This is a genomic window from Algoriphagus sp. A40 (assembly GCF_002002735.1).
GTDB lineage: Bacteria > Bacteroidota > Bacteroidia > Cytophagales > Cyclobacteriaceae > Algoriphagus.
On the sequence record NZ_MUNY01000046.1, the window covers coordinates 1 to 57,671 of the forward strand.

Below are 57,671 nucleotides of genomic sequence, written 5' to 3' on the forward strand. Positions count from 1 at the left end.
AGTTCTCCTTATCATATTTATATTTTTGCTTCCTTAATTTTAGTATTTTAAGGATAATAGGTCCTAATTCCTTAGAATGACAATAATGAAAATTAGATAATATTTTCTCTAATTCAATTCTCTCATTATCAAAAGCATTAATCTCATTTTGAAGACTATGTATTTCAAGTTTCAGTTCTGCTATTTCAGGGTCAGTCCAAATGGTTGTTTGTTGACAATTTGAAATGAAATCCGTAATAGTCTTAATGGCGGTTTCTAAATCTTCTTTTTCAATTAAATTTAGAATTTGGACAATGTCTGTGTTAAAATTGTATATCTGGAGTTTTAAAGCGTACTTCTTAAGTTCTTCAATTTCTTCCAATAAAATATAGTTTTTTAGAATTTCAATTTGTTTAATGATTTTGTCTAAAGGAAAGTATTTTATTTCCTCTTCATCTTTTGGGTAAAATTTCTTCTTAATTTTATAGAATTCTGAAATGAATTGAACCGCTAGTGTAGTATCGTCTTTGGTTATGATTATGTTTTCAAAATTAGTTTCTGCTTTATAACTCCAGTTATATGATCCTGTAATAATTGTACAGTGATCTATCACGCAAAACTTATTATGCATTAATATTTTGTCGCCATCTCCTATTCTGAAAGCCTTCGATGCTCTTATATTGAGTGAATTAAAATCGATTTTCGAGTTATCATTTATTTGATCCGCGGAATAGATTAGGTTTATTTGACATCCATTTTCAGCTTTTTTAATCAAAATATTAAAAATTCTTTGGTTTGTAAACCAAGCTACAGCTATGTAAATGGATTTTTTTGCCAAACTAATTTCAGATATAATCCGATTGGCTATATTTTCAAAAACTGCTTCTGTTTGCATTCAGCTTTACCGTTTAGTTTTTCCAATAACAATTACCAAATACGTCTATATATCCAAAAAATAATTCAAATATATGATATCCAACTACTCCATCATATCCAGCCACTCCATCATATCCTTCTTCTTTAAGAAGCTCAAATTCAACTTTTACGTTTAGTTCTGCATAACCTGAAATGAATATGATTTTTTCACTTAGTGTTATTGTATGATTTAAATTTTTATAATTTTTGTAATAACTTTGATCCATCCATTTGTTGCAACTTTCTAAGATAGCAATTAGATCATTTTTTTCAAATGGGTAGTCTTTATACATTATCTCTTTGTAAAATTTAAAATCTAACTTTTTTACTTCTTTGTAGTATAGTCCATCTATTTTCATTGTCCAAAATGTGTCTTTTAATTCTAAAATATTTTTGGGCTGTTCAGTAGAGATTTCCTCATCGTATTCTGAGTATCTATCGAAATCAATGTAGCGATTACCTTCAAAATCGAATGTATGACATTTTCTTGTATTTCCATTGTTTATGTAATATGAATCCAAAAATAAGATACGAAATTCATCTTTTAAAATATTTTTAACTTCCCAATCTGGTATTGAATATTCTGGGTCACTTGGATTAGGATATATTGAATCACTGTAAATTGAAGCCGCAACGTAATCAATCGTATTTTTCTTTATTTTAAATACTAATTTTTCGTTTTGAAATAGAAAATAAGTTTGATCAACGCTTATTCCTAAAATAAACTCACCTTTTTTTTCCAAATCCATGAAGCACCCAAGATAATGTTCTTTTCCTTCCACGTTTATTATAAAATAATTGTTAGGTGCAGGAGAGTTCGGATTGTCGATGTATAGATAGCTATTGTTGCAAACCCAGGGATTCAAATTAAATATTTCATCAATATTGAATGTTTTGTTTAAAAAACTATTTGAATTTATATTATAGAAGTCCACCAACTTACCGATGCGATAGGGTACAACATTTGTATTTGATAAACCTTTTATATGAAAATTGCCTTGGCTAATTATCTTTTTTACTATATTTATAGACTTATCAACCTTTGTGAGATCGTTTTTTTGGCTAGGGATTAATTCGTTGTTAATTTTCATTGACTTAAATAGTTTTAATTAATTTAAATTTATTAATTAATTTCTAAGAGTACGTATCGCTATGAAGGTATCTCCCCGCTCGGCGTAGTCAAATCGTGGTTTGGACTGGGTGTAGTTTGTAACTACACCCTAATATTCTGCCAATTTGTAATTGGCTAACTCTCTTAAAACACCAAAAATCCATCCTCTCAATTCTCAGCTCTCTACTTCCTCAACCCCTCCAAATAACTCACCAAATCCACCAGTTCTTCCTCGGTCAAAGGGAACTTGGGCATTAGGGATTCGTCGAGTTGGGTGATGGATTCGATATCGGCTAGTTTGTAGATGGTTTGTTCGCTGCTGCCGACCAGCTTCACGATCAGGTCGATTTCGGTCTTGGAGTTGACGATGCAGCGGATTTCCTTGCCGTCTTTGAATTTGACGAGTTGGGTTTCATAGCCGAAGCCCATGCCTTCTGATGGGTTGATGATGGAGTTGATCAGGGCTTCCTTGCTGAGTTTGTCGCCGATCTCTGTCAGGCCCGGACCGAAGTCGATGCCTTCCGTTCCGATCTTATGGCAGGCCACACAGTAGGTGGCGGCGAGGGTCTTTCCTTTTTCGATAGTTCCGCTTGCGGCCAGCATTTTTGGAATGTCATAGTTTGTATCCAGGCTGCTGCCATACTTCTCGGTGGCGGCTTGCCGGATCGTAGAATTCCAGGTAGACATCAGGAGCTTTTGGGCGATAGGCAGTACTTCTGCCGGGATTTTGTCCGCTTGGGCAAACTCCCACAGGGCGGCCTCGGACTGGTAACCTTTCATCTCTTCCATGGCTGCTGTGCGGACTTCGGCTGGGGCATTCGGATTATTCCAGAACTTGCTCAGAAGCATGGCCATCTCTTTGTTGTCCACCACACCAAACTTGCGGATTGCGGCGATGGCTTTGGCCTGATCGGGATCTTTCATGGCCTTTTCCACTTCTCCCAAGCCATAGAGGCTGGTGAAGATGTTTGCTGCGGCGCTGGCTTGGCGTCCATCACTTTCCTGATAGACGATGCTTAGCAGTCGATCCTTTTGGTCTTTGAGCTGGTATTTACGCACGATATCCAAGAAGTCGCGGTCATCGGCGATCTCTCCTGCCTTGGCTTTGGCCAGATTCAAGAGTTGTGCATCGGGCTTTTCGGTATCGTAACTGGCTTGGCGAAGGATAATCACTTGGTCTTCATTTTGGCCTTTTGCCAGGAGATTTTTGAGCGTTTGGTTTTTCAAGTCCGCATTCTGGAAGTCCAGTGCCCGGTAGTAGCGGTGATCGGTTGGGCTGTTTTCTGCCAGGATCAGTTGCTCCAGCAGTTCGGGGGTGTTTGCGGCTCTGGATCTCCAGACGATGTCCTTAGTTTCGGCCGATGCGGTCCAGTTGGCCCCGGCTTTCTCCAGATAGACTGGCAGGTAGCTGTCCCATCGGTATGCCGCCGCGATGCCCAGAGCCTCCAAGTACCAGCGGTCGCCGGATTTGTAGGACTCGGCCAGCTTTTGCCAGACGGCAGGCTGATCCTGATAACGAATAGCGACAGCTACTTCCCGTCTCACCTGTGCAGACGCATCGCCCGCCATCGTCAAGAGGAAGTTGGCGTCGTTCATTCCGTTGATTCGGGAAGCACGGACAGCAGCCACACGGATGTTTTCATCTGAGTCAGTTGCCGCTTTTTGGATGTATTCGTTGCCATTTGGCAGCTTGCTCAGCAGCCAGAAGGCACGGGCTTTCATGCGGGAATCTTCAGATTCATAGAGTTTTTCAAGACCGTCTTTTGCCTCGGCACCTTTTTCCTTCAGTGCCATAAAAGCCTTGAAGTGAATGGCCCGGTTTGGATTCTGAACCAGCTCGATCAGGGATTCTACTGAAGAATAATCAGGTGCGGAAACCTTGTAATCTGAGTTTTTCGGAGCCAGTCGGTAGACGCGCCCTTTGTCCAGATCGCCGACCGCATGTCCGCCCACTCCCGGATCGTACCAGTCGGAGACGAAGATCGAACCGTCTGGAGCGACTGTCACATCGGAGGGACGGAACCAGTTGTCACGGGTATTGCCGTCGAGGATCGCTTTTGCCTCGCCGGTAAAGCCCGCACCGGAGGTTTCCACCGGATACATGCGGATCACATTGGGTCCGGCATCGGCGTGGATGACCTGATTTTGGTATTCGGCAGGGAGGAGTTTACCCTCATAGACGAGGATTCCCGTCGGCGAACCTGCATAAGTCTGGACCAGATTGGGCACCACGCCGGGATCATTGAGGTGCCAGTGTTGCTGCCAAACGGAGTCTTCCATATTGATGCGGCGGGTTCTCCAGTCGGTTTTAGTGATTTCATCCTTGAAGCCATAGTTGCCATAGTCCATCACAAAGTTGATCCGCGTGGAGCGGTTGCCGTCGTCGTCGTTGTCGCTTTGCCACATACGTCCGTAGCTGTCCACAGCCACTTCGTAGTTGTTTCGGAAGTTCCAGCCCAGGATCTCGACATTGCTGCCGTCCGGATCGCAGCGGAAGACCATGCCTTCCTGATAGGGTGCGGTTTGATCATTAATTGGTTGTCCCAATGGATCGAGGATCGGACTTCCGTCTGCCAGATGAAGTCCCTCGCCTGAATTGCCGTAATTGAAGTAAAGCTTTCCGTCAGCTCCAAAAGTAAAGGCGTGCATCCCATGGTCATGCTGCTCGCCACCGATTCCGGTGAAGAGAACTTCCTTGCTGTCCGGCACGTCGTCGCCGTTTTCGTCCGTGAAGACAAAGACATTCGGGCTGACAGAGACAAAGATTTTGTTGCCAAAGACGGCGATGCCCAATGCGGCGTTGATATCGGTTCCCTGATAGAAGACCGTGGATTTATCGGCTTTGCCGTCTCCATCCGTGTCTTCCAGGATCAGGATCCGGTCCCCTTCGGCTTTTGTCGGATTTTCGGGATTAAGCTGAGTGCGGTAGTTGTAAGCTTCGGTGATCCAAACCCGTCCTCGGTCGTCGATGTCCATATTGGTCGGGTTGGTCATCATGGGTTCGGAGGCGAAAAGCGTCAATTCAAGGCGCTCATCCGTCACTTCGATGCCATCGAGGGCAAATTCTACCGAGCGTTTTTGCTCGTCGGTGAGAGCGGCGTATTCTTCAGCAGTGAGCTGGGGTTTGGGTTTTTCGCAGGAAAAAGTAAGGGCTGAGGCAAAGAGCAGCGCAATTAGGGGCTTCTTCATAGGTTGAGGTTTTTTGGGTTGGCAGGCTAAAAATCCGACTGCTTAGCAAAATAGGTGATAAGGGGCTGTTTAACAAGAGCTGGGTGTCTTCTGGGGCTAAGAAAATAGCTGCCAAGGGGTTTAACCAGGAAGGATTTTTTTACCACAGAGAACTCAGAGAAAGAATATACTAGGAATTTGATCCTGTCCCGAACTTCAGTCCTCTTACTTTTCTTGAACTTTTTTCAAGGCCACGGAGAAAAAGCTGACGCTTTTTGGTGTTTCGGATCTGTGAAAACCTGCCTGCAGCAGGCAGGTTTGTGACTTTTTCTGCGAAAATCTGCGGGATAAAATTAACCACGAAGGACGCCAAGGAACACGAAGGGGGTTTAACCACAGAGAACTCAGAGAAAGAATATCCTAGGAATTTGATCCTGTCCCGAACTTCAGTCCTCTATCTTTTTTCGGACCTTTTCCGAGGCCACAGAGGAAAAGCTAAAGCTTTTTTGCTTTTCAGATTGTGTGAAGAATCTGTGAAAATCTGTGACTTTTTCTGCGAAAATCTGCGGGATAAAATTAACCACGAAGGACGCCAAGGAACACGAAGGGGGTTTAACCACAGAGAACTCAGAGAAAGAATATCCTAGGAATTTGATCCTGTCCCGAACTTCAGTCCTCTATCTTTTTTCGGACCTTTTCCGAGGCCACAGAGGAAAAGCTAAAGCTTTTTTGCTTTTCAGATTGTGTGAAGAATCTGTGAAAATCTGTGACTTTTTCTGCGAAAATCTGCGGGATAAAATTAACCACGAAGGACGCGAAGGAACGCAAAGGGGGTTTAACCACAGAGGGCTCAGAGAAAGAATATCCTAGGGATTTGACACTGTCCCGAACTTCAGTCCCTATCCATTTTCCAGACGTTTTTCAAGAGCATAGAGACAAAGGCTAAAGCTTTTGGGGGTACGATCAGGGAAAAATCTTAGTGCCCTCTAAGAAAATTTCTGTGAACTCAGTGGTAAAAAAAGATTAGCCCCGAAGTACGTGAAGCAACAAGAGGGATTGATTTTTAGAAGCTTAAGTTCAAATCTCAAAATAGTTTATCACTTCATTTACTTCGCCTGTCCGTTCTTTTTGGAAGTGTTTGAGATCAAAAGGATTGTGGGGTTCTTCGTCCCGGTGCTGGGCTTTCCGCCTTGGTTTTCGCTTTTTCCTGATAACTGTCTGTCCGATGAAGAGTAGTTTATGCGTAGAAGCTTTTGTTCAAAATCTGGCGGAAGCGATTTTTCGCCGGGGTAAAAGGACTGTTTCCAAGACGCCTGAAATCCTGATTTTGACATTTCTGTTGCTCTTGATGAGTCCTTTGGTTCAGGCCCAATCCCGAAAATACGTCTCCCAGTTTTCTCATTTTCAAAGCTACTTCAATCCGGGGCTTACCGGGTATGAAGGATCCACGGTCAGGGGTTTTGTGAGAAACCAATGGTCGGGATTTGAGGGGGCTCCCCAGACGTTCTTTTTCAGTACCGAGCTTGATTTTGGGGAATTGGCGGGAGAAATTGATCCGGCTTTGATGGGCAAAAATGCCCTTTCTCTCAATCTGCTTCATGATACCTATGGTGCTTTCCGTGAAAACGAACTGATGCTGAGTTATGCCTCCCGGGTCAGGCTCACCGAAAGCCACAACCTCAGACTGGGTGTCGGGATCAACTACCAGAGTATTCGGCTGGATGGAAACGCACTGACCACCGAGGAGCAAAACGATCCGACTTTGGGGCAGTATTACGGTACATTCTCAGATATGCAGTTGATCGATGCCAATGTCGGAATTGCCCTGACGCACCGGCAGTATTACCTTTCCTATGGTGTCCACCGGGTCAACGGGGGAAAAATCAGCAGCGGGGACAAGTTTATGGAAGGCTATCCGGCAGAGCAGTTTGTTCAGGCTGGTTTCCGTGAAACCATCACTCCGAATCTGGCCCTCATCACCAATGCCCTATTCAGAAGCCGAAAGGACCTGCCTAATGTGGTAGAGTTGAATATCAAAGCCCTGCTGATGGACAAAGTCTGGATAGGGGCAGGCCACAGGTTTGACTATGCCACTAATCTCCAGTTTGGGTTTTTGACCAAAAGGATGAAACTGGGCTATATCTATGAATTTCCGATGGGAAAAAGTTACCTGCTGCCGGGCAGCACCCATGAGTTTATGGTTGTTGTCAACCTGTTCAAGGACAACGAGAAAAACAAATTTGTGCCGGATGAGGTGTTGATTTGGTGAAAGGAAGGCGGATGATGGATGACCGATGTGGGTCGGATGTCCGGAGACGTCACTGCGAGCGGAGGCACGGAGCGAAGCAGTCTTATCCTTGAGTCCACAGTAAACAGTCCATGGTCCACTGCTGTGTAGTGGAAGTTGGAAGCTGGAAGACGGAGGACAGAAGTGGTAAGATTGAGGGAGAAAGGCAAATTCAGTAGTCTCAATCCAGACTTTCGAGGATGGTTTTCGCCTGGGTCTGATAGGGATTAGGTTTGGCTGCGGTGACTTGAAGGGCTTTTTTGCCTTTGTCAAGCATATTGAGCTTAAAGTATCCCAAGGCTTCAAACCAAGAGGCGACCTCCTTGGAGGCAGTAGGAGAATTGGTTGGGATAAGACTCAAAACCGGGATGGCTTTCTCAGGGCGGCCCAGTTCGAGCTGGCAGATTCCCAGGTAAAGCAAGGCGAAATCCGAATTGGGCTGGGTCTGGATCCGCTCAAAGAAGGCTGCGGCTTTTTGGTAATCTTTTGCTTCATAGGCTTGAAAGGCCTGTGAAGCGTCCCCGGAGGCATTTGTACCGGTGTCGGCTATGGGGTAGGTTTCGTAGTATTTGGCAAAGAGCTTTTGCCCCGGACTCATGCTGAGGGTACTGAATAAAAAGTACCCCACCAAAACGATCAAAAGGGCAATTGCAATTGGGATGAGCCAGTTTTTGAGGTTTTTTGATTTGGAAGGAAGATCTGAGGATTCAGTTTCTTTACCGGTTTGGATTTTAAGTTGTCGGTAGGTGTTTAGTTGGGATTGATATTCGGGATTCTCTTCCAATAATTTTTCAAATAGAATCCTGTCTGATTCGCTCATTTTTCCCCCTAGAAAGGAATCAAACAGTTCTTCAAGTTTCATCAGAATTAGGTTTTCTCTGTGTTTTTTATGGATTTGGATTTGAAAATAGTATTGAAAAGATAGTTTTTTTTGGGGTTTTTTGGAAAAAGTAGGATTTATGGAGATGTATTCTAAAGTCTCAAAAGGCATTTGTTTTTAATATTGAGATCAATATTTGTTGGAAATATCGCCATTGCCATTTCAAGTTTAGCTTTTCAAAAAATGAATCAAGTCTGATATTTTTGGAAATTCCCTGTTTTTGTGATGGATGGAAAAGGGTTCCTTTTTAACCAAAACCGAATCTGCAAATGAGTCTATTCCCGCCTTGTTTAGCGCTTTTTTTACCCAGAAAACCAGCTCTTGGGGACCTGAAATCTCAAATCCCAAATCCCGAATTTCAAATTCCATCTTACCTCTTTCAAGGCTGAACCGGTACTTTTCGCCCGGAAGCAACTGGTTAATTTCCCCGGAAATAATTAAGTCTTCGGGTTTGCCGGAAATCAGCGGAGTTCCGCAATTCATCAACCAAAAGCGATCTGCAGTTTCGATTGCAATGTCCAGATCATGAGTCACGACAAGTACTGCTTTTTCTTTTTGGGAAGCGATCTCCCGGAGCAGTTGCATAATTTCAAACCTGTTGACAAGATCGAGGTGGGCAGTGGGCTCATCCAGGATCATGAGCTGTCCATCCTGTGCCAAAGCCCTGGCTATCATGGCTTTTTGGCGTTGTCCATCGCTGATTTCGCTCAGGCGCTCGTCGCGGAGGTAGGTGATTTTTGTTTGGGACAGTGCTTTTTCGACAATTTCACGGTCTAGCTCATCGAGTTTCCCAGACCAACCTGTATGCGGAGTTCTGCCCAGAGCAACCAACTGTCCCACGGTCATATTTCCGGGAAATACCGGATCGGTGAGCACGACTGAGATCCTCTTGGCGAGGTCTTCGACACCATAGGTTTCGATGGCTTGGTGTTCAAGTAAAATCTCGCCCTTCCAAGGTTTGACCTGACCCAAGATGGCTTTGATCAGCGTGGATTTTCCGACACCGTTTGGACCGAGCAGGCAGGTGAGTTCGCCTTTGAAAAGGTTGAAATCCAGGTCTTCCAGAATTAGTTTCCGGGTTTTTTGGTGAAAATAGCCCAGTGTCAATCCCTTGCCTTCGAGTGCGATATGCGGCCGAAATTCAGTCATTTATTGATGATAAATTCTCGTATCTGTTTGAATCATACATATGATGCTGGATTTGACGAACTCCCCCTTTCCAAAAGGGGGTAAGGGGGATTTTTTATTCATTTTAGAAATCCCGGCTAAAGTTTCGTTTCAAGATCAGACCAATCACGATCGGAGCACCAACCAGTGAAGTGACCGCATTGATCGGCAAGGTGCTTGCCATTCCGGGAAGTTGGCCTGCTGCATCACAGAGTAGGAGCAAGATTGCTCCGATCAAGGCTGAGGCTGGGAATAAAATCCGATGATCTGAGCTTTTCCAAAGGATACGGGCAAGGTGTGGAACAGCAATCCCCACAAATGCAATCGGGCCGCAAAATGCGGTGATCCCTCCCGCCAAAATCCCCGTGCTTCCGATCATCAGCCAGCGCATGGTTTCGGTTCGGATTCCCATACTTTTCGCATAGGCTTCACCAAGCAAAAGTGCATTGTAGGATTTGATGGATCCAAAAACCGGAATGCAACCCAAGACAATCAGAATCCCCAATATCCCAACCTGAGACCAACCCAAGGCTCCCAAACTACCCATGGACCAAACCGTGAAAAGCTTCAAAGCCTCAGCTCCCGAGAAGTAGGAAAGCACAGAAATCACGGCCGAAACCGCCGATCCAAACATCAATCCCACGATCAAAAGCGTCATGTTGTCCTTGACTTTCCAGGCGACCAAACTGACCCCCGAAAGAACAATTCCTGCTCCCAAAACTCCTGCAAATGCAATGGCCCAGGAATTGACTCCGCTCAACGCAAAGCCAAAAGCAGAACCAGCCAACATCAAGATCGCCACACCCAGTCCAGCACCCGAACTGATCCCCAGGACAAAAGGTCCTGCCAAAGGATTTCGAAAGAAAGTCTGCATCTGAAGTCCACTTAAGCTCAGCCCGATCCCGGCAAAAATGGCCACCAAAGCCTTAGGAAGGCGATAGTTGATAATGATCTGCTCCCAGGAAGTCTTCGTCCATTCACCGGAAAAGATCCCCGACACAATTTCCCCAAACGGAATCATCACCGATCCCAGGCTCAGATTGAGCAAAAAGCTCAATCCAAGAATGACGATAGCGATGGGGAAAAGGTATCTTTTTGGATTCATCGATTTGATTTGTAAGTGGTTTGTGGGGACACAAACCACGGCGGAGCTAAGGGGAAAAGGTAGGTACGGTGGGGCATTTATTTAATTTAGATGAGGTTCGTGGAGACACGAACCTCGGCGATGTTTGTCGATTAATTTAACTTTTTATAAAAATACAACTCATACTCAGGCAGCAATTCCGGATGAAGGATTTTGATCAAATCCTTTAGAATCAAGTCGGGGCGGACGTAGCCCAGTTCGAAATATTCCAAGCCTCCTGTTGCTCCTTTTTTTGCAGTGTAAGTATAGACCTTTCCGTTTTTCCAAGGGGTAAAAGCCTGATATCGGGGTTCTGCATTTCCCATGGTTTGCAGGTCCGGAAAGTCCGCCGAGCCGATCCAAAAATCGGTTTCCAGCCCATTATCCAAAACAAATTCATAATTGAGTTGGAGACTTCCTTCTCCGCTTTGGTCCCCAAAAATGTAGCTTCCTCCTGCATTTTCGAGGATTCTGGCTCCCCAGCTATCCGCTCCCGGGGCATACCAAATATCCTGATACATGACTCCGCTCAGGACTTTGGGTTTTTCGGATTGTGCGAGAGTGGCAGTAAGTTTTTCAGCATCCTGATAGGCTTTTTCGATCTCTTCGAAGACTGCTACCGACTCCTGGTATTTCCCCAGCAAAATCCCGGTAAACTTGATCCATTCCGCTCTTCCAAGTGGATTTTGCTCCACATATTCCCCGTTGATCAGAGCAGGAATTCCAGCCTGGGCAAAGAGATCCAAATACCTCAGATCCTCGCCCAAAGTCGAGATCATGATCCAGTCCGGTTGCAGGTCTATGACCATTTCGGGATTTGCGGATGGTCCGTTTCCCAAATCGGTGACCTTTCCTGAGTCGATCAGAGATCTGGTTTTTTCGGATGAAATAAGATTTGTTTGAGGAAAACCGACCAGTTTTTCTGTCGATTCCAACAAATCCAAATGCGGAATATGCGTAGTGGAAGTCATCACCACTTTGGAAATAGGCAACTGAACAACTGCATCAAAACCCGTTTTTTCGGCCTCGGAATTTTCTTCCAAAACCAGATATCGAAAGGTTTTTTCAGCTCCGGTGTATCCCTGAGTCACGTGGATTTCCCAAAAATCTTTTCCCTGAAAAATCTCAAACCCTTTGGCATACCCCAGAGCAACCGGAGTTTTTTCAAGGGTTAATTCAGTTTTTTTTCCGCAGGAAATCAACAGTCCAAAACTCCAGAAGTAAAGGAGGTAAGTGATTGGAAACGAGTAAAAAGTGGTTTTTTTGAGCTTCACGGTTTTTTGAAATCCTGGACGAAATATTCTGCCAAGGTAAAAGAGATAATCCCTGCTTTCCAAAATTTGTTGGGCTTCGGTGTTTTTTTACCAACTCAAAATCGCCTTACTTTACACCCGATTTAGGTTCCTCATCCGCCCGTTCGGCTCTGGGGATTAAAAGGGAATCCGGTGTAAAACCGGAGCTGTCCCCGCAACTGTCAGTCTGTCCCGTCCCGATTTTTTCGGAAGGGAAAAGTTTTTGCACCACTATGCCATTGTCCCGATAGTCATCGGGATGAGAAGGCCGGCAAAAATTAGATGAGCCAGGAGACCTGCCTTGATCTGTTGATTCTGTGCTTTCGGAGGAAAAGCGAAGAAGACGTGTCGATTTCCCTTCCGATAGCAGGCAAGGACAGTTTTCATTTCTTCCCATTTCTCTTCAAGCCCGATCCCGATAGCTATCGGGAGAAATAGACTTAAACTATTCGATCAGGCATGATTTTGTTGTTGTTGGTTTTTTCTGTTTTGGGTTTTGAGCCGATGCAGGACACTGTTTCGCTGGAGCAGGTGGAGGTCTACGCACCTGCCTTGGACCGATTTGCTCATGGGCAAAAAGTTACGAACCTTGATTCCAAGGTTTTGGAGGCCTATTCTGCCCGATCTTTGGGGGATATGTTGCAGGAGAAAAGTCCTGTCTTTGTCCGACAATACGGGGCCGGAATGCTGGCTTCCCCTTCATTTCGCGGTACTTCAGCCGGTCATACCGCTATTTTTTGGAACGGCCTTCCGATCAACAGTCCTTCGCTCGGTCAAAGCGACCTTTCGATTTTGCCTGTGGAGGCCATAGATCGAGTTCAGTTGCAGTTTGGAAGTGCTGGGGCACTTTTTGGGAATGAAGCAATCGGAGGAAGCATTCATCTGGGCTCGAAAACCGACTTTGGAAAAGGATTTGAGGGGAAACTGAGCCAGACAATTGGGAGTTTTGGGCTGTTTAATACCTCAGTTTCAGGAGCTTTTTCTTCGAAAAAATTCAGCAGCAAAACCCGGTTATTCAGGCGGATTGCCGAAAATGATTTTGGCTATCAGGATCTTTCCCAGCCTGGCACGCCGGAAGTCCGGGAAGATCATGCAGAAGTGGAGCAAGTAGGCTTGGTGCAGGATTTGGCTTGGAATCTGAGTTCAAAAAGTCAGGTCAAAGCTGCTTTTTGGTGGAATAAAGCCGAACGTGAGATCCAGCCGGTGATGGGTTCAAATACCACTGACTTGCAGTCCGATGAAAGCATCCGGGCGGTGGTGGATTATTTCAGGTTTGGGAAAAAATCCGTCTGGAACCTCAAAACCGGTCTTGTCCGGGACAAGATGATTTTCAATGAAAGTCTAAACCAAACCAGGCAGTTTTTTCTGGCTTCGGATTGGGATTTTGAAGCCGGGGAAAACTGGAAGTTCAAGGCTGGAGCAAGAGCCACTTTTGTCAAGGGAGATTTAAGTACCTATTCGGAGACGGATCAGCGCTTCGAGTTTTATCAATCCGCTGCCTGGAAAACCTCTGAGGATCTTTCGTTTTCTTTCAATCTAAGGCAATTCGCTTATCCCGGTGATGTTGTTCCGTTCCTTCCCGGGATCGGTGCAGATTGGAGGTTTTTGAATAAAGAAAAGCAGGAACTTTTGCTGAAAGCTTCCCTTGGAAAAGGCTTCAAAGTACCAACACTCAATGACCGGTTTTGGAGTCCGGGCGGAAATCCCGACCTCTTGCCTGAAGAAAGCATCAACGGTGAAATAGGGCTTCATTGGCTCAAAAAAGGCAATTTCTCGTGGGAGCAAAGCCTCACCTATTATCGAATGGAAGTGGACAACTGGATCATCTGGCTGCCGCAGGGGTCGGTCTGGAGTCCGGAAAATATCCGGAAGGTGCAGAATCAGGGGCTTGAATTTCAGGGAAATGCAGGTTGGAAATTGGGCAGCTGGGATTGGGAACTTGGCCTGAGCTATACTTTTTCGGAGGCTTTGGACCTCACTACGGAGCCCTCCAATCCCCAGCAACTTCCATACACGCCGGAGCACCAAGCCAATGGAAACCTAAGCGCAGAATTCAAGGGTTTTGGGCTAAATCTCAGTTCCTTTTTCGTCGGTCCCAGAGCCATCGGCACCGGTAATGCCCGAGTCATGGATGCCTTCCAAATTTGGAACGCAGGCCTGACTTTTTCCAAACTCACTTGGGGCAAGGTTCAGTTTCCGCTGAGTTTTCAAGTACTAAACCTCTTGGACAAAGACTACCAAGTCCTCTACCTCCGGGCCATGCCCGGTCGATCGTATCAACTTAATTTAACTATACACTTATGAAAAATCTTTTCAAAAATCAACTTTGGGCTATTGTCCTGCTAGTTTTTGCTTTTTCCTGTAACGACAATGGGGGAGATGAGCCTCTTGGAAAATACGACTCCGGAGTGCTTATTATGAATGAGGGGAATTTTGGCACCAATGACGGGGAAGTTTATCACTATGATCCGGCTACGGGGACACTTACGCATGACATTTTCGAACTGGAAAACAGCAGACCTTTTGCTGGTTTATTGGAGGATATGGTACTCGAGCAGGATCGTCTTTACTTAGTCGCCAACACCGGAAAAGTAGAAATCGTCAATCCCGGGGACTTTAAGTCAATTGGCGCAGTGATCAACGACCTTGATCAGCCAAGATCTTTGGCTACCGCTAGTAGCAAGCTCTTTATTTCGGACTACGGTCCCTACAATGCCAGCTATGCCACACCGGATTCGTATATCGCTGTGGTTTCCGGTTTGGATGGAGGCACGGTGAAAAAGAAGATCGAGGTGTCCAATAAGCCCGAGGATCTTTTTGCAAACGGCAAGTTTGTCTGGGTGGCTGGATCGGAAGAAGGCAAGCTCGAAATCATCGATGCCGACACCGAAACGGTCACCAAGACGATTGATGTGGAAGGGAAACCTGTTCAGTTTTTTCAACTAGGCAGCGAGGTTTGGGTTTATTCCGTCGATCCCGACAAGGTCTCTTTCTTGTCTCTAAACCTTGCCAGCCAGTCAGTGAAAGAGATAAAGTCCTTTGATGTAGCCAATGCGACGGGTAGAATCGCTATCGGCGAGGATAACAAGCTATATCTGGTAACCAGCTCAGGCTGGCCAGATTACCAGGATGCGGTAGCTGTAGTGTCGATAGCGGACAATACTGTGGATACAGACTGGACAACTGGTTCGGGCTTTTATGGCATCGGCTATGATCAGACCAAACAAGAAATCTACCTGACCAACTCTGCAGGATTTCAGGGTAATGGATTAGTTACCGTTTTCAAAAAAGACGGAACTGAAGTGAAGGAGATGGAGGTGGGAAGGGGTCCTTCAGGATTTGTTTTTAGATGATTTTGGGATTTGAAAATTGAAAAATTTCAAGATTGAAAAATTAGTAAGCCCGGTCGATGGATCGGGCTTTTTTTGTGCTTACAGTTTGTCGCCTTTAATCAGGACGGAAGACCGGATAGATTGCTCTTTCAGATGCAGAAAACGCTTTCTTTCTTCGTCTTTCATGAAGTTTTCAAAGTCGCTCTCCGCATCGAACTCCACCAAATGAACTTCGAATGGCTTTTCAATGGAGGATTCAATAAATGAGTTTTCATGAGGCCTAAGTCTTAACAGAAGCCTGCCGTTGTATTTTGAAATCGTGGGAATGGCGATTTCCTCAAATTGGAAAAAGACCTCTTCTTGACCCTCTTTAATATAAATGAGTTGGGTTATAAAAATCATAGTCTCATCAGTCTTCCAATTTTTTGGTCATTGTCCTTTCAAATCTTTCGAGAAGGCGGATATATCGTTTGCGGATATTTTCCAAAAAAATCGCCTGAGAATCGATCGTGTAAACCGGATTGTATTGGATTCGGTCGATGATCATGTCCAGCCAGGATTTGCCATCGTCGATCAGCTCAGCGTGAAATGCCTCAACAGTAGCATCCCGAGACCCGGAAAAAGGGCCTTTTCCATGTTTTTCAAAGTATTTGGCGATGACTTTGAGGGCAAGCTCATGGGCGACTTCAAAGTTGATGATCAACTCCCTGGACTGGGATTCGCTGAATCCGATCCGTTCCCCCCGGCTGGCATATATTTTTAAATCTTCAAGAGCAGTGGAAAACTGTTCCAGGCATTGCTCACAGGATTGCGGTAAGGTTTTCATTTTGGGAAAATTCTTTAAAATCAAATTAGAAAAAAATGGCAGTTAATGCGAGAAACAGCTGTTGGATTTTCTGATTCCAACCGCTTTTATTTTTACCTCACATTAAAGCTTTGCATAAATGGTTGTCCGTTTGGAGCTACTCCCTGCAATAGCAGCCTTCCACTGTACTTCTCCAGGTATTTGCCGGCTTCTTCAGGATCTTTGGCCGGAACTTCATTGATATGGGTGATGACATACCCATCTCTGAATCCCAAATCCCGCAAATACCCTCGGGTCAAGGAGGTGATTTTTACACCATATTGAATTTTTAATCTGTCTTTTTCTATGGTATTGACCGCCTCGAGTCGAGCTCCAAGCAATCCTGAACCATAATATTCCCGCTTGATTTCCCCGGTTCCCCCTTCCAGATTCTGCAAGGTCAGCTCGGCTGTTTTCGCACTTCCGTTTCGGACATATTCCACTGAGATTTTGTCCCCGGGATAATAATAGGAGATAGCTTCCTCAAAGCTTCCTTTACCTGTGATTTTCCAGTCAGCGATTTTGGTAATGACATCATTTTTGGATAGTCCGGCATTTTCGGCAGGGCCATTTCCCACTACATGGGTTATGATTACTCCGTCCATATTTTTAAGGTCCATGGATTCGGCAAGCTCAGGCGTGACTTCCACCACATCCACACCTGGAATTGCTTTTTGTACCTCGCCAAATTTGATCAGGTCGTTGGCGACTTTCACTGCGATGTCTACAGGTACAGCAAACCCATATCCGGTATAAGACCCGGTTCGGGAAAGGATTGCGGTGTTGATGCCTACGAGTTCCCCGCTAATATTCACCAATGCTCCACCGGAATTACCGGGGTTGATCGGGGCATCAGTTTGGATGAAACTTTCCAGAGGAAAATCCCCGCCCAGAATATTGATCTGTCGTTCTTTGGCCGAAACAATCCCGGCCGTGACCGTGGAGGTAAGGTTGAAAGGATTCCCGACTGCGAGTACCCATTCTCCGATTTGAAGGTTTCGGCTGCTACCACGTTTGATTTCAGGCAAGTCGCTGGCTTCGATTTTGAGGACGGCAATGTCCGTGTTCTTGTCTGTTCCGACGAGTTTTGCAGGGTAGGTTCGCTTTTGGTGGACGACTTCAATGGTTTCTGCTTGATCGATTACGTGGTTGTTGGTGATGATATAACCGTCTTTGGAAAAGATCACGCCGGATCCGGTGCTCACCTGTTGGGCAGGTCCAGTTCCAAAAAAGTAGTCAAACATACTGTTCCTTCTGGGATCTGTGCCGCTGAAGTTTTTGATGAAAACGACCGATTCTGTACTGTTTTCAGAGGCTTCCACAAAGGAAATCGGTGGGTCTGTTCGTAGGCTTGATGGCAGGCTTCCCGAGGTAAATTGAGTTGGAATAGATGGTTGTGAGATTGGGGTATTGAAATCAGAAAGTGGATTTTCCGCATCAATAGTTGTCCAAAGTGCGGCTCCGGCGAGTCCGGCAAGGAATGGAATTCCGAATGATTTGACCAAAGTTTTCATAGGCATAAGTTACTCAATTAAGAAGATTCAGGTTGTTTGTCCTGATTTCATTCACAATTTTTAAGTATGAAATTTGCAACAGAAATGGCAATAATTATCCCAATTCCTAAAAACTGACGGATTGTACAAGGAAAAGTCTTTTCAATTGGTAATTTTGTCAGCTTGAATCGGAAACCTTCCCTTATCCGGAAGGTTTTTATTTGGAAACAATCCCTTTTACATGACAGAAACAAAGCGCGTAGCCATCCTCGGAAGTACCGGTAGCATCGGTACTCAGACCTTGGATGTAATCCGTCAGCACTCCGACAAGTTTACTGTTGAGGTGCTTACCGCGCAGAATAATTGTGATTTGTTGATCAGCCAGGCCTTGGAATTCAAGCCCAACGCTGTGGTGATCGGGAATGAGTCCTTTTATCAAAAAGTCAAGGAAGCCCTGATTCCTCACGATATCAAAGTTTTTGCCGGGCAAAAAGCGATAGCTCAAGTAGTGGAAATGGAGACAATCGATGTGGTTTTGACTGCATTGGTGGGTTACTCTGGAATGATCCCAACCGTCAATGCCATCAAAGCCGGGAAGCAAATTGCCCTGGCAAACAAAGAGACCCTGGTCGTGGCAGGTGAGCTGATCACAGCTTTGGCCAAAAAGCATGCAGTCAATATCTATCCGGTGGATTCAGAGCACTCGGCAATTTTTCAGTGCTTGGTAGGTGAGTTTCATAATCCGATTGAAAAAATCATCCTTACTGCCTCAGGAGGGCCCTTCCGAGGAAAAGACCGGACTTTTCTCGAAACAGTCACCCGAGAGCAGGCTTTGAAGCACCCCAACTGGGATATGGGTGCCAAGATTACCATCGATTCGGCTTCACTGATGAACAAAGGTCTCGAAGTAATCGAGGCAAAATGGCTTTTTGGGCTGAAAACAGAACAGATTGAAGTCATTGTGCATCCTCAGAGTATTGTCCATTCTTTGGTGCAGTTTGAGGACGGATCGATCAAAGCACAACTTGGACTTCCGGATATGCGTATTCCAATCCAGTTTGCCCTAAGTTATCCCCATCGGTTCAAGAGTGATTTTGAGCGGTTTGATTTTACCAAATATCCCCAATTGACCTTTGAGCAACCGGATCTGAAAACATTCCGGAACCTTCAACTTGCATTTGACGCTTTAGCTAAGGGAGGAAATGCGCCGTGTATTCTAAATGCTGCAAACGAAATTGCCGTGGCTGCATTTTTGAGCAAAGAAGTGGGATTCCTGGAAATGTCAGATTTGATCGAAACCACAATGGAAAAGGCAACTTTCATCGCCAAACCAAATTTGGAGGATTATGTGGAGACAGACAGGGAAGCAAGAATTATAACTGAATCATTAATTAAGTCAAAAGTATAATGGAAACATTGATTATGGTGGGCCAATTGCTCCTGGGATTGTCAATCCTGGTGGGGCTTCATGAGTTGGGTCACTTGCTTACCGCCAAGATGTTTGGCATGAGAGTGGAAAAATTCTCCATCGGATTTCCTCCGAAAATAGCCGGATTCCAGTGGGGAGAAACTGAATATTCGATCGGTGCGATTCCTTTGGGAGGTTTTGTAAAAATCTCCGGAATGGTGGACGAGTCCATGGATACTGCCCAGCTGGCAGCTGAACCTCAACCTTGGGAATTCCGGGCAAAACCGGCCTGGCAGCGATTGATCGTGATGCTGGGAGGTATTATCGTCAACGTAGTCACAGGGATTATCATTTTTGTGGTGTTGGTTTACAATAACGGGGAAACCTACTTTTCAAGAGATCAGATCATCGAAAATGGCATCGTGGCCTATGAATATGGTGAGGCGATTGGATTCAAGACCGGAGACAAAGTGCTCGATATCAATGGAGAAACCTATCAGGGTCTCAATGATCTGAGCAGCGGATCAGCCTTACTCAGCGAAAACGGCTATTACACAGTAGACCGAAATGGGGAGCAGCTCAAGATTGAAATCCCAAGGGGTTTTATCAATACGTTCAACAGTGAGGAATCCTTTGATAAGTTTATTGAAATCCGGTTTCCTTTTGAAGTCGGAGTGGTAGATAAGGGAAGCGCTGCGGAAGCCGCCGGTATTCAGACTGGAGATAAGATTGTTGCGGTCAACGGCACGCCAATCAACTATTTTGACGAAATGCAGTCTGTACTTCAGGGTGTGAAGAGTCAAACCGCCCAGATTGTCCGTCAAGCTGAAACCGGAACTGATACGCTTTCCATTCCGGTATCTGATGAGGCTCGGATTGGAATTGCGGTTAAACCCCTGATCGAGCCGACTCGAAGAGAATATGCCATAGGAGAGGCTTTAGCTAAGGGTACCAACCGGGCATTTACCGTAGTCATCGTCAACGCTAAGGCTATGGGTAAAATGTTTACCGGTGAGGTCTCCGCCAAGAATGTAAGTGGGCCGATCGGAATGGCGAAAATTTACGGTGCTTCCTGGGATTGGGTGAAATTCTGGAGTATTACCGGACTGATTTCAATGATATTGGCCTTTATGAATTTGCTGCCAATTCCTGCTTTGGACGGCGGGCATGTGATGTTCCTGCTTTATGAGATGGTATCCGGCCGTGCACCTTCGGATAAATTCCTCGAAAACGCCCAGAAAGTTGGTATGGTCATTCTGTTGGCTTTGATGGTTTTTGCCATCGGGAATGATATTTTGAAGCTTTTCAATTAAGCTTATTATCGTTTTGAAGTTATTGAGACCGGGCTTTTAGCTCGGTTTTTTTTTGATTAAAATCGAAAATAGGGGAATTTAGAAATAAATAGTCCTGGTAAGCAGGTGCTTAGTTTATTCTTCCTTTTCTTCGTTTGAGGTAATTGATTTTTGATTTTTATTTGGGGGAATATTTAGTTTCAAGCCCATTTCCATGCGTTTCCCAAAAATTATTCTTTCCCTGTTCTATGTATTGTTGGCCATTCAGCCGGTTTTCTCACAGCAAGTCATAAGTGGCTATTACATTGACACTTTAGGACAGCGAAAGGAATCCACTTTTAAGTTCAAGTTTGATCAGGAAGATTATGAGCAGTTTGTGGTGATCAGTGAAGGTCAGGAAAGGGAATTGACACCGAAATCTGTTCAAGAGGTTGGATTCGAAAATGGGAGACTTTTCCGATCCGAAATCCTTCCAGAAAGTTCAAATAAGGTTTTCGTCCTGTTATTGCGAGAAGGGGAAGTTGACTTGTTGAAGTGGCAAAAGAAATATTTTATCCGAAATGGGGAGCAAATCGTTGCCTTGAGAGAGTTGAACTCCAGCAAAGTGGTGAACGGTCAGGAAATAAATGTAACGACCAAACAATACCAAGGTATATTGATGTCGGTCTTGAAACCATCTCCTGACCAAGAAAATCTAAGCCGGCTGATTCGCAATTCAAGTCTTAATGATCGGGATCTGACCGATATAGTGGACCTTTTTCATGAGGTAAATGGACTTGCTATTGTTACCAAAACGATCACCAACCAGGCAACTGCCTTTGGTATAGGATGGAAAGTACAGGCTGGAGTCGGATTCCATGGGTTGATGGAAAATTTCGAAAACCAGGGTTTTTCCTACAGCTTTAAAAGTGGGATTTCTCCTTATTTTGAAGTTGGTGCCAGGTTTAGGGATTTCAAAAATGCGCCTAGACTGATGGTGGATTTGGGAGTGGGTTATTATGCAGAATCTGACGAAATTCTGGTTTCCGGTAGTCAAGTGTCTTTTGATCTGGAGGGAAAGCAGAGTTATACCAGTTCCTCTGTTGTTTTGCCTTTTCAGATTCATTACATTTTTTCAAGAGAGAATTCTTCCGAATGGTATGGTGGGGCTGGATTGACTTTCTGGATATCAAATTTTGAAAACAACTCTGCAGAAGTGATTTTGGACAATGGCGAACCTAACCTGATCACACATACCGATAATTTTGTAGAGCGAAAGCCAGGGTCTGTAAGTCCAAACCTGAAGATCGGTTGGAGCAAAGGTCTTTCGGAGAAAAGTGATTTTTTTATTGAAGCTAAAGGGGACTATTTGATTAAAAACTATGAAATGTTTCCCTTGACCTATTATTCGGTTTTTAATTTGGGTGTGCTTACACTCACTGCAGGAATTTCATTTTAACTCCATGCAAGTGAAGCATAGATCCTCACTTAATTTTCTTTTGCCAAAAGTCAAAAAATCCAACTCCGAAGAAAATTAATTTACTGGCAACCAATGAGCTAAAAACAGCACTTTTTTTTCGGTAGTTAAATAATGAATTCCTCCTTAACTAGGATTGCAATTCTAGTTTTATGATTAAAAGTATTTTCAGCCATGCATTTTTTGGATGGCTTTTCTTTGCCTCGCTTCAGGTATTTTCCCAAACTGACAGACTATCCGAGTTCAACTGGACTAACGTTGATCCTACTTCTGGCCAGAAATCTGATTTTGTGATTTTGAATTCGGGTGAAAAGGTTTTCGGGAAAATAATCCGAAACTACAATCAGGCCTACTATGATCAGATTGTACTTGAGACTGGTGGGTCAGTCAATACCTATTTGCCAAAAGATATAAAAGGCTTTGGTTTGGATAACGGTCAGCTTTTTCATGCGAGATACCTTCCCGAATCTTCAGACCTCCTTTTTGTCCAGATTTTGGTTTCGGGTCCAATAGAACTGAGCGGATACCGAGGAAGTTTTTTTCTGGAAAACGGAGAAACGTATCAAAAGCTGGAGGCTTATTACAAAAACACCGAGACCAATGGATATAAACGGAGTAAGTTTTACAAGCCTTTTATTGTCGCTCTCAAAACTGCCCTGACCGGAGATTGTGGAGTGAAACTCTACGCTAAAATCGAAAGACTTCCCTACAGTGAGCAAGCTTTGATCGGGCTTTTGGAATCATACTATACTTGTCAGGGAACTGCCTACCAAGTGCACGTTGAACATGCGCCCTTTTTGAAAATTTCTCCTACAGCCGGCTTGGGACTGTCTTATTTCTCCATCCAAGCCACCCAAAAGACCAAGGAAAGGAACGACCAACTGGAAAATAACCTGGGTTATCAGGGCTTTGCGGGAATCAGACTGCATGATTTCAGAAATCTCCCCAGAGTCAGTACAGACCTGAGAATCGGGTTTTCGATGTTTACTACTACGGTACTCTCCAGCTATGAGGGCTCACAGTTAAATTGGACCGGGTCCGAGGAAATTGAGGAATTCGCCGTTTACCTACCGGTGAGTTTTAATTACAGCCTTCTCAAAAACCAACAGATGGAAGTGTACTTGGGTCTTTCGGCGGGCCTCTGGCTCATGCAAACCACGCATTCCGGTGGAATAATCGACCAAAAGATTTTTAGCTCGGGAGAGATCCACCTTCAGGAAAGTGAAATTGTGGAAGTCATGGATTCCAATTTCATTCCAGGGATAAAAATGGGATATAACCTCGGCTTGAGTGGTAAAACACGCTTGATGTTGGAATTGGAAGCCAATACCCAAAAAGACTATTACCGGTTTAGCCTTCATCAGAATCAATCGGAATATTCCAGAGGCAGAGTTTCCTTTCAATTGGGTTTAGAATTTTAAGAATATGTTAAAGCGATTTATAGTTGCGGTTTTTTCGGTTTGGGCAATGACTTCCTGCACTGAGGATGAAGTGATCCCCCGTACCAATCCCAGGTTTAGTGTGGCTTTTGTTCAGACCGTGGATGCGACTGGGGTGGAGTTTGCGGCGAATGTAGTGGACTATGGCTCTGAGGAGATTTTGGAATATGGGTTTGTGTATGGCAAGGAATCTAATCTTTCCATTTCCAACTCAGATTTGGTCAGCGAGATGGGAAGACCTTCCAATGAATTTAAGTTAAAGGCGACTCACTCGATGAAATCTGGTGATAGGATGTACGTGGCAGCATTTATAAAAACTACAGAAGGTCCAGTGTATTCCTTGCCATATCCTTTTACCAGTCAAGGATCGGATGGGTTTATTTTTGAAAGATTGGAGGCTGCAGATGAAGTTTATTTTGGAGATACCCTGAGGGTTTTTGCCAAGAATCTGTCAAAAATTTCGGCTAATTATTCCGCAACTATTCAGGGAAAACCTGCTCAAATTGGCAAAGTCACTGCATCTGCATTTGATATAATTATTCCCAAGAATTTAGAATTTCAGGAGGGGATCGGCTTAACCCAAATTTTTGAGATTGAGGTGCAAGTATCAGGAAAGTCCCTAAAAATTGAAAAGGCCTTGACTTTCAAAGCTCCCATCATCCAATCTGGTCCCTCTGAAGAATTAGCCTACTCTGAGGATCTGTTGGTAAGCGGAGAGTTTCTATATGACGAATATTTGAAAATCAGGTATAAAAACAAGGAGAACGAAACCGTGGCCTTGGAGTTGAAAGAAATAGGCAGCCAGAAAATCATAGTGGCGTTGAAAGCCTATTTTTCTGAGTTAAATCCAGAGCTTGAATTGGTCATTCGGGGAAATTCATACCGGGTGGGAAACCTCCTTAAGCTTAAGAAAACCGAGCTACTCCCCGGGCAAAAAACCACCTTTAGAGGGAATACTGGGTCCTTTGTGCTCAAAGGCGAAAATTTCAATCCGCATTCCTTTCAGTACAATAAATTTGAATTTTTGCCTGACTATTTAAAGTATCAGGTCAATTCCATCAGCCCAACTGAGATGGAGATTTCCTATGAATATTACGGGGATAAAACCGGATATAGAACCTCAGAGCTGTTTTTAAAAAATGGAGGCACTCGGTCCAAAAACTCATTTCAAATCGAATGGACAGCACCTGCCATCCCCTTTATTCTGCTTGATGAAGAGTATTATTATTTAGAGGGGAGAGCTGTGTCAATGGGGCAAAAAGGATATATAGTTAGCTCCAAAGGGATTATCGAGGTAGATGCCACTGCCAGGACTTTTACCAAAGTTTCCGAATTTGTTTCTCCAGGAAATCAACCCGCACGGCTGTTTGCCATCGCTGCTGAGGGCAAAATCTACTTTGGTACCACCAAGAGTCACGAAGATTCAGATGAAAAATGGTTCTATGTTTTTGATCCGATTTCCAAAAAAGTAACCCAATTGCCTAGTATTCCAAGTCAGGATAATTCCATCCAGTCCATCGTGTATCATCAGGGACAGCTGATCTATCAGGGAGACAAACTTGACCGAAACACCGGGACAGACGGGAATCTCCAACGCTACAAATATGATATTGCAAAAAATACCTGGGAAAAGCTGCCGGACTTGTACCAGCCAGATGGGTTTTACAATCATTACTCAACTTTTGAGTGGGGAAACGAAATTTATTCAATTTCTCCTATCGCTATGGATAATGTAACCCGTTATGGTTCAGGTGTTTTCAAATTCAACAAAGTAGATTTTACTTGGGAATTGGTTCATTTCATAGAAGGTCTCACGGTGACTTCAAATGCCAACCAGTCAATTGTGATTGGGGATAAGGGGTATATCAGGACGTTGTATGATTTTTATGAGCTGGACTTGAATACTTGGTCAATAAGTCATCCAGATTATCTGAATGCCCAATACGCTGGTGATTCGCAGGTTGGAGGATTTAAAATTGGGGAGAAATTTTATTTTTTGGATTTCAGTAGAGTTATGGAGTATGACCCAACTTATTTCTATTAATTCATAAGCAGGGAAATTATGGGACCTTTTTCTAAAAGGTAAGATTTACTGAGGTCTGGGGGATATCGGAATCATGCCATTTTGACCCGATCCCCTTTTGGCATTAGCCTTGACTTAATTGGAAGAACCTTCGTATATAGAGGTTTCTTCTATTATTTTAGCTATTTCATGACAGCACGGCTGTCAATATGTCCCTATGAACCAATATCAAAATTCTTTATTCCAAAACCTCATGACCGGAGACTATGCCGGAGAAGGAGATCTGATTCAGCTGATTACCGATGAGGAAGAGGAAGATCAGGGCAAGGAGTCCTTTGGAGAAGAAATTCCCATTCTTTCAGTTAGAAATACCGTCTTATTTCCAGGAGTTGTCATTCCTATTACCGTAGGCCGGCAGCGCTCAATTCGCCTGGTCAAGAAGGCCCACAAAGGAAACAAGCTCATTGGTGTCTGTGCACAGATCAACCCAAACAATGACGATCCGGCTTGGGATGACATTTACCACGTGGGTACTCTGGCAAAAATCATCAAAATGATCGTGCTTCCTGACGGGAACACCACGATCATCATTCAGGGGAAAAAGCGCTTTAAAGTCCGCGAACAGGTCACTGATGATCCATATTTCATGGCAAAGGTGGATTACCTGGATGAGAGCTTTCCGAAAAATTCCAAGAAAATCAAAGCTCTGGAGGAATCCCTCAAAGATGCCGCGACAAAAATCCTGCATCTGAATCCAGAGATTCCAAGAGAAGCGCAGGTAGCTTTGGACAATATTGACAATACTGCTTTTCTGACCCATTTTCTTTCATCCAATATCAATGCTCCTGTGGAGTCCAAGCAGCGTCTCCTGGAAATCAACGATGGCGTGGAGCGGGCTACGCTTTTGTTGGAATACATGATGAAGGACATCCAGATGCTGGAACTGAAGTCTGAAATTCATAAAAAAGTCCACACCGACATCGATCAGCAGCAGCGGGATTATTTCCTGAGACAGCAGATGAAAGTGCTCCAAACCGAGCTCGGTGAAGAAGGACCTGAAAAGGAAGTAGAGGATCTGAGAGAAAGAGGGGAACTGAAACTCTGGTCAAATGAGGTGAAAAAGCACTTTGAAAAAGAGCTGGACAAAATCCTCCGGATCAACCCTTCGGCAGCAGAGTATCCAATCGCGCTGAACTACGCCGAAACCATGGTAGAGTTGCCTTGGAATGAGTTTACCCAGGACAACTTCAATCTTAAAAATGCAAGGACAATATTGGATAACGACCACTTTGGACTGGAGAAAGTCAAAGAACGGATCATCGAATATTTGGCAGTATTAAAGTTGAAAAACGATCTGAAAGGACCTATCCTTTGCCTTTATGGACCTCCTGGTGTTGGAAAAACTTCCTTGGGTAAATCCATTGCCGCGGCTTTGGGGAGAAAATACATCCGAATGTCACTAGGTGGATTGCACGATGAAGCTGAGATCAGAGGTCACCGCAAAACCTACGTGGGAGCGATGCCCGGCAAGATCATTCAGAACATGAAAAAGGTGAAAATCTCCAATCCGGTCTATGTACTTGATGAGATTGACAAGCTTTCTTCCGATTTCAGAGGAGATCCTTCTTCCGCATTTTTGGAAGTTCTGGATCCCGAGCAAAACAGTACATTCTTGGATAACTACCTCGAAGTAGAATATGACTTGAGCAAAGTGCTGTTCATAGCTACCGCCAACTCATTGGATACCATTCAGCCGGCACTCCGTGACCGAATGGAAATCATCGAGGTGACTGGGTACACTCAAGAGGAAAAGCTAGAGATTGCCAAGCGACACCTGGTGCCAAAACAGCGCAAGGAGCACGGTTTGAAAGCTAAGGATTTGACTTTCGACAAAGCTGCCTTGGTGAAAATCATCGAAGATTATACCCGGGAATCCGGAGTCAGAAGCCTGGAACGTGCGATTGGAAAAGTGATCCGAAACATTGCCAAATCCATTGCCATGGAAGAGGAATACGATCACAAAATCACGACTGAAGCTGTCCGGAGAATTCTTGGTGCTGAGATATTTGACAAGGAAACTTACCAGGATAACAGTGTGGCTGGTTTGGTGACAGGTTTGGCTTGGACCAGTGTTGGTGGAGAGATTCTTTTCATCGAGTCCAGCCTGAGCAAAGGAAGAGGAAAGCTCACCCTTTCCGGTCAGTTGGGCGATGTGATGAAGGAATCAGCCATGACAGCCCTTTCTTACCTGAAATCAAAAGCCGAAACATTGGGAATCGATCACCGGGTGTTTGACCAATATGACTTGCACATACACGTGCCGGCCGGTGCTGTACCAAAGGATGGGCCTTCAGCCGGGATTACAATGCTGACTGCAATGGCCTCTGTTTATACCCAGAGAAAGGTGAAATCCAAAGTGGCAATGACCGGTGAGATCAGTCTGATCGGTAAAGTGATGCCGGTAGGAGGGATTAAAGAAAAAATCCTTGCGGCAAAAAGAGCCGGGATCAAAGAGATTATCCTTTGCAAAAAGAACCTTCGGGACATTGAGGAAATTGACCCACAATATGTAAAGGGGATTGAATTTCACTTCGTGGACAAAGTGAGTGAGGTTTTGGACATCGCTTTGACAAAGAATCTGGTGGATCAGCCGTTGAAATTCACCTTTTCCCCAGAATCGAAACCAATTCAGGAATAATTCTTCGAAAGGCTTCCTCCCACAAAAAAGAGGAAGCCTTTTAAATCTTTTGGAAACGTAAACCAGTTTCATTAACAACCCCACAACATTTCCCATGAACCAAATCGATTCACTGACTCCTAGGCAAATCGTCGCGGAGCTTGATAAATACATCATCGGACAAAAGGATGCCAAGCGAAATGTGGCAATTGCCCTTCGCAACCGCATCCGACGGATGATGGTGAAGACCGACATCCAAAAAGACATCGTACCCAACAACATTCTTTTGATCGGGAGCACCGGTGTCGGAAAAACTGAAATTGCCAGACGTCTGGCCAAGATTGCCCAGGCACCTTTCACCAAAGTAGAGGCTTCCAAATTCACCGAAGTTGGATATGTGGGCCGGGATGTGGAAAGCATGGTCCGGGACCTCGTGGAGCAATCAGTTCATCTCGTTCGAGAAATCAAAAATGAAGCTGTAAAAGCCAAAGCAGCCGAAGCAGTGGAGGAGGTCATTCTTGATATTCTGATTCCCCCGGTGAAAAGTGCAGGTTTTACCCGTCCGATTCCGGCAATTTCGGAGCTGGAAAGTGAACCCAATTCTGATGCGGAACTGAATGAAAGAACCCGGGAAAGATTCCGTGAAAAGCTCAGAAATGGAGAGCTGGATGACCGGAAAATTGAAATCAATGTAAAGGCCAATTCTTCGGTGGGGATCGGTATGATCGGAAACGGGATGATTGACGACGCCAGTATGGCCGGACTGCAGGACATGATTTCCGGAATGATGCCCAAAAAGACCAAAAAACGAAAACTGAGTATTGCTGAGGCCAGAAAAGTCTTGCTTGAGGAAGAGGTTTCAAAATTGGTTGACTTCGACGAAGTAAAAGAAGAAGCGATCAAACTTGCTGAAAACAACGGGATCATCTTCATCGATGAGATAGATAAAATCGCCTCCAAATCCGGAAAAGGCGGTGGTGGACCTGATGTAAGCCGGGAAGGTGTGCAGCGTGATTTGCTCCCGATTGTGGAGGGATCTGCCGTGAATACCAAATACGGTGTGGTCAATACGGATCACGTGCTTTTTATCGCAGCTGGAGCATTCCACGTGAGCAAGCCTTCGGATTTGATTCCTGAATTGCAGGGTCGATTTCCGATCAGGGTCGAGTTGCAAAGTCTGACTCAGGAAGATTTTTCGAGAATCCTCCGTGAGCCTAAAAATGCGCTGACAAAGCAATACCAAGCCTTGTTCGAAGCAGAGCAGGTTTCTTTGGAGTTTTCTGAGGATTCGATCGAAGAGATCGCCAGAATTGCTTTTCTGATCAATCAGGAAGTGGAAAATATCGGAGCAAGAAGACTTCACACAGTCATGAGTCATCTGCTCAATGACTTTCTTTTCGAAGTGCCGGACATCATCGAGCCAAACTCCAAAATCATGGTTACCAAAGAGATGGTCCTGGACCGCCTCAATTCTCTGGTCAAAAACCGGGATTTGTCCCAGTATATTCTATAAAGGCTTGTATTCTCTTTTTCTGCGCCCCCGATCTTTCTCGTTAGAAAGTCCGGGGGCGATTGTTTTTAGGGCGAATTACCTAGATTTGCGATGAAAGATTCCGGTAGAAAATCCAGTTGGGGATTATTAACCGATACTAGTCTTTGCAGGCAGTATGGACCCGGATTTTTTAGATTACCTCAAACCCAAAATCAATCAGAAGTGAATAACAGTACAGTCAAACTTTTACTCCTTTGCCTTTGGCTGTTTTCAGCAGCCTCTGCAGAAGCAACAGATTTTGAGACCTCTTCCTTTCGCTTGAGTATTGACTCCCGCGGAATGGTTACCGGGTTATTTGACAAAACCGGCCAAAAAGACTATTTCCAATCCGGGGCTAGCTCACCTTTGCTCAGTATCCGGATTGGTGGAAAATTCTATTCTCCTCAGGAGATGACCAAGTCAGGTGACAGTTGGGTTTTGGGCTATCCGGAGGCTCAGGCTGAGGTTAAAGTCAAAATTCAAAACAAAAAATCTTATCTCACCTTTGAGATTTTAAGCCTTAAGTCCGCCCAACCAATAGAGCTCGCGGTTTGGGGACCCTATGCCACAAGCATCCGGGAGATCATCGGTGAATCCGTCGGAGTGGTACGGAATTCCAGCTTCGCTCTTGGCATCCAGGCCCTGAATGTGAAAACACTTGGAGGGTTTCCAAGTGAGGAAAATGACATCGAGATCAATTTCAATGTGGTCGAACAAGGCGACCAGATTGATGATCAATACCGCTGGAGAAATACAAAAAATTACCGAGGTCAAACTGCTCGGATCATCGAAGGAGGAAGTATCCTCCAAGCTTATACCCGGGACAGATCTCAGGAAAGAATTATTTCAAACTGGAGCCATGACAAGTATGTCGCTCCTGCATTCAAGGATGGTGGAATTGTAGGTTCCAAAATCGCCCTTTTCGGGACAAACTCATCCAAAGTATTGGATCTTATCGGGGAAATCGAGGTCGCAGAAGGCTTGCCGCATCCCATGATCAATGGAGTTTGGGCTAAAAAATCCCGGGAAGCAACGGCCTCGTATCTGATCCTGAGTTTTGATTCTGCGAATCTGGACCAGGCAATGGCTTTGACCAAAAAAGCCGGTTTGAAGTACCTCTATCATGGGGATCCGTTTCAGACTTGGGGTAAATTCAAGCTTCATCCGGAGTCTTTTCCCAACAACTGGGCTTCGCTCAAATCCATGGTCGACCGGGCCAAAAAACAAGGAATAGGACTTGGGGTACACACCTTGTCCAATTTCATCACAACCAACGATGCCTATGTCACTCCGGTCCCGGATCCCAGATTGGCTAAAGTTGGAGAAAGTGTACTCGTGAATTCCATTTCTGCCACAGCAGATGAAATTGAGATTGCCTCCCCGGACTTTTTCAATCAAATGACCAACAATACACTTCATGCTGTGGTCGTGGGAAATGAGCTCATCCGGTATAGGGAGGTGTCCAAGTCGGCCCCATGGAAACTTTTGGGCTGTATCCGGGGTGCTTATGGAACCCAGGCGACAGCACATTCAAATGGAGCTAAAATCGGGAAATTGATGGACCATCCCTACCAAGTGTTTCTGAGTGACCCGGATCTTTCAGAGGAAATATTTCTCAATTTGGCAGCGCTTTTCAATCAAACCGGGCTGATGCAAACCTCCTTTGATGGCCTGGAAGGGGTCTGGTCCACAGGTATGGGACAGTATGCCCGCAGTCTGTATACAAAAACCTGGTATGATAACCTCAATCCCGAACTCAAGGGAAAAGTCATCAATGACGCCAGCAACCCAAGTCATTTCAACTGGCACATCAATACCCGCTACAATTGGGGAGAGCCCTGGTATTCGGGGTTCCGTGAAAGCCAGACAGATCTCCGCCTGATCAATCAGGATTTTTATAGGAGGAATCTCCTGCCTTCCATGCTGGGTTGGTTTAATATGACCGACCAGACTAGTGTGGAAGATACCGAATGGCTTTTGGCAAGAGCGGCAGGGTTTGATGCAGGTTTTGCATTCAATCTAAAGTTGGCCAATGTGGCGAAAAATGGCATCAGCGACCAGATTTTTGAGAAGATGCGAATTTGGGAGACAGCCCGTATGGCAGGAGCTTTTACCCCTGAGCAAAAACTCCGAATGGAAGATATCACGAAAGAGTTTTCTCTGACTGAAGTCGAAAACTGCAAATGGGAATTGGTGCCTTATGAGGTGAAAAGGTATGTCCACGTGCAAAAAGTCCGTCAACCGGGAGAGCCTTTGTACTCTCAGTTTGAGTTTGAAAACCCTAATAGGGAGCAATCAATGATCCTGACTATTTCCCTTTCTTCTGAGTCGGGTGACTCCAAGGCGGAAAGTATTTCGATTGAAATCAATGGGTTTCATCGGGTTGAATTGCCAGTGGGCTTAAGCAATGCCCAAGTTATCAAGCTGGATGAAAAGGGTGTCCTTAAGATTTTTGATAAAAATTGGAACCTACTGGAGGAAAAGTCACTAGGACAAAAGGTTCCGGTTTTGGTCCAAGGAAAAAACAAGCTTGTGGTTGATGCCCGATTTACCCAGGGAGAAGGCGGCAAGTTGAGCTTGGAGGTAAAAACAGAAGGTATTCCTGAACAGGTTTCTTGTCCCAACTAAAAAGAGAGTAAAACCGGAATCCGGAAATCGGGTTCCATTTATTTTATTGGGCAAAATAATTGCGGAAAAAAGTATGGTGTGAATCTGTTGAGCTTTTTTAGGCATTTACAGTATTTTTCCAGTCATACACATTTCAAAATTAGCCCCGATGAAAAAACTGCTCATTCTTACAGGTCACACCAAAGGATTAGGACATGCCATTTTGGACTGCTTTCTACACTTGGATGACATTCAAATCGTTGCCCTTTCTCGGACGAGTCTTGAAATTCACCATCCTTCCTTAACCGAAATTCCCCTTGATCTGAGTGACCTGAATGCACTTGAGGCTTGCCTGCCCAGGATTTTCCCAAAAGGATCTTTCGATCGGTACCTACTGATCAATAATGCGGGATGGATTGGGGAAGTGAAAACAATTGGGAAGTTGAATCCAAAGGGGATACAGCGTGCAATGAATTTGAACCTGCTTGCACCGATGATCATCACCGATGCTTTTGTCAAAGCCTATTCTGGGTTGGAAGGAGAAAAACTGATTTGCAATATCAGTTCCGGGGCTGCCCACAAACCACTTCCGGGATGGGGTGAATATTGCAGCAGCAAGGCAGGCTTGGCCATGTTTTCCAGAGTGGCAAATGAAGAATTGAAAGAATTGGGTTTCCGGGTATTTTCACTCGCTCCGGGAATCGTGGATACCGAAATGCAAGCTGAAATCAGGAAAGCAAATCCACTGGACTTTCCGGCTTTGGATAGATTCAATAAGTTCAAATCAGAAGGTCAGCTAAATACTGCTGAGGAGGTCGCAGACAAAGTGGCCTATCTCTTGAATAATCCGGACCTTTTTCTGGACGTGATTCAGGATGTACGAAACTTTGAATTGCCCTAGACTTTCATTTTTGGAAAGTCAATAAACCATGTCTCAGTATTTTCCGGTTTAAGATCCGCCCAATGTTCGGATTTCAGTTTGAATCCAAATTGGCCCGCAGTGGGTAAGTTTTCAATATCCCCGCCCAGATAAGTGATCAGGTCATTGAGCCCTGGATTGTGACCAAAAACAAGGATGGTATTATGGGAGTCTTTTTGCATTCGGATTGTTTTTAGGATTGAATGCGGGGAGGCATGGAAAAGTCCACTATCCAGGACAATTTTATCCTTGGGATAGTCCAATTCTTTAGCCGCAAATTTTGCGGTGTCCAGAGCACGAAGTGCGGTGGAACTGAGGATTAGATCCGGGGAAATTCCCCTTTTTTTGAGTCGTTTGGCCATTTTTGGAGCATCATTGAGACCGCGTTCGGCCAATGGCCGGTCATGATCGTTCAACCAGGGATTGTCCCAAGAAGATTTTGCATGCCTTATCAAAATTATTTTCTTCATTTTGCCGGAAAAAAAACGATTATTTTGTTTTTTTCGATCAAATATTTACTTTTAACGCACTTTCAAATACAATTTAGCACAATCCATTATGTTTACCGGAACAGTAAAATTTTACAATGAAGCCAAAGGTTTCGGATTTATCGTTGATGACGAAACCCAGGGAGATGTGTTCGTGCACGCTACCGGGTTGGTTGACAAAGTCGCTCAAAACGACAAAGTTACCTACGACATCAAAGATGGTAAAAAAGGACCCAACGCCATCAACGTCAAAAAGGCCTAAGAAATTCAAGAGAATGTTTTAGTGTGAATTATCCCCCGGAATCTGTTTCCGGGGGATTTTTTTTATCCTCAGCTTTTCCGATCTCCTCAGGAAGACTTTTGATGTAAAGATCTCTCTTGGGGAATGGGATTTCTATATTATTTTCTTTGAAAGTCTGGAAGATGGCACTCATGACTTCATTTCTCATGTCCAGCATCTGGTCCATGGATTCTATCCAGAAGAGAACCCTGAAATCCACCGAACTTTCGCCGAAATTTTGCATCAAAATCCTTGGAGCAGGGGTTTTTAGGATATGGTCACGTTTCATCACCTCTCCGATCAGTGAATTTACTTTTTGCATATCTGAATCGTAGGCAACCCCTATGATCAATTCTATTCTTCTTTTCTTATCAGAAAGTGTCCAGTTGATCAAACTTTGGGAAAGTAGATCACCGTTTGGAATGACTACCTCGGCACCGTCATAGGACAAAATCTTACTGGCCCTAATTCCGACTTCTTTTACTTCACCACTCATGGTTCCGACTTCTATGTCGTCCCCGATTTGGATGGGACGTTCGAAGGCCAGGATGATTCCCGATACCAGGTTGTTGATGATGGTCTGAAGACCAAAACCAATACCTACAGACAGGGCCCCCAGAACAAGAGTGACTTTATCCAATGGAATTTGAGCTGCGGTTGCTGCAATAAAAAAGCCAATAATAAATATGGCAAGCCGGATCAAAAGCACTGAGCTCCCCAAACGTTTTGTTCTGCTGCCCATATGTTGTTGATCTTTCAGAGAAGCGAAATAGGCAATGTTATTTGCCAAAATGTAAGATCCATAGAGGATCACTCCAAAAAGGAGAATGCTATTATAGGTGAAACTTGTGGCGCCAAGTATCCTTTCCTTGTTTAGGAAGAGGTCCAGTGATTCGTAGAAGTAATCACTTAAGACCAGATTGTGTAGTAAAATGACGCTCCAGAAAATGATTGCAAGGAGTGTGAAAAAACCCTTGATTCTTTCCTGAATACCCTTAAAATCGATGTATGAAGTAAATGCGTCCACATCCCGCTTATTTTCCACAAACACATAGATGATTTCCATTACCACTTTGATGAAGAAATACAGGGTGACTGCATAGACAAATCCAACGACACCGGATACACTCAGGATTTTACCAAGGCTAAATCTGCCCAATCCATTGGAAATGAATCCGAGGATAAGAAAAACCATGGTCACAAGTCTGAGGTTACCCAAAAATTTGACCTCACTCTCTTCGTCTGATTTGAATTTTCTGGGGATTTGCCAAAGGAAAAATAGGGTGACAAGGTTGCCTACTTGGAAATAAAGTCTCTCTTGATAGGCGATTTCCCAATAGAGATTGCTCAGGGAAAAGAATAAAAAGATCACCACCAGTATCATCCATTTGATAAAAACCCTAATAGGAAAAGCTGTGAAAATCAATATGGAAGAAAAAAAGACGAGCAGGTACATGAAAAATGTGAGCAATGCAATCGAGCCTGTATCAAACAGAAACAATATCAGTGGGAGTAAAGCCAGCATGACTGAGGCAAAAGGCCTTTTGTCCAAATACTTTACTCTTCCCAGGATAATCTTCCCAAACTCCTTGTCTTCCTTGATGCCTCTCAGGGTGTATTTTACCATGCCAAAACATATTATCAGGATTACTGGCGCCAAAAAAGTGATTAAAGGATCTGCTCTCAATTGTCTCAGCAGAAACAAATAATTGAGCTTAATTGAATCGAGCGTAATCTCAAAAATTGATTTAGGTGAAGGAATTGAGTAGGACTCCCAGATGTAATTGATTTCCTTATTCAGGAGTTTTTTTTCCAATAGTGATTTATTGGTTTCAACATACCGTCTCAGTTCCATGATCCCGATTGTAATGCTGCTTAATTGGGATTGGTACCGGGCGGCCTGTAATTCCTGTCTGTAAATCGTGCTGTCTAGCTGATGAAGATTCCCTTTTAGCCTTTCTATCTCATCCGAATACATCGGGAGCAAGAGGGTGTCCCTTATTTTGTACCTAAAAAAATCATCCGTTTTAATTCCGGTCAACATACTGTCCAAAACCTCAAGACGATCAAGCCTGGATTGAAGCAGTCCGTCGAGATCTTCGTTGTTTTCTTCTGTGGTTTTGAGAATCCGTAACAGGGCATTGACATACCGGAAGTTGAAATTGGTATTTGGAGTTTTTGCCCTTTCCCTGATCGCGGATATTGTTTGAACCATCGCTGGGATTTCCTCAGCAAATCTTGAGGTGTCTAGACTTTCCTGAAGTTCGAGTATAATTTCATTTGCCAGAAGGCTGTAGGTTCTCCCTTTTTTGATAAGGTCTTCCAAGGAAGGCGTGAGATTTATAGTAGGGAGCTCTACCTCAAGCAGGGTTGAGTCCAGAATAATCAAACTGTCTTTGGCAGATAACAGCAGGCTGTCTATTTTATTGGATGCAGTGGTGTCTTGTCCAAATACGTGGCTGGAAGAAACCAGGGAAAAGAGCAATAGAATCGTAAAAAGCTTTTTCATTTAGGAGGGTAATGGCAATTAAAAATAAGGATTAAATCCAGAATTGTAGGAAGAGGTGTAGGGATGATTTTTGTCAATTATTCCCTGTTGCATGAATCAAAATCGGCCAAATTGGCTGGAAATACCTTCTGATAGAATTGGATTTAAGACAAAAAGGCTGAAAAACCCAATTGGAATAGAATTTACAATGAAGGAAGCATAAAACAAATAACCAACAACTATTATGAAACTTGTAAGATACAATCCCCTCGACAACCAAGTTCCGGCATCTTTCAGCGGAATGCTCGACAGATTCTTCAATGAATCTTTGGGTTCAACTTTAAAGCAATTCAGCCCTGCTGTTGATATTGCAGAGGATGAAAAATCCTATGAAATCCATGTTGCAGTACCTGGTGTGAAAAAATCGGATTTCAAGATTGACCTGCTCGATAGGAAATTGATCATTTCCGGAGAACGAAAGCAGGAAGAGAAAAAAGAAGGAAAAAACTTCCACAGTGTTGAAACCCAATATGGATCATTCAGGAGATCATTTTTCATCCCTGAAGATGTGATTGAAGATAAGGTTGAAGCCAGTTACGAAGAGGGAGTACTCAAGCTGGTTCTTCCCAAAAAGGAAAAGAAAGTAAACAAAGCGACCATCGAAGTCAGATAACGGAGAGGTGGGGAAACCCACTTCTTTTTATTTGCCGTAATCCCACCTAGAATTCTCCAAAAAGCGGTTAATTCTTGTTAATTTGGCTATACAGATTGATCAAAGGGTTATAGAAATGAGTCTATACTTTCAACATTTGTATTGAATAAATAGTAAATCAGAAAAAAAATTATGAGCAAGAAACAGTTCTTTCTGGGTTTGCTTCTCGCGGCCTTTTTAGGCGGTGTAGTAGCGCTGGCTGGTGTGAGTTTTCTGATCCAACCACAAAATGCCGGCAATTTCGACGAGAAGCAGCAAACAAGTTTTGTAAACCTACTTTCAGGCAAAGATTTTACCGTTCCTGATGGGATAAATTTCGTCGCATCCGCACAGGTTGTCACTCCTGCTGTGGTTCACGTCAAGAGCCAAGTTTCCTATACACCAAGATCCGAAAGAGATCCCGTGGAGGAGTTTTTTGGATTTCCAGATCCAAGAGAGAGACAAGATGGTCAGGGCGGAGAAATGCCAATCAGCTCCGGTTCAGGGGTAATTATTTCCAGCGATGGCTACATCGTCACCAATAATCACGTAGTCGAAGGCGCTACTAAAATTGATATTTCCCTGGAAAACAATAAGCGGTATGAAGCAACGGTAATCGGCACAGATCCTACTACGGATTTGGCTTTGCTGAAAATCGAGGCGAGTAACCTCCCTTTTGTGAAGTTTGGAGATTCAGACGAAACAAAAATCGGTGAATGGGTTTTGGCTGTAGGTAATCCTTTTGATTTAAATTCCACAGTTACTGCCGGGATTATTTCTGCCAAGGCGAGAAATATAGGGATTTTGAGAGGGGTGGAAAACAACCTTCAGATTGAGTCTTTCCTCCAGACTGACGCAGTAGTGAATCCCGGAAATTCAGGGGGAGCTTTGGTCAATCTGGCCGGTGAGCTGATCGGTATCAATACTGCAATCGCTACCCGTACTGGTACTTTCTCGGGATATTCATTCGCTGTACCTAGTACTCTGGTGAAGAAAGTCATGGACGACCTGATGAACCATGGCGCGGTTCAACGGGGTTTGTTAGGGGTTCAAATCCAAAACGTAAGCCCAGAACTTGCTGATTATCTCGATAAGACGTTTCCGGTAGAGCAGGGTGTATATGTAGGTGGGGTGAATGAAAACTCAGCTGGAAAAGAAGCAGGCTTGAAAGAAGGTGACATCATCATTGGAATCGATGGAAAGACTGTCAACAATGTGGCAAACCTACAGGAATTGGTTGCCAGAAGACGGCCTGGTGACAAGATTGACGTGGAATACATCCGCGATGGAAAAACTTCCAAAACTTCAGCAACCCTCAAGAATTTCTCCGGCGATACCAATATTGTAAAAAGAGAAGTTCCGAAAACTTATACATTCGAAGGGCTTCAGTTTGAGGAAGTCAAAGATCAGATCAAGGAACAACTTGAAATTTCCGGTGGTGCCGTCATTAAAATGAACGGAAACGAAAGCTGGAGGAAAGCAGGAGCCAGAAACGGGTTTATTATCACTTCCGTCATCTCCGACAGCGGCAGGACCCGAATCAACAGTGCCCAAGAAATGATTGATTTCCTAGAGGATAATGGAGGGGATGAAATTGTGGTCTTGGGTATGTTCCCTGATGGAACTGAATATTACTTTGAAGTGGAAGGGAATTGATTTCCTGACAAACCAAATAAAAAAGCCGGTGTGAGCCGGCTTTTTTATTGCCCTCTTTTTCCTACTTTATGCCTTTTAAACCCATAACCAAAATGAAAAATAGAATTGTAATCGTCCTGGTTTTCCTATTTGCGGCATGCCAGATTTCATTTGCCCAGACCATCACAGAAGCAGGGAAAACCCCTGTTTCCGGAATTTCCCAAGAAAGGATCGCCATGCTGGATGCTATGTTGGAAGAAGCAATGAAAAAAGACCAAGTTCCGGGTATGGTGGCAATGGTGGTGAAAGACGGGAAAATAGTCTATCATTCTGCTAAAGGATTTTCTGATGTGGAATCAGGAAAAGCCATGGAGAAAAACTCCATTTTCCGGATAGCTTCCCAGACCAAGGCGATTACTTCCACGGCGGTTATGATGCTTTGGGAGGAGGGAAAATTCAGATTGGACGACCCGATTTCCAAATACATCCCCGAATTCAAAAATCCGCAAGTCCTAAATACCTTTCGCTACGGGGATACCACTTACAGCACCAAGCCAAGTTCTAAAGAGATTACGATCCGCCACCTGTTGACCCACACTTCCGGTTTGGGTTATGGCGTGATCGACGGAGATGAGCGGATGAAAATGATCTACCACAAAGCAGGAGTGATGGATCTTTTCACCACTGAAAACATCACGATTGGGGAAAGCGTCAAGCGCTTGGCCAAACTTCCCCTGCACCATGAACCTGGAGCCAAATTCACCTACAGCGAAGGGCTCGATGTGTTGGGATACCTGATTGAGGTGGTGTCCGGGATGCCTTTTGACCAATTTTTGAAAACCCGACTTTTCGATCCAATGGGAATGAATGACACCCGATTTTATTTGAACGATGCTCAGGCTCCTAGATTGGTAACTGTTCATACCCGGAAAGACAACAAGTGGGTGTCCTATCCGGTGACGTTCTACGATCCTGCTTATCCCAAAACCGGAGCCAAAGCCTTTTTCTCAGGAGGTGCGGGACTTTCCAGCACCACCGAAGACTACGCCAAATTCCTTCAGATGTACCTCAATGGCGGGATTTACAACGGAAAACGCATCTTGAGTCCGATTACGATTCAAACCATCATGTCTAATCAGGTAGGCGATTTGTTGGGTGATGGAGGAAAGGACTATGGTTTGGCTTTTGGTATTGTTGACCAAAAAGGCGTTCAGACTGGGGGAATCGGCAGTTTGGGTACTTTTGACTGGGGAGGTTATTTCAATACCCAGTACTTTGCAGATCCTCAGACTGGAATCATTGGGTTAATTTTCAAGCAGACTTCCGGTGCCGGGAATGGTGACGAAACTAGCTGGAAATTTAGACAAATGGTGTTTACTCTGATTGAATAGGATTGAAAAATTGGAAGATTTGAAAATTGAAAAATTGAGGTAATTACCAACAGGAGGCCAAACTTAATTTGATTTAGGCCACAGATTCACAGGTAAAATTCATCTTTGCATCTGTGGCTATTTTATGACTTCCATTGCTTCATGGAAATTCGAAAATACATTTACACAACCCATTTCAATCAATTCCTTTTTGCTGTGCGTGGTGGCTAAACCAATCACTTTCAGACCTGCACTTTTTGCGGATCGGATGCCTCCGCCTGAGTCTTCAAACACCAGGATGTTTTCGGGGTTTTCACCTGACTTTTTCAGCGATTTGATGAAAATCTCAGGATCGGGTTTGCCTTTCAATACTTCATGACCTCCGGTGACGGTATCAAAATAGCGCCGAATCCCAAGTCCATTCAGGGTAAAATCAATGTTGTTTTGGTCCCCCATTGTCGCGAGGTGGCAACTGATATGTTGGGATTGGAGGAATTTAAGGAAAGGAGTCAATCCTTCGATTTCTTTCAGATTAGGCCTGTAAATATGCCGGTAGGTGGCTTCTTTTTCCTCTCCAAGTTCAATCCGCTTTTCCCTCGATTCCACATGTGGGAAAAACTTCCGGATCATCTCATTCAGTGTTCCGTGATTTTGGGCATGAAAGTCCTCTGGCCGGAGGTGAATTCCGTGATTCCCCAAAAACCGCAACCAGGCTTCCTGATGAAAAGGAATGTTGTCCACCAGGGTGCCATCCATGTCAAAGAGGATCCCCCGGATATTTTTAATTAAGCTCATAGCTCTTTGTTTTCTGTTAAAATAAGGCATCGTCTGGATTGATCCTGCACTCCAATCATTTTGAGTTTTTCGAAACTAGCCAATACCATGTTTTTGCTCAAGATTTCAAATTTTCCCCGTCTTTGAAATGCAACCGGCGAAAAACCAAAGCTGAAAGCATGGTCAGGCCCCCAATTACCAAAAATGTGTAGCGAAACGCGTTTTGGATTTCATTTTGGATGAGCCGGACATCCCCTTCGAAGAGCTTGAGTACTATTAGGCCAAAGGCTATCCCAAATCCAATCGCAAGTTGCTGATTGACCGAAATCAGGGAATTGCCGCTGCTGGTATGGTAGTTTCTCAAGTCTGCAATAGAGATGGAATTCATGGAAGTAAACTGGATGGAATTGAAAAATCCCAACAGGGCTATAATCGGGAGATGCCAGTATATCGATGTGTTGATTCCAGGTAAGGCAAGGGCACATATCAATAGACCGATAATTAAAGTGTTGGCCATCAGAGTGGTCCGATAGCCAAAACGATTCAGAATTCCGATGACAACCGACTTGCCAAAAATAGCTGTCAGAGCCATGGGTGCCACGATCCATCCGGAGACCACAGCAGATTCACCATAAGCGATCTGAATCATCAGAGGCAACAACAAGGGGATTGAACTGATACCCAACCGAGTGGCGAGATTGCCCAATATACCAACCCGGAAGGTACGCACCTGAAAAAGAGCCAGCGGAAATATGGGATTTTCCTCTGACTTGGCATGCCGATAATAGAAGTACAGCATCAAAAATCCCGAAACCAAAGCAATCAAAATCGGAGTGACGTGGACACTGTTTCCCAGCAATTCCAACGAAATAGAAAGCAGGAATGACGCTGCAGCAAAAATCAGGAAACCCTTTAAGTCAAAATTTAGAGACTTGGACCTGAAATCGGGCAGGTAGCGGAGACTCAGCAAAATCCCGAGTAGGGCTATAGGCAAGTTGATCAGAAAAATCCAATGCCAAGTCAGGTAATCGACCATGTATCCACCTACCAAGGGTCCCAAAACCGGACCGATCAAGGCCGGGACGATGGCGTAGTTCATGGCCTGAACGAGTTCGTTCTTTGGGAAGCTCCTGATCAGGGTAAGTCTTCCAACGGGAGTCATCAGGCTGCCTCCAATGCCCTGAAGAACCCTTGCAAGAACGAGCTGGGTAAGGTTTTGGGAAAGTGAACACAAAAGTGAGCCTAAAGCAAAAAGGGCCAAGGCAACGATAAAGACCTTTTTGGTGCCGAATTTATCCGCCACAAAACCACTGATCGGCATCAACAAGGCCAGGGTCAGCACATAGCTGATGATGGCATTCTGCATGTTGAGGGGAGATTCGTGGAGATCCTTGGCGATGGAGGGCAGGGATGTGTTCAAAATCGTGGAGTCCAACATCTGCATAAAAATGGCAGTGGCCAAAATGACCGGAAGGACTCGCTTGATCTGGGGGCTGAGGGTTGCCTCTTCCATAAACCTATTTGAAAGTCAGAACTTCACGAAGATACCTTGTGTGGCACATTCCCCGAAACAATGAGATTTTTATCATGCAAAGAAAAGTCACAGGTTAAGGGGAATTACTGGTAATAGAAAGGCAAAAGAACTGAAAAACGCTAAAACAAATTTCACCCGAATTAAGGGTTAAGCTTTTGAAATTAAGTACCTTTTGTAGGTATCTAGCCCAAAAACCGATGAAAAAGCGTGAATTTTTGAAAAAAACATTTGCCGGGTTCGGCGGTATCGTTGCACTCCCTGTCATGGGATGTGATACCAAAGGAGCCACTGATCCAAATGACCCCGCCTGTGAAGTTTCTCCCAAGGAAACACGAGGCCCATTTCCCAACAAATCCCCAGCGGAATTGATGCGGGCCAATATCATCGCTGACCGTCAGGGCATCGCACTGCTCATCAATCTGAAAGTTCAGGACCAAGGAGAGTCCTGTTCACCGGTTTCAGGAGTGCAGGTGGATATTTGGCACTGCGACGCTGAAGGATACTATTCGGAATATGGAGCGCATCCATTGCAGGAAAAGGATTTCAGACAGGTATCATTTCTCAGGGGGCGGCAAACCACTGATGCCAAAGGAGAAGTTTCCTTTATCAGCATTTTTCCGGGTTGGTATCCGGGCAGGGCTCCCCATATCCATGTGGATGTATTAAAAGATGAGAAAATCATCCTCAGCACTCAAGTGGCTTTTCCTGAGCAAAGCACTTCAGAAGTCTATGCCAGTAGAGGATATAAGGGAAAAGAAGATACACCCAATGAAACCGATGGGGTATTCAGAAACAGTCTGGCAGGAAATATGGCCGATTCGGTGACTGGAACTCCAAGTGAAGGATATACACTCAGAAAGGTAATCACCGTGAATGGTTGAGAATACTGGATCCGACCCAACCCTTAGGCCTCCAAGCCTGCAGGAGGATTCTAAAATTTGGGTAAAGGCGAAGGAGATTGGTGCAGTTTATGGATGATATAGGCAGTTTCGGGGAACTTTCCATTTTCTCTGCTTTGGTTACCATTAGCGGATACACAGAGCAAAAGTATTTTCGGTGATGCTCTGGTTGTAGTCTGAAATGCAAGGTGATATTTGACAGCCAGGTTAATTCTTTCGGAGAAAAAGATCAAGCAGTTGCCTAAATAAGAGGCATCGGAGCGTTGTGGCTAAGGAATTACCGCATTAATTTTTTCCCAAAGAGCTTGATCAAATCCCGAAAGCGCAAAGTTGGGATTGGAAGGGTCTGAGGCATTTCCCATGCGGATGATCACCAGATTTTTACTTGGAACGATATAGAGTCGTTGATCTGCTGCACCCATCGCTGCATACATATCCGTGGGTGCATTGGGAACCAAGGATCCGGGAAAGACAGTTTGACTTTCTGGTAGCATAAATTGGGACTTACCGTTGAGCCACCAGAGGTAGCCATAGGAGGGGTTGAGGTTTTGGGAGGTTGAGATGCTTTGCATAAAAAACTCCTCCTCTACGATTTGTTCCTCTTCCCACTTTCCCTTGTTGAGAGCCAATAGCCCAAACCTGGCCATGCTTCGGGTGGTGCTGTGATAGATTTTGAAGATAAGGCCCATGTTCCAAGACCCATCCATGCCGATCTTTTTCTCAAGTTTGGTTTCAAAATAGCTTTCAAAATCCTGCTTGCTGACCTCAGCGACCACATCCATAAGTTTTTGGAATACATTGTTGTAGGACCATCTGGTACCTGCATCGGCCAAGTAAGTAAGATTTGATTTGATGATATACTCGTTTTCATCGTTTATTCCCGAAGCCATCGAAAGCAAATGCTTAGAAGTGATTAGATTTTCCTTTTCCAGAGGTTCACTGGTCCAACCTTCTCCAAGGGATTGAGATACCTTTGCATTGATGTCCACCAGACCTTCCTGCTGTGCAATTCCAGTGGTGGTGGCCACAAGTGTTTTACCAGCGCTGTTCCATTGCCAGGTAGTGGATGGGGTATGCCCATCAAAATATTTTTCAATTACAATTCTCCCATTGACCAGAATAAGAAAGGCTTTGGAATTTTTCTCCTCCAGAAATTCAAGAAGGGCAGGGATTTGATTTTCATTCCAACCCAGATCAGACGGAGAGGTGGTTTCCCAGTCCGATCCGGTCAGCGGGGGGAAATACATACTTTGGTCTGGGCCAGGCTTTTCCTCAGGATTACATCCCAGACAGGAAAACAGAAAAAGTGCAAAAATCCAAGAGAAAATTTTCACAGAGTTGGTTTTAGGACTAGGACTCATCCCCTTTTGTAAGGTTTAATCCAAGATGGAGTTTTATCTGAAAATTCCTTATTTCTTACCAAAAATCCGCATTAAATCACTTTCTGCTGCCAGATATCCGAAGGATGAAAATGCCTTTTCGTCAACTAGTGCCTCCATCAACTTCTTGGCCTGCGCGGTATCTCTGTGATACAAATACCAGTTGGCTACCCCGTATCGAACCGCATCATTGGATGGGCTTCCGGGGCCTTCCTGAATCAGCGAATCAACAGGAATCCATCCTTTGTAAAGTCGGCACAGGTCGGCATAGCTTTGATTCTCGATCACTGTGGAGTCAGGATGGATAGGGGCCAAGAGGGAATCTGCTTTGGCGGGATTTCCCAGACGCTGCTGGATCATATAGAGCCAATGCGTGCTGGAGACGATGTTGTCGTAATGGTTCCCACTTTCCCGGCACTTCAGGTATGCCGTGTAGGCTTTTTCGTACTGATGAGTCAAATAATAAGCTAGTCCAAGGTGATACCAAATATTGCCATGCAGAGAACTGACAGGAATATTCAGTGCATTTGGCATCCCGTCGGGTTCGGTTTCATCTGCAGTTCCTTCGATCAACAGAGCAGCCTTTTCAAAATCCGCTATCGCCAAGTCGTATTCCCGGATACTGATGTAGCGATGTCCCCGGTGTCGGTAGAGTCGGGGTTCGCCGGGGAATTTTTCAATTCCAGCAGAATAGATTTCAATGGCTTGGCGGTATTGTCCCAAATAAGCTGTGCGGCGCCCGAACCAGATGATCGCGTCTACCTCTTCGGGATTGGCATCGAAGGCCGATTTTGCTTCTTCGTATTGGGTGAGAAGCTTTTCCGAAGGAACTGGAATTTCGTAGGTTTTGCCTAGGGGAGTGGTGAAGACCGAGTCTTTCAGAGAAAACTTATCAGTTTCACCTTCGGTAGATGGTTTTTGGTTGCAGGCAAAGAAGAGAGAGGTAAACAGGATAAGGAAAAGGTTTCTCATAGTTTTTTAGGAATAGATCACGGGATTAAGCGTGGGGAAAAGGTTAAAATGGGGAACAAGGGCAATGGCTTTAGGTATGGTGGGTTTATCCAATTTAGGCAAAAACCATTGAAATGGTTTTGGGCGATGATTTGGATTCTCCAGCCCCACGGTTAAAACCATGGGCTATTCACCCTTCACATATTTTCGCCAATTATGCTGCTCTTTGAATCCCAAGACTTCTTTGATTTTCCGGTTTGAAAACAAGGCTTCGTGTTCTTCTAATTCTCGGGTAAGAGGTACACCGGGGAAAAAGCGCTCCGCCAGTTCCCTGCTTGGAATAATTGCTCCATTGTGATCGTTTCCTGCATTGAAAATCTGAAAGCCCAAACCATCCTTTTTCAAACACAAATCCACAATCTGACCCAAGTCACGGGCATCAATGTAGCAGAACGCATTGCGACGGCGCACCTCAGGATTTTTGAAATAATTTGGGAAAAGTGTAGCGTATTCATGCGGTTCGATCACATTACCGATACGAAGGGCATAGATGTCAACTCCAGATCGTCGTTGAAAACTGCGGGCTGTTTGCTCATTGACCACCTTTGAAAGGCCATAGCTATCCATGGGATCGACATCGTAGTTTTCGTCGAGGGGAAGGTATTTGGGATCGGTTTTTCCATCGGAAAAGCATATCCCATAGGTCGTCTCTGAGGAAGCGATGATGATTTTTTTGATGCCCAGCTTGACCGCCGCTTCGATCACATTGTAAGTGCCGACGGTATTGACTCGGAAGGTTTCATTATCCGGTTTGATCAGGATACGGGGCACTGCTGCGAAGTGAACCACGGCATCAAATTGTGGTACGCCCGTTCCGGGCTCCATTTCGTCAAATCCGGCATACATGCTCATGGCATTGAACATCTGACCGGAATCTGTGATGTCAGCAGTCAGATTATCCACTCCAGGATGATTCAATGGAGTCAGATCCACATTCATCACGCGATGGCCTTGGTCGAGGAGATAGGGGATGACGTGTCGACCGGCTTTTCCTGATCCGCCCGTAAAGAAAATGCGCTTTTTGGTCATGGGGTTTGTTTGATTTTCTGGTTTTAAAAATTACCTCAAAGTCAAATCTAACGATCTGGGTTAAATTCAGTGATTTTTGAAATCATTCTCCTTTGTAAAACATTCCGAATAGTCCAAAAATAATATTGTGGTGTACTAAATGGGCAGATATCATGGATTTTGGAATTGATAAAAAAAAACAGAATATGAACACTTGGGTAAGTTTTTTATTGCTGGCAGTTTTTAGTAGTAGTCCGCTAGTCAGGGTATTGGGACAAACAGGCGAAAGAAAGTTTTTGCAGGATATTAAAACCGAAATAACTCTTCCTCCCCAAGCCGGGAATAATGTCCTCAAACTTTTTTCAGCGCTTCAAAGTGTTGTTGCTGTCACATCGAATGGCGTTTTCCGTTTCCGAAACGGCAGCTGGACTGAAAATCCAAACGGCAGCGACTGGCAAACTGCAACAGTTGACAAACAAGGAAAAGTCTGGCTGGCAACAGTCAACTCCATTCAGCAGGAAAACTCAGAGCATAAGCTCATTTTGCCTGAAACTTCGAAAAACGACACCATTTTGAGTTTGTTTTGGGAAGATGCAAAAACACTGCACGTGGGTACCACCCGTGGATTGCTCATCTGGGATGGGAAATGGAATCCTCAACCTGAAATCAAAGCCAGGGTAAATGCTGTGGTTTCGGATGCACAAAAACAACTTTGGGTGGCCACCTCCGATGGGCTTTGGCGACGCTCATCGGGCAAATGGGTGAACATGGATGAAACCATGATGGACCGGGGAAATGGGCGGAATTATTTCACCCTTTCACAACAAAAGGAGGGAGCTGAAATTTTGCTGAGCACTCCGTATTCGGTAGGATGCATTTCCGAAACAGGAAATAACTGGGTGCTGCGGGCTTCCGATGGCTTGCCTTACGGGCCGGTCAAAGTGATCAGAACCGCTGATGGTGGGTTGTGGTTCGGAACCGACAAGGGAGCGATCAAAAAGGATTCAGACTGGCATTATTACAATGGAAAGAGATGGTTGCCCGATAATCAAGTGAACGACATTCTGCCCATTGATTCGTATACCGTGTGGATTGCCACTCGGCAGGGAATCAGTCAGATAAAGCAGGTGGAAATGACACTGGAGCAGAAAGCCGATTCCCTGGGGAAAGTAGCCGAACTCAGGCACAACCGACGCGGATTGATCAACTATTCATGGCTGAAAGTCCCCGGGGATTTGAGCAGTAGCCGGATGGAAAACGAAGATAACGATGGCCTATGGACTGCTTGTTATCTTGCGGCTCAGTGTTTCAGGTACGGGGCTACCCAAAGTTCTGAAGCCAAAGAATTGGCCGTGCGTACGTTTGAAGCGCTGGAAAGGCTGGAAACTGTGACCGGAATCTCCGGATATCCTGCCCGATCCTATGCCTTGGCCACCGACAGTGTGAAGCAATCCCGCTCCCCGCACCCTAAATTCTGGCATCCTTCGCCTGATGGCAAATGGCTTTGGCTCGATGATACCAGCTCCGACGAAATTGCGGGACATATCTTTACCCTTGGCCTATTCCATGACCTGGTAGCCGATGAAGGCCAAAAAGAGCGGGCAAAAAGTTTGGTCGAACGGATCATGACCCACATTGTGGACAACGATTTTCACATGATTGATTTTGACGGCAAGCCCACCCGCTGGGGAATCTGGAATCCTGATTCGCTGAATCACTCCAAAAACTGGATGTTCGAGCGCGGCTTGAATTCTCTTCAGATCCTTTCAAACCTGAAAACAGCGATTCACCTCACCGGAAATCCAAAGTTTGAAAAGGCCTATCGAGATCTGATCGAAAAGCACGGCTATGCGCAAAACGCCGTTCAGGCCAAAGTCATGAGTCCATTCGAAAACAGTTATTCGGATGACATCCTCAACTTTTTCCCTTACTATAATCTGCTGAGATACGGGAAAAATGATCCGAATCTACCGCTGTATGTGCAAAGCCTCGAACGCAGCTGGAAGGCTGTCCGCTCCGACCGGATGCCGGTCTGGAATGTGATGGCCAGTGCTATGCTGGAAAAAGACTGTGATATGCAGGTGGTGCGGGAGGAACTGGAACAGTACCCGCTCGACCTGATCAACTGGAGCATGGAAAACAGTCACCGTTGGGACTTGCAGCGCGATATGCTAGCCGGAAGGTTTGATGAAAATCAGGCCGTAAATCCGGTTCCTACTGCAGAAAGCAATGTATGGCGCTGGAATAACAATCCCCGGCAGTTGGATTCAGGATCTGGTGGAGCCAGGGAAGAAGACGGCAGCTACTTTTTGTTTGCCTACTGGATGGCCAGGTATCATTGGCTATTGGCGGGAAATTAACCGTGAATCGATCCTTTTAATAACTGGCAATTTGAAATTGACCAAGGTCGAGTGCTCAACTTTTCCAAAGTTTTGAACTTTGGAAAAGTTATTGACTGGAATATCCTTCCTGCCTGAATTGTAAATCCTATTGGATAGTCGAGCAGGGTTGGGTGTTGGATGAGCTTTGGAAATCCTAATAGGGAAGGCCGATTTGCAGCGTGGGCAATCTATGTTTAGGCAATCGCCAACTATCCACAGACGGATCTGATTTTTATCTTTCAGTTATCTAGGTCCAATACGATTTTGACGTTTTCTTTCACTTTTTTGGAAAGTTCAGCAGGCAATTCACCGATTTTCTTGAGGAGTCTTTTGTTGTCAATTGCCCGAATCTGATCAATCAAGACATCGCAGTCTTCCTTGAGGCCGGCGACACCTTTTTTGAGATGAACTCTCAAAATTTTACTCTCCGGCTTCACATTCGTGGTAATTGGGCAGATTAAAATAGAGGGGTGAAATTTGTTCAAAATGTCAATTTGAACGATGAGTACAGGCCTGGTTTTTCCAGTTTCAGTTCCAAACCTTGGATCCAGATCTGCCAGCCAAACCTCGTGTTTCTTAGTAATCATACTCGCCGAGTTCCTCAAATTCCGAAAGCACCTTCATAGATTCTTCACTGACAAGTTTGGACTCAAAGGCCAGTTGTTTGGTGAGCAGTTTTCTTTTTTGGATGCGGTTATAGTATTGAAGGGCTTCGTTGATGTATCGGTTTCTGGGTTTGTTGATTGCTCCGATGACTTCCTCGGTCTCCTCAAAGACGCCGTCATCAAGTTTCAGGGAAAGAGTCTTCATTTTTTTGGAAGTTAGTGTATCTCAAAAGTATATACTTTCTCTGTTTGATCCAAGGAATTGGATGGGGTTAGAAAGTTTGGATGAAGAGAATTACAAATTCTTTTGGATAGAAAGGTGTTTTGCAAACTTCGCCAAGTCCAGCGTCAAACTATCCTCAGACTGGGTTTTGAAATTAGACTGCAAATTCAAGTATAGATAAACATTTCCTCGATGGTTTTCTCAAAGAGCTTGGCCATTTTGAAGGCTGTAGGTAAGCTGGGATCGAATTTCTCTTTTTCTATGGCATTGATCGTCTGACGAGATACCCCGATGATTTCGGCAAGTTCTTCCTGTGTCATATTCCGTTCCACCCTCAATTCACGAATTCGATTTTTCATTTGAATCGTTTCGAATTGACCAGGACTGCCACCAGATAAGTGATCCCAATAAACATCACCAGAAACCCAATATCAGCATTGAAGGAAATGAGTTCCTGTTGGTCAAGAATGGAGAATGTGAGGCCGACCACTACTGCTAGTCCAAGCGAAATCGCCATACTCTCCAAGTGAATTTTCTTTTCCAGTTCATCGAAGTGATTGAAGAGGTCGCGATTGGCCAAGATCATCAAGATGCCATTGGCCAGATTGACCAGTATCGCAAAAGTGGTCAGAAAGGGATGTCCATCCCAAAGAAATTCTGGTCCAAAGGTGGCAATCGCCAGAGTGGCAACCCATGACCAAGTCCAAGCTGCTAGTTTCTTCACTCGTTTGTTTCGTTCTAGTTTCATCGTTTCCATATTCTTTATGTAAAGTTTACTTTACAAATGTAAATAAGACTTTACAAAAGTCAAGTTTTGTTTACATTATTTTTTGATTTTTATTTTTAAAAGTGCCAGATAAATACTTCTGATACGGTCAAACTCTGCTCCGAGGAAAAAGGGACTACCCGTAGCTGGGCAAGGGTCAGGCCGGCGTATCAGTTCAGAACTGAAATGCAGGAGCTATAAAGTGAAAATTCCCAGAAATCAATTGTTTTAAAAAATGTCAGGGCAGCGCCTAACTACACACAGACGGGGTAGTTAAAAAACAGGCCAAGCGTTCCTTGAACCACACAGCCAGAAGCCAGTGGACTGCGTCGAAGGCTGCAAAATCACGGGCAATCCGCTACTTCCCGTCGCCTTTTTCAAAGTATTTACCGAGAAGGGCGCATTTATGAGCACTTTTGTGGGGCAGAAAAAGCCAATCACCTAAACAAGCGTACTAGTACATGAGGGAATTTTTACTAAACCAACGATACACCAGCGCAGGAGAGCCTGAGCTGGGAGTGGGCGTGGTCACAGAAGTCAGCAAGGGAAAGGTGCGGATATCATTTCCGGCATCAGATGAAGTGAGACTGTATTCCATAGAAAGTGCTCCCTTGCTCAGAACGGTCTTCAAACCCGGGCACACGATCGTAGATCAGCAGGGACAACCCTTGGTGATCGAGGAGGTTAAACTCGAACGTGGCTTGTATCTGTATTACGGCGACGACAGAACGCTAAGTGAGGCTGAGCTTGGGGACGTGTCCACTTCGCATACGGTCGAGGATAGGCTGTTTGCGGGGGATGTGGATTCGCCCGAACTGTTTGCCCTGCGCCGGGAAACCCTGGATTACAATTATCAGCGAAGAATATCTCCGGTACATGGATTTGTCGGGGGAAAAGTCGACTTAATCCCGCATCAATTGTACATCGCCCACGAGGTGAGTTCGCGGTTTGCTCCCCGTGTGCTGCTTTCCGATCAGGTTGGATTGGGGAAAACCATCGAGGCCTGCCTGATTCTGCATCGCTTGCTGGTGACTGGCAGGATAACACGGGTGCTGATTCTTGTGCCCGAATCCCTGATTCACCAGTGGTTTGTGGAGGTGTTGCGCAGATTCAACCTGTGGTTTAATATTTTCGATGAAAAACGTTGTGCCTCCCTCGAAAAGGGTGCGCCGGAGGGAAATCCTTTCCTCGATGATCAGTTGGTGATCTCTAGCATCGAGTTTCTGGCAGGTTCTGCAAAACGAACCCAACAGGCCGTTTCTGCCGGTTGGGATATGCTGGTGGTGGACGAAGCGCATCACCTCGAATGGTCAGTGGAGGAAGCCAGTCCAGAGTACAGCATCGTGGACTTGCTGAGTAGAGTGGCAAAGGGCCTGTTGCTTCTGACTGCTACCCCGGAGCAACTGGGGGTGGAAAGTCACTTTGCGCGGCTTCGCTTGCTTGACCCCAATCGGTATGCTGATTTCCGGGATTTTGTCAAGGAATCAGAAGGCTACAAAGACATCGCTGCTATTGTCGAAAAACTCTCGGCAGGCAAAGGCTTGACAGCGAAGGAAAAGACCTTGTTGGAGTCAATGTTTTCCAAAGAAAGAATCTCCCTGCTTGCCAATAAGGACGAGCAAGCTACGCACAACTTGATCGAAGATCTGCTCGATCAGTACGGCCCGGGTAGAGTGCTCTTTCGCAACACCCGGCTGGCCATGAGTGGCTTTCCAAAGCGGATAGCCCAGCTGATCCCGCTTCGGGACGAGGAAAATCAAAGGGTATGGATCGAGCGTCTGCGGAATGAGTTTTCGGATGATATGCAAGGCACTTTTGAATCCAGGGGGGGGCAGGAATTTTGGTTTGACGAAGATCCGCGGGTAAAGTGGCTGCTGGGGAAGATGGAGGAATTGGAGCCTGCAAAGATCCTCTTAATCTGTACCTCCAAGGAGAAGGTGCTGGCCTTGGAGTCAGCCTTGAGTAAATTCCCTGAGTTCACTGCGAGTGTTTTTCACGAAGACCTCACGCTGGTACAGCGCGATCGTAACGCAGCTTGGTTTGCTGAGCCGGACGGTGCGCAAATCCTCCTCTGCTCAGAGATTGGGAGTGAAGGACGGAACTTTCAATTCGCACATCACCTCGTGCTGTTTGATATGCCTTTCCATCCCGAATTGCTGGAGCAGCGGATCGGCAGACTTGACCGGATAGGCCAGAAAAAGGACATCACGATCTTCATCCCCTATCTAGTGGGCAGCCCCCAAGAGCTCCTGGTCCGATGGTTTCATGAAGGGATCAATGCGTTCAATGCCAACCTGGAAGGAGGAGATATGATCTCCAAACTCTTCAGCAGTAGGCTGCTTACGATTGCTAAAAACACCTCGTTTGAAGTTGCCGAAACGGAATTGGAAGTCTTGATCGCCGAAACGGCTGAATACCAAAAAGTACTGAAGAAAAATCTGGCTGAAGGGCGTGACAGTATGCTGGAGATGAATTCATTTCGTCCGAAAGTTGCGGAGAGACTGATTCAGCAAATCAGGCAGGAGGACAATGATCCTGCGCTGGAGACGTACCTGACCAAAGTCTTTCGGCATTTTGACATCGAGATGGAAGACCTTGCCGCCCGGACATACCTGTTGCACCCGGTGTCATTTAGCGCTTCTGTATTTCCGGCGATTCCGAGAGAAGGAGTGCAGGTCACCTTTGACAGACAGAGCGCGCTCAGCAGAGAGGATGTCAGCTTCCTTACCTGGGATCATCCCATGGCGACCGGAGCCATCGATAAAGTGCTTAGCTCCACCATCGGCACGGCGAGCTGTGGACTGATTCGGAGATCCGGGAAACCCGGACTGGTGCTTGAATTGATTTTCGTCCTTGAGACTTCCGGAAAGCAGCGGATTGACATCGATCGATTCCTACCCCATACCCCGCTGCGGGTTGTAGTTGACCATACAGGAGACGATGTGACGGAAAGCTTCTCGGTCGCAATGCTTAACAAAAGCGTTGTGCCCGGCAAGATAGATTCCTTGCTGGAAAGCAACCTGTTTGTGGAAACCATGCTGCCCGATATGATTGCATCCGCCACGGAGATTGCGGAGGAGATGGGCGAAAATGAGATTGAGAAGGGCCTGGCTCGCATGAGACATACCCTGGATCATGAAATCAACCGGCTGAGCGCCCTTCAGAAAAAGAACAAAGACATCCGGGTCGACGAAATCCAGGCAGCGATCGCAGAAAGAAATACCTTGTCCGCCCTTATCAAAAGAGCCAGGGTACGGTTGGATGCGGTGCAGGTGATCAGGAGGGAGTAGGGGAAAGATTTGCAGAATCAAAAATTTACGAATTGGTCTCGCATTGTTAATCGTAACTCACCAACTGAGCTCGACCACCATATACCAACAGGTTCCTGACACCGAGCACTCGTACTGAGCTCGGTTGCTGAGCGTGTCGAACCAGGTCGAAGTACAGTTTGGGTGTTTTGCTCTCAAACAGTCGGGACTAGGTTCAGATAGTCTAAATTTGAATTACAAATTCGTTTGGATAGAAGGGCGTTTTGCAAACAATGTATAGGCTAGCTCTAACCTACACACCGACGGAGAAATCGAAGCCAATTTTCGTTCTGGAATGGAATTAAGAGACTGTCGTTGGATTGAAAGCTTTGTTAGGTTGAAACGCCTGGTTTAAGAATATCGCATCTGCTTGCAGGATTGATCCATCCTTTGGGGAATGAAGTTGATCATAATTGCCCATAAAGGAAAATCCCATTTCCTTCAGCATAGAATAGATCGTATCAAAGTATACTTGATTTTCATAAAGCTCCTGAAAAGACACCTCCAAAATAAGCACGGATGCCTTTTTAATCGTGTCTATTCCCCCCAGGATCACCATCTTTTCAAATCCCTGCACATCGATCTTGACCAGGATCGGGCCTGTTAGTTCCAAAGACTTGGCGGATAGGTTATCCAGGGTATCCACTGAGATTTTTATCAGTTTCTCATTTTGGGTAAAAGGAAAGTTCTCTTTGTGGAGGTTTTTCATCGGCAAAAGACTGGAGGAATCGGAAAAGTCATTTTGAAAAAAGTCAAATGTTCCGGGCTTTTCGCCTAGCCCCAGATTGAACCCCTTAAAGTTTGGGTCGTTTTTGAAAAGCTCACAAAGGTGATTGAAGACCTCCGGAATCGGTTCAAAACAGTAAATTTTTGCCAAAGGAAACAGCAGTCTAAATCGAGAGGCAAATTGCCCCCGATTGGCACCGATATCGATTATTGTTTTGAAAGAAAAATTTTGAAGCCAGAGGTGTTTTTTGAAAAAGTCATTTTCCACCGTCATTCCTGAGATGAACAAGGGGCCCTTTCTCATTTCGTATCCAAAAGATCTTAAAAATTTATTGATCTGTTCTTTCATAGACTCTATCGTTTTTCGTCAAAATTATCCGATTGCTTATTTGTTATTAATGTTAAGTCGCTCATTAAAAGATCTTCCCCATTTTAGTTTACCGACTTTCTTGTTTCTAATTTCTTGCTAAATACAATTCAGAGTATCAACTGATCTGCCAGTTGAGGGATAAACGTTCGTTTTTGGCTTGGAAGCTTGCCTGCAGCAGGGAGAATAATTTTACTCCCCTGAGAATAAGGTACAGCAAGATGTCCGAATAACAAATTCTTGGGGTTACTCGAGTATTTTGCTGCTGTGCAGCAGTCGGGGCTACGTTCAATCAGAGTAAATTCATATTAACTATTCGTTTGGATAGTAAGGCGTTTTGCAAACTCGCCTAGGTCAGTGGCGAACTAAACTCAGTCGGGGAAATTTGAGAAAATTTTATAGTTTTAAAGCGAAAACTAAGTCAATCAAAATTCCTTTGAAACAATTCATGGCCTTTGCTTTTAGGATTTTAGCATTCCTTCCTGTCTTAATTTTTGTCTTTTCCTGTTCAAGTAATAAAGGTTTTCTTCCCTATGAAGGATTAAAAGGCCAACCAACTCAGGTGAAAATTCTGGATTTTGAACCTCTCAAGGAAAAATCAACCCAGGAACCAAAGCTTGAATCTTGGGAAATTTATGAATTTGATAAAATCGGTCGAATAATAAGCTACCAAGTTTTTAGAAGTGACAGTACGCCGGTTACAGGAGGATCGCGGTTTTATTATTCCAGTAAGGGTCCTGTCCAGCACCAGGAGAATTTTGATTTGAAAGGAAATCTTCAGTCCAGAACGGATTTTACGTATGATAAAAAAGAGAGGCTCTTGAAATCAAGGACCATGGCTGGAGGCAAAGAGACCTCGCTCAAGGAAATTTCCTATGATCCCAAAAAGCCAATTTCCAACACCAAAATTACATATTATGGCAAAGCTGTGATGCAAAATTCTATCGACTCATTGGATGAAAAAGGAAGAATAGTAATGATGACTGATTACCTTCCTAATGGTGCCTTGAAAGGAAAACTTGGATATGTCTATGATAAAAAAGGAAATGAAATTCTCCAGGAGTGGTACAATTCTGAAGGTCAATTGTTCCAGTTTTACAAGAAAACCTACAATGAGAGGAATGAGGAAATTTTGAATGAAAGATTTGAGATCGTTGCAGGTGAACCTGTAAAATCCTCATCTGAAATACGCTACGAATATCTTTATGATTCCTTAGGAAATCAATCTCAGGTTTCTGTCAAAACCGGAAACATGATTTATATAAAAAAAGTGATAGTCACTTATCCGAATAAGAAATGAAGATTTTCTCCACAAGGGGATTGGATAAATTGATGAATTACAAATTCATTTTTATAGTCGAGCGTAGATGCAATCTTCGCTCAGACCAACGGCAATCTTCACTCAAATGGAGGAAAGGTTTATTCCGCCTTATTGCAGAGCAAGTTTCCCGGCTGCAAACAGTCTTCTGATTTCTTTTTTGTCAAATTTCCCCACACTGGTTTTTGGCACTTCATTGATAAAAATATAATCCTTGGGAACCTGATATTTCACGAAGTCTCTGGATAAAAAATCCATCAATTCTTCCATTGAAACTTCCTCTTTTTTGTCCATCAAGACTAGTAAGGCCAAAGGTTTTTCTACCCATTTTTCATCAGGAATCGCAATTACAGCCGCTTCTCTGATTTTGGGATGAGCCATAAGTGCAGATTCCAGCCCGACACTCGAGATCCATTCACCGCCACTTTTTATCAGGTCCTTGGTTCTATCTTTGATTGCCATATAGCCATCGGCATCGATCGTAGAAACATCGCCTGTTTTAAACCAACCATCTTCTGAAAAGCTTTCAGTGTTATTTGTTTTAAAATAGGAGCTTAGGACCCAAGCTCCTTTGATATGCAGTTCTCCCATGGTTTTGCCATCTGTAGGAGCTAAGGCCCCATCATCAGTAACAATCCGTAATTCAACACCCGGGAAGGCAATGCCCTGTTTCGCACGGACTTCCATTTTTTCATTTTCTGATAAAAGCTCATGGATTGGCTGAAGTCGGCTTACAGTTCCCAGAGGAGAGGTTTCTGTCATTCCCCAAGCCTGCACACCCTTTATTCCAAAGTCTTTTTCAAAACCTTCAATCAGGCTTTTTGGCAGTGCAGATCCCCCGACCAAATATTCTTCAAGCGCCAATTTTTCTTTTGGCGGATTTAATTTCATCGCATGATATATACCCAGCCAAATGGTCGGAACACCATTGGCTTTGGTCACTTTTTCTTCTTTAAGAATTTTAATGAGCGCATCGGGCTGTAAATTGGAAGAGGGGAGGACCATAGTTGAACCCGAGAGGAGACAGAGGTATGGAAAACCCCAAGCCATCACATGAAATTGGGGTACGATCAACAGAACGGTGTCTCTATTGCTGAAATTTCCTGCATTTGGAGAAATAATGGTTGACGCGTGTAAAAAGGTGGATCGATGAGAATACAAAACTCCTTTAGGTAAACCGGTCGTTCCGCTGGTATAGCACATGCCGCAAGCCTCATTTTCATTTAGTTTGGGCCAGTCAAAATCTTCCGATTCCCCGGCCAGCAAATCTTCATAATCAAGTGTATTTGGCAAAGTGGTTACAAAATCTGCAGGCGCATTTAGTAAGATGAAATGTTGCACAGTTTCCAGCAGTGGAGCTATTTTTTCTAAAAGAGGAACCAATGTGGCATCCACAAAAATCACTTTGTCCTCCGAATTATTGATAATATACTCGATTTGATTGCCGGACAAACGGATATTTATAGTATGACAAACG

Annotated in this window: 44 protein-coding genes and 1 riboswitch (1 of these 45 running past the window's edge); of the genes, 21 read left to right on the forward strand and 23 right to left on the reverse strand. The window is 44.6% G+C overall.

Translation table 11 applies throughout. The features are described from left to right. The 3 genes from B0E43_RS28635 to B0E43_RS28645 all read right to left on the reverse strand — a co-directional run. A partial coding sequence (locus tag B0E43_RS28635; protein ID WP_254423394.1) for a phospholipase D-like domain-containing protein occupies positions 1-874 on the reverse strand: 874 nt, incomplete at its 3' end. A gap of 13 nt (positions 875-887) precedes the next feature. After that, positions 888-1,985 (reverse strand): hypothetical protein, encoded by a 1,098-nt coding sequence (locus B0E43_RS28640; RefSeq protein WP_077348689.1) that lies wholly within the window; start codon positions 1,983-1,985, stop codon positions 888-890. A gap of 203 nt (positions 1,986-2,188) precedes the next feature. Beyond that, positions 2,189-5,194: a PVC-type heme-binding CxxCH protein gene (locus B0E43_RS28645; RefSeq protein WP_077348691.1), complete on the reverse strand. Its 3,006-nt coding sequence runs from the start codon at positions 5,192-5,194 to the stop codon at positions 2,189-2,191. A gap of 1,204 nt (positions 5,195-6,398) precedes the next feature. Here B0E43_RS28645 and B0E43_RS28650 point away from each other — a divergent pair. After that, positions 6,399-7,442: a type IX secretion system membrane protein PorP/SprF gene (locus B0E43_RS28650; protein ID WP_077348697.1), complete on the forward strand. Its 1,044-nt coding sequence runs from the start codon at positions 6,399-6,401 to the stop codon at positions 7,440-7,442. A gap of 199 nt (positions 7,443-7,641) precedes the next feature. Here B0E43_RS28650 and B0E43_RS28655 read toward each other — a convergent pair whose 3' ends face one another. The 4 genes from B0E43_RS28655 to B0E43_RS28670 form a co-directional block, all read right to left on the reverse strand. Continuing rightward, on the reverse strand, positions 7,642-8,322 hold the full coding sequence (locus B0E43_RS28655; protein ID WP_168171924.1) for a tol-pal system YbgF family protein: 681 nt from the start codon (positions 8,320-8,322) through the stop codon (positions 7,642-7,644). Between the two features lie 186 nt (positions 8,323-8,508). After that, the gene (locus tag B0E43_RS28660; RefSeq protein ID WP_077348700.1) at positions 8,509-9,489 is read right to left on the reverse strand and encodes an ABC transporter ATP-binding protein; all 981 of its coding nucleotides are present in this window, start codon (positions 9,487-9,489) and stop codon (positions 8,509-8,511) included. A 103-nt stretch (positions 9,490-9,592) separates the two neighbouring features. After that, entirely contained in the window at positions 9,593-10,612 is a 1,020-nt protein-coding gene (locus B0E43_RS28665) for an iron ABC transporter permease (RefSeq protein ID WP_077348702.1), read from the reverse strand. A 131-nt stretch (positions 10,613-10,743) separates the two neighbouring features. After that, positions 10,744-11,904 carry an ABC transporter substrate-binding protein gene (locus tag B0E43_RS28670; protein ID WP_254423395.1) on the reverse strand — a complete coding sequence of 387 codons (1,161 nt, stop codon included), beginning with the start codon at positions 11,902-11,904 and terminating at the stop codon, positions 10,744-10,746. A 107-nt stretch (positions 11,905-12,011) separates the two neighbouring features. Further along, positions 12,012-12,241: riboswitch (cobalamin riboswitch) on the forward strand. Between B0E43_RS28670 and B0E43_RS28675 the strand changes: the two genes are divergently transcribed. The 3 genes from B0E43_RS28675 to B0E43_RS28685 all read left to right on the forward strand — a co-directional run bounded on the left by B0E43_RS28675 (position 12,205) and on the right by B0E43_RS28685 (position 15,275). After that, positions 12,205-12,360: a hypothetical protein gene (locus B0E43_RS28675; RefSeq protein WP_217349150.1), complete on the forward strand. Its 156-nt coding sequence runs from the start codon at positions 12,205-12,207 to the stop codon at positions 12,358-12,360. It overlaps the preceding riboswitch by 37 nt. A 21-nt stretch (positions 12,361-12,381) precedes the next feature. Continuing rightward, positions 12,382-14,226, forward strand: coding sequence for a TonB-dependent siderophore receptor (locus B0E43_RS28680; protein ID WP_077348705.1), 1,845 nt, complete (start codon positions 12,382-12,384; stop codon positions 14,224-14,226). After that, positions 14,223-15,275: a YncE family protein gene (locus B0E43_RS28685; RefSeq protein WP_077348707.1), complete on the forward strand. Its 1,053-nt coding sequence runs from the start codon at positions 14,223-14,225 to the stop codon at positions 15,273-15,275. Before B0E43_RS28680 ends, B0E43_RS28685 begins: the two co-directional genes overlap by 4 nt. A 78-nt stretch (positions 15,276-15,353) precedes the next feature. On the opposite strand, the gene B0E43_RS28690 is transcribed toward B0E43_RS28685, so the two are convergent. The 3 genes from B0E43_RS28690 to B0E43_RS28700 form a co-directional block, all read right to left on the reverse strand. Next, positions 15,354-15,656: a DUF1330 domain-containing protein gene (locus B0E43_RS28690; protein ID WP_077348710.1), complete on the reverse strand. Its 303-nt coding sequence runs from the start codon at positions 15,654-15,656 to the stop codon at positions 15,354-15,356. A 7-nt stretch (positions 15,657-15,663) separates the two neighbouring features. Beyond that, a complete protein-coding gene (locus B0E43_RS28695) occupies positions 15,664-16,080 on the reverse strand; it encodes a nucleotidyltransferase substrate binding protein (RefSeq protein WP_077348713.1) in 417 nt (138 codons plus the stop codon). A 92-nt stretch (positions 16,081-16,172) separates the two neighbouring features. Beyond that, positions 16,173-17,612: a S1C family serine protease gene (locus tag B0E43_RS28700; protein ID WP_077348715.1), complete on the reverse strand. Its 1,440-nt coding sequence runs from the start codon at positions 17,610-17,612 to the stop codon at positions 16,173-16,175. 220 nt (positions 17,613-17,832) lie between these two features. On the opposite strand from B0E43_RS28700, the gene B0E43_RS28705 reads away from it, so the two are divergent. From B0E43_RS28705 to B0E43_RS28745, 9 genes are all read left to right on the forward strand, one after another. Next, positions 17,833-18,999: a 1-deoxy-D-xylulose-5-phosphate reductoisomerase gene (locus tag B0E43_RS28705; protein ID WP_077348718.1), complete on the forward strand. Its 1,167-nt coding sequence runs from the start codon at positions 17,833-17,835 to the stop codon at positions 18,997-18,999. After that, positions 18,999-20,312: an RIP metalloprotease RseP gene (rseP, locus tag B0E43_RS28710; protein ID WP_077348720.1), complete on the forward strand. Its 1,314-nt coding sequence runs from the start codon at positions 18,999-19,001 to the stop codon at positions 20,310-20,312. Before B0E43_RS28705 ends, rseP begins: the two co-directional genes overlap by 1 nt. Positions 20,313-20,505: 193 nt before the next feature. After that, positions 20,506-21,729, forward strand: a complete 1,224-nt coding sequence (locus B0E43_RS28715) for a hypothetical protein (protein ID WP_077348722.1) — start codon at positions 20,506-20,508, stop codon at positions 21,727-21,729. Between the two features lie 170 nt (positions 21,730-21,899). After that, entirely contained in the window at positions 21,900-23,168 is a 1,269-nt protein-coding gene (locus B0E43_RS28720; RefSeq protein WP_077348724.1) for a hypothetical protein, read from the forward strand. A 4-nt stretch (positions 23,169-23,172) separates the two neighbouring features. Further along, entirely contained in the window at positions 23,173-25,230 is a 2,058-nt protein-coding gene (locus B0E43_RS28725) for a hypothetical protein (RefSeq protein ID WP_077348726.1), read from the forward strand. Between the two features lie 196 nt (positions 25,231-25,426). Next, complete coding sequence (gene lon, locus B0E43_RS28730) at positions 25,427-27,907, forward strand: endopeptidase La (protein ID WP_077348728.1); 2,481 nt, start codon at positions 25,427-25,429, stop codon at positions 27,905-27,907. A 94-nt stretch (positions 27,908-28,001) separates the two neighbouring features. Continuing rightward, positions 28,002-29,399 carry an ATP-dependent protease ATPase subunit HslU gene (hslU, locus tag B0E43_RS28735; RefSeq protein WP_077348730.1) on the forward strand — a complete coding sequence of 466 codons (1,398 nt, stop codon included), beginning with the start codon at positions 28,002-28,004 and terminating at the stop codon, positions 29,397-29,399. Positions 29,400-29,600: 201 nt separating this feature from the next. Further along, positions 29,601-32,045 (forward strand): hypothetical protein, encoded by a 2,445-nt coding sequence (locus B0E43_RS28740; protein WP_139352713.1) that lies wholly within the window; start codon positions 29,601-29,603, stop codon positions 32,043-32,045. Between the two features lie 148 nt (positions 32,046-32,193). After that, positions 32,194-32,925 carry an SDR family NAD(P)-dependent oxidoreductase gene (locus B0E43_RS28745; RefSeq protein WP_077348734.1) on the forward strand — a complete coding sequence of 244 codons (732 nt, stop codon included), beginning with the start codon at positions 32,194-32,196 and terminating at the stop codon, positions 32,923-32,925. On the opposite strand, the gene B0E43_RS28750 is transcribed toward B0E43_RS28745, so the two are convergent. After that, entirely contained in the window at positions 32,922-33,413 is a 492-nt protein-coding gene (locus B0E43_RS28750) for a histidine phosphatase family protein (RefSeq protein ID WP_077348736.1), read from the reverse strand. The two genes, B0E43_RS28745 and B0E43_RS28750, sit on opposite strands and share 4 nt — an antisense overlap. Positions 33,414-33,501: 88 nt before the next feature. Here B0E43_RS28750 and B0E43_RS28755 point away from each other — a divergent pair, with 88 nt between their 5' ends. Next, entirely contained in the window at positions 33,502-33,693 is a 192-nt protein-coding gene (locus B0E43_RS28755) for a cold-shock protein (protein WP_067545283.1), read from the forward strand. A 28-nt stretch (positions 33,694-33,721) separates the two neighbouring features. Here the strand turns inward: B0E43_RS28755 and B0E43_RS28760 are convergent, their stop codons facing one another. Then, positions 33,722-36,220: a mechanosensitive ion channel family protein gene (locus tag B0E43_RS28760; protein WP_077348739.1), complete on the reverse strand. Its 2,499-nt coding sequence runs from the start codon at positions 36,218-36,220 to the stop codon at positions 33,722-33,724. Positions 36,221-36,443: 223 nt separating this feature from the next. Between B0E43_RS28760 and B0E43_RS28765 the strand changes: the two genes are divergently transcribed. The 3 genes from B0E43_RS28765 to B0E43_RS28775 all read left to right on the forward strand — a co-directional run bounded on the left by B0E43_RS28765 (position 36,444) and on the right by B0E43_RS28775 (position 39,916). Continuing rightward, entirely contained in the window at positions 36,444-36,872 is a 429-nt protein-coding gene (locus B0E43_RS28765) for an Hsp20/alpha crystallin family protein (protein ID WP_077348742.1), read from the forward strand. Between the two features lie 171 nt (positions 36,873-37,043). Continuing rightward, positions 37,044-38,546, forward strand: coding sequence for a S1C family serine protease (locus B0E43_RS28770; RefSeq protein ID WP_077348745.1), 1,503 nt, complete (start codon positions 37,044-37,046; stop codon positions 38,544-38,546). A gap of 92 nt (positions 38,547-38,638) precedes the next feature. Beyond that, a complete protein-coding gene (locus B0E43_RS28775) occupies positions 38,639-39,916 on the forward strand; it encodes a serine hydrolase (protein ID WP_077348883.1) in 1,278 nt (425 codons plus the stop codon). Positions 39,917-40,033: 117 nt separating this feature from the next. On the opposite strand, the gene B0E43_RS28780 is transcribed toward B0E43_RS28775, so the two are convergent. Together B0E43_RS28780 and B0E43_RS28785 are read right to left on the reverse strand one after the other, a co-directional pair. Further along, positions 40,034-40,690 (reverse strand): HAD family phosphatase, encoded by a 657-nt coding sequence (locus B0E43_RS28780; protein WP_077348749.1) that lies wholly within the window; start codon positions 40,688-40,690, stop codon positions 40,034-40,036. Positions 40,691-40,787: 97 nt separating this feature from the next. Next, a complete protein-coding gene (locus B0E43_RS28785) occupies positions 40,788-42,182 on the reverse strand; it encodes an MFS transporter (protein WP_077348751.1) in 1,395 nt (464 codons plus the stop codon). Between the two features lie 218 nt (positions 42,183-42,400). Here B0E43_RS28785 and B0E43_RS28790 point away from each other — a divergent pair, with 218 nt between their 5' ends. Further along, the gene (locus B0E43_RS28790; protein WP_077348753.1) at positions 42,401-43,084 is read left to right on the forward strand and encodes an intradiol ring-cleavage dioxygenase; all 684 of its coding nucleotides are present in this window, start codon (positions 42,401-42,403) and stop codon (positions 43,082-43,084) included. A gap of 287 nt (positions 43,085-43,371) precedes the next feature. On the opposite strand, the gene B0E43_RS28795 is transcribed toward B0E43_RS28790, so the two are convergent. From B0E43_RS28795 to B0E43_RS28805, 3 genes are all read right to left on the reverse strand, one after another. Then, positions 43,372-44,463 (reverse strand): serine hydrolase, encoded by a 1,092-nt coding sequence (locus tag B0E43_RS28795; protein WP_254423396.1) that lies wholly within the window; start codon positions 44,461-44,463, stop codon positions 43,372-43,374. A 48-nt stretch (positions 44,464-44,511) separates the two neighbouring features. After that, positions 44,512-45,453 carry a tetratricopeptide repeat protein gene (locus tag B0E43_RS28800; protein WP_077348755.1) on the reverse strand — a complete coding sequence of 314 codons (942 nt, stop codon included), beginning with the start codon at positions 45,451-45,453 and terminating at the stop codon, positions 44,512-44,514. A gap of 165 nt (positions 45,454-45,618) precedes the next feature. After that, on the reverse strand, positions 45,619-46,521 hold the full coding sequence (locus B0E43_RS28805; protein ID WP_077348758.1) for an NAD(P)-dependent oxidoreductase: 903 nt from the start codon (positions 46,519-46,521) through the stop codon (positions 45,619-45,621). Positions 46,522-46,706: 185 nt separating this feature from the next. Between B0E43_RS28805 and B0E43_RS28810 the strand changes: the two genes are divergently transcribed. Continuing rightward, a complete protein-coding gene (locus tag B0E43_RS28810; RefSeq protein WP_077348887.1) occupies positions 46,707-48,860 on the forward strand; it encodes a transcriptional regulator in 2,154 nt (717 codons plus the stop codon). Between the two features lie 260 nt (positions 48,861-49,120). Here the strand turns inward: B0E43_RS28810 and B0E43_RS28815 are convergent, their stop codons facing one another. The 4 genes from B0E43_RS28815 to B0E43_RS28830 form a co-directional block, all read right to left on the reverse strand. Then, a complete protein-coding gene (locus B0E43_RS28815) occupies positions 49,121-49,468 on the reverse strand; it encodes a type II toxin-antitoxin system PemK/MazF family toxin (protein WP_077348760.1) in 348 nt (115 codons plus the stop codon). Further along, on the reverse strand, positions 49,458-49,691 hold the full coding sequence (locus B0E43_RS28820) for a hypothetical protein (RefSeq protein ID WP_077348762.1): 234 nt from the start codon (positions 49,689-49,691) through the stop codon (positions 49,458-49,460). The genes B0E43_RS28815 and B0E43_RS28820 overlap by 11 nt, the downstream gene beginning before the upstream one ends. A 185-nt stretch (positions 49,692-49,876) precedes the next feature. Continuing rightward, positions 49,877-50,068 (reverse strand): helix-turn-helix transcriptional regulator, encoded by a 192-nt coding sequence (locus B0E43_RS28825; RefSeq protein WP_077348764.1) that lies wholly within the window; start codon positions 50,066-50,068, stop codon positions 49,877-49,879. Beyond that, positions 50,065-50,457: a hypothetical protein gene (locus tag B0E43_RS28830; protein WP_254423397.1), complete on the reverse strand. Its 393-nt coding sequence runs from the start codon at positions 50,455-50,457 to the stop codon at positions 50,065-50,067. Before B0E43_RS28830 ends, B0E43_RS28825 begins: the two co-directional genes overlap by 4 nt. Before the next feature lie 479 nt (positions 50,458-50,936). On the opposite strand from B0E43_RS28830, the gene rapA reads away from it, so the two are divergent. Further along, on the forward strand, positions 50,937-53,765 hold the full coding sequence (gene rapA, locus B0E43_RS28835) for an RNA polymerase-associated protein RapA (protein WP_077348769.1): 2,829 nt from the start codon (positions 50,937-50,939) through the stop codon (positions 53,763-53,765). Positions 53,766-54,084: 319 nt separating this feature from the next. Here rapA and B0E43_RS28840 read toward each other — a convergent pair whose 3' ends face one another. Then, entirely contained in the window at positions 54,085-54,858 is a 774-nt protein-coding gene (locus tag B0E43_RS28840) for an FkbM family methyltransferase (protein WP_077348772.1), read from the reverse strand. Positions 54,859-55,438: 580 nt separating this feature from the next. Here B0E43_RS28840 and B0E43_RS28845 point away from each other — a divergent pair. Next, positions 55,439-56,176, forward strand: a complete 738-nt coding sequence (locus tag B0E43_RS28845; RefSeq protein WP_139352714.1) for a hypothetical protein — start codon at positions 55,439-55,441, stop codon at positions 56,174-56,176. A 129-nt stretch (positions 56,177-56,305) separates the two neighbouring features. On the opposite strand, the gene B0E43_RS28850 is transcribed toward B0E43_RS28845, so the two are convergent. Then, a protein-coding gene (locus tag B0E43_RS28850; protein WP_077348776.1) for a long-chain fatty acid--CoA ligase crosses the window boundary here: on the reverse strand, positions 56,306-57,671 show its 3' portion. 269 nt of this gene lie beyond the right edge of the window; only the last 1,366 of its 1,635 coding nucleotides appear in the window; its start codon lies off the right edge, out of view; the stop codon is at positions 56,306-56,308.

What these genes read in the sequence shown, in the direction of transcription:
- B0E43_RS28840 (WP_077348772.1), bottom strand. Translation starts at nt 54,858, where the DNA reads ATGAAAGAACAGATCAATAAATTTTTAAGATCTTTTGGATACGAAATG.
- B0E43_RS28695 (WP_077348713.1), bottom strand. Translation starts at nt 16,080, where the DNA reads ATGAAAACCTTACCGCAATCCTGTGAGCAATGCCTGGAACAGTTTTCC.
- B0E43_RS28755 (WP_067545283.1), top strand. Translation starts at nt 33,502, where the DNA reads ATGTTTACCGGAACAGTAAAATTTTACAATGAAGCCAAAGGTTTCGGA.
- B0E43_RS28700 (WP_077348715.1), bottom strand. Translation starts at nt 17,612, where the DNA reads ATGAAAACTTTGGTCAAATCATTCGGAATTCCATTCCTTGCCGGACTC.
- B0E43_RS28690 (WP_077348710.1), bottom strand. Translation starts at nt 15,656, where the DNA reads ATGATTTTTATAACCCAACTCATTTATATTAAAGAGGGTCAAGAAGAG.
- B0E43_RS28770 (WP_077348745.1), top strand. Translation starts at nt 37,044, where the DNA reads ATGAGCAAGAAACAGTTCTTTCTGGGTTTGCTTCTCGCGGCCTTTTTA.
- B0E43_RS28685 (WP_077348707.1), top strand. Translation starts at nt 14,223, where the DNA reads ATGAAAAATCTTTTCAAAAATCAACTTTGGGCTATTGTCCTGCTAGTT.
- B0E43_RS28790 (WP_077348753.1), top strand. Translation starts at nt 42,401, where the DNA reads ATGAAAAAGCGTGAATTTTTGAAAAAAACATTTGCCGGGTTCGGCGGT.
- B0E43_RS28820 (WP_077348762.1), bottom strand. Translation starts at nt 49,691, where the DNA reads ATGAAGACTCTTTCCCTGAAACTTGATGACGGCGTCTTTGAGGAGACC.
- B0E43_RS28750 (WP_077348736.1), bottom strand. Translation starts at nt 33,413, where the DNA reads ATGAAGAAAATAATTTTGATAAGGCATGCAAAATCTTCTTGGGACAAT.
- B0E43_RS28705 (WP_077348718.1), top strand. Translation starts at nt 17,833, where the DNA reads ATGACAGAAACAAAGCGCGTAGCCATCCTCGGAAGTACCGGTAGCATC.
- B0E43_RS28725 (WP_077348726.1), top strand. Translation starts at nt 23,173, where the DNA reads ATGTTAAAGCGATTTATAGTTGCGGTTTTTTCGGTTTGGGCAATGACT.
- B0E43_RS28745 (WP_077348734.1), top strand. Translation starts at nt 32,194, where the DNA reads ATGAAAAAACTGCTCATTCTTACAGGTCACACCAAAGGATTAGGACAT.
- rseP (WP_077348720.1), top strand. Translation starts at nt 18,999, where the DNA reads ATGGAAACATTGATTATGGTGGGCCAATTGCTCCTGGGATTGTCAATC.
- B0E43_RS28640 (WP_077348689.1), bottom strand. Translation starts at nt 1,985, where the DNA reads ATGAAAATTAACAACGAATTAATCCCTAGCCAAAAAAACGATCTCACA.
- B0E43_RS28680 (WP_077348705.1), top strand. Translation starts at nt 12,382, where the DNA reads ATGATTTTGTTGTTGTTGGTTTTTTCTGTTTTGGGTTTTGAGCCGATG.
- B0E43_RS28660 (WP_077348700.1), bottom strand. Translation starts at nt 9,489, where the DNA reads ATGACTGAATTTCGGCCGCATATCGCACTCGAAGGCAAGGGATTGACA.
- hslU (WP_077348730.1), top strand. Translation starts at nt 28,002, where the DNA reads ATGAACCAAATCGATTCACTGACTCCTAGGCAAATCGTCGCGGAGCTT.
- B0E43_RS28715 (WP_077348722.1), top strand. Translation starts at nt 20,506, where the DNA reads ATGCGTTTCCCAAAAATTATTCTTTCCCTGTTCTATGTATTGTTGGCC.
- B0E43_RS28805 (WP_077348758.1), bottom strand. Translation starts at nt 46,521, where the DNA reads ATGACCAAAAAGCGCATTTTCTTTACGGGCGGATCAGGAAAAGCCGGT.
- B0E43_RS28720 (WP_077348724.1), top strand. Translation starts at nt 21,900, where the DNA reads ATGATTAAAAGTATTTTCAGCCATGCATTTTTTGGATGGCTTTTCTTT.
- lon (WP_077348728.1), top strand. Translation starts at nt 25,427, where the DNA reads ATGAACCAATATCAAAATTCTTTATTCCAAAACCTCATGACCGGAGAC.
- B0E43_RS28775 (WP_077348883.1), top strand. Translation starts at nt 38,639, where the DNA reads ATGAAAAATAGAATTGTAATCGTCCTGGTTTTCCTATTTGCGGCATGC.
- B0E43_RS28650 (WP_077348697.1), top strand. Translation starts at nt 6,399, where the DNA reads ATGAAGAGTAGTTTATGCGTAGAAGCTTTTGTTCAAAATCTGGCGGAA.
- B0E43_RS28825 (WP_077348764.1), bottom strand. Translation starts at nt 50,068, where the DNA reads ATGAAAAATCGAATTCGTGAATTGAGGGTGGAACGGAATATGACACAG.
- B0E43_RS28800 (WP_077348755.1), bottom strand. Translation starts at nt 45,453, where the DNA reads ATGAGAAACCTTTTCCTTATCCTGTTTACCTCTCTCTTCTTTGCCTGC.
- B0E43_RS28810 (WP_077348887.1), top strand. Translation starts at nt 46,707, where the DNA reads ATGAACACTTGGGTAAGTTTTTTATTGCTGGCAGTTTTTAGTAGTAGT.
- B0E43_RS28780 (WP_077348749.1), bottom strand. Translation starts at nt 40,690, where the DNA reads ATGAGCTTAATTAAAAATATCCGGGGGATCCTCTTTGACATGGATGGC.
- B0E43_RS28655 (WP_168171924.1), bottom strand. Translation starts at nt 8,322, where the DNA reads ATGAAACTTGAAGAACTGTTTGATTCCTTTCTAGGGGGAAAAATGAGC.
- B0E43_RS28765 (WP_077348742.1), top strand. Translation starts at nt 36,444, where the DNA reads ATGAAACTTGTAAGATACAATCCCCTCGACAACCAAGTTCCGGCATCT.
- B0E43_RS28760 (WP_077348739.1), bottom strand. Translation starts at nt 36,220, where the DNA reads ATGAAAAAGCTTTTTACGATTCTATTGCTCTTTTCCCTGGTTTCTTCC.
- B0E43_RS28815 (WP_077348760.1), bottom strand. Translation starts at nt 49,468, where the DNA reads ATGATTACTAAGAAACACGAGGTTTGGCTGGCAGATCTGGATCCAAGG.
- B0E43_RS28675 (WP_217349150.1), top strand. Translation starts at nt 12,205, where the DNA reads ATGAGCCAGGAGACCTGCCTTGATCTGTTGATTCTGTGCTTTCGGAGG.
- B0E43_RS28795 (WP_254423396.1), bottom strand. Translation starts at nt 44,463, where the DNA reads ATGAGTCCTAGTCCTAAAACCAACTCTGTGAAAATTTTCTCTTGGATT.
- rapA (WP_077348769.1), top strand. Translation starts at nt 50,937, where the DNA reads ATGAGGGAATTTTTACTAAACCAACGATACACCAGCGCAGGAGAGCCT.
- B0E43_RS28665 (WP_077348702.1), bottom strand. Translation starts at nt 10,612, where the DNA reads ATGAATCCAAAAAGATACCTTTTCCCCATCGCTATCGTCATTCTTGGA.
- B0E43_RS28785 (WP_077348751.1), bottom strand. Translation starts at nt 42,182, where the DNA reads ATGGAAGAGGCAACCCTCAGCCCCCAGATCAAGCGAGTCCTTCCGGTC.
- B0E43_RS28830 (WP_254423397.1), bottom strand. Translation starts at nt 50,457, where the DNA reads ATGAAACTAGAACGAAACAAACGAGTGAAGAAACTAGCAGCTTGGACT.
- B0E43_RS28645 (WP_077348691.1), bottom strand. Translation starts at nt 5,194, where the DNA reads ATGAAGAAGCCCCTAATTGCGCTGCTCTTTGCCTCAGCCCTTACTTTT.